The sequence below is a fragment of the Jiella mangrovi genome (assembly GCF_017815135.1).
GTDB classification, from domain to species: Bacteria; Pseudomonadota; Alphaproteobacteria; order Rhizobiales; family Rhizobiaceae; genus Jiella; species Jiella mangrovi.
Map to the genome: position 1 here is coordinate 114,741 of NZ_JAGJCF010000009.1, position 55,875 is coordinate 170,615.

Sequence of the window (55,875 nt, forward strand, 5' to 3'; positions counted from 1 at the left end):
GCCGCGGCGAGATCGCCGCCATCGCCCGACAGAACCGGCGTGTAGCTCATGATCTGCGGGCGCCGGGCCGGAGCCTCGGGATCGGTGCGAAGCGCATCGTAGAAGCGCCAGTCGCGCATCCGCTCGCGCAAGGCGAGGAGTTCGGCGCCGTTCTCGGGATCGGCGCAATGGGTGACCATGGAATCGAAGGGCGACAGGCCCTGCATGACCTCGCGCCACTCGTGCGTTCGCGCCGTCCGCAGCCTGACCATGCCGGCGCGGCGCTCGGCAAACAGCGACGCCTTGCTGAAGAGATCGCCGGTCCACATCGCTTCGAGCTTGATCGCCGGATCGAGCGGAAACGGGTGCTCCGCGCTCGGAAGGCCGAGATCGATGGCATAGCCGAAGCTGTCGTCCGAGAAGCCGAGCTTCAGGGCGACGCGGTCCTTGCGGACCGTTCCCTGGACCGGATGAACACCGGCGCGCATCTGGCGGGAGATCCTCTCCGGCCCGGCCCAGAGCGTCGATTGCAGGCCGCCTTCCGCCGCCAGCGTCCTGATGAGACGGTTCTGCGCGGTTTCCGCCAGGAGGCGTAGCGACCGGTAGAGGCTGGTCTTGCCGCTGCCGTTGGCGCCCGTCACCAAGGTCAGGCTGTCCAGCGGAACGACGATGTCGCGCAGGGAGCGATAGCCGGAGATGGCGAGCGTCGTAATCACACCGTCACCTCCGCCGTGTCCCTGCGGCGCGGATCGTGCCTTCTCAGGCCGCCGACAGCTTCGCCATCACCTCTTCGTCGACCTCGAAATTGGCATAGACGTTCTGGACGTCGTCGTCCTCGTCGAGATTGCCGATGAGGCGGAGAACGCTCTGCGCCTTTTCCTCGTCGACGGGGGTGCCGGTCTGGGGCCGCCAGATGGCGCGGACGCTTTCGGCCTCGCCGAGGGACTTCTCCAGCGCGGTCGAGACCTCGTTGAGATCCTCGAAGGCGGTGATGATGGTGTGGCCGTTCTCGTCGGAGACGACGTCGTCGGCGCCGGCCTCGATCGCCGCTTCCATCACCGTGTCGGCGTCGCCGACGGAGGCCGGATAGACGACTTCGCCGACCCGGTCGAACATGAAGGCGACGGACCCCGTTTCGCCGAGGGCGCCACCGGACTTGGTGAAATAGGAGCGCACGTTGGACGCGGTGCGGTTGCGGTTGTCGGTGAGCGCCTCGACGATGACCGCGACACCGCCGGGCCCGTAGCCCTCGTAGCGGACCTCGTCGTAGTTCTCGCCATCGCCGCCCGCCGCCTTCTTGATGGCGCGGTCGATATTGTCCTTCGGCATCGACTGGGCCTTGGCGTTGTTGATCGCCAGGCGCAGGCGCGGGTTCATGTCGGGGTCGGGCAGGCCGGCCTTCGCCGCCACGGTGATCTCGCGGGCGAGCTTGGAAAACAGCTTGGAGCGCACGGCATCCTGCCGCCCCTTGCGATGCATGATGTTCTTGAACTGTGAATGACCGGCCATGCGGCACCTGCTCTCGAAATGTCGAAGGTGAAAAGTGAAAGGTGATATAAAAAATCCTGGCGCAAACGTCCAGAAACCTCGAACAGCCGCAGGGCCGGTGTCTCGTCTCGCCGCCAAAAAGCCGGCTTGCGGGCCAAATCCTGTTGCGCAAGAATGCGGGGTCGCCGAAAACGGGCCCTGCCTGCGGCAGTGATGGTGGCCTTGGCTGGAAGCGTCCCTGCCGCCGAGGGGCGATGTCTTTGGGACGGAGCGGTCGGTCATTTCGAATGGCGGAAACACGCAAATCGCAGATCCCGTTGATGAAGCCGGCAGCCATTTCAAACCGCAGTCCCGCACCATCCGAGCGTCTACGGAACCGGGCATCGACCCCTTGCTGGTCCGAGATAACGAGCGGTTGCGACGCGTTTTGCCCGAACCGGGCCCCGGCTTCGCTTGCCCTTCGCGCCGATCCGCCGGGCGAGGGGAGGCTGGAGCGCGCTTGCGGTGCGAGCGCGATTCGTGGACCGGCGACGACGCGGCCGTGTGCGGATGCTTGACCCTTACTGGATGGAGGCGTGCGCGGCCGTCGAGGCGTTGACGCATGGGTCGAAAGCCATGCGGGTTGCCGTACCCGCAGGGCTTCGCGACAGGATCGACGGGGCCGTCGGCTATGACGCGCCGGCCGATGCCGTGTTGATCCACAAGGGATTGCTGGGCAGCGTGCCGCTGGAAACCCTGGCGAAGACCAGTCCGCTGGTTCCCGAATTCCAGAACGACGTCTTCCTGCTCTTCCGGCTCGATGGCCGCTCCAAGGTCAGCCGAGCCCGCCCGCTGACGTGGCTGTCCCGATTTCTGACCCGGCAAAGGGTCTCGCCGCTCGAGACCTATCTCGACGACGTGGCTTCGGCGCGCTTTGCCGGCTCGCAACGGGTCTTCATCCACATTCCCAAGACGGCGGGCACATCCGTGTTCGAGGCCGCGCGCCAGGCGGCGATCCGGCCGCTCTATCTCGACGATCTGACGGCGCTGCAGACGGCCGTGCCGCATCTTGCTGCATATGATTTGATCGGAGGGCATGTCGGCTTCGATGCGCTTGAAGCCGAGATCGCCGACGCGCAGTATTTCGCCATCGTCCGCGAGCCGCTCGAACGGCTGGTTTCGGTGGCTGGCCATGCCCGCCGCCCCGGGGAAAGGATCGAGAGTTTCAGCCCGGTCATGCGATTCCTGGCGGAAAATTCGCTGCGCGCGTTTCTCGACCGCATGGAAGGGCGGATCGAACTGCGCGTGCAGCAGTGGATGCTGACGGGAAAGATGCAGCCGTCGCAAGCCTTGACCCGCGAGCGGCTCGAAAGGATTGCCGTCGCCACGACGGAGGGGCTCGATCGGTTCCTGCATCGGCAGGGGGCGTCGCTCGGCATCGACCCGGCCAGGCTTCCAAGGCTGAACGTGACGCGCGATCGCCAAAGCCTCGTTTCTCAGGCCGAGATCGACGAGGCCGTCGCAGCCCATGGCGACATGATCGAGGCGGCGCGCGATCTCTATCGCCTCGTGCGGGAACAGGAGCTGGATCGGGAGGCGTAGAACGCGGCGCCTCCCGTGCTTCGATGTCTTCGGCGCACGGCTTCGATCGACCGAGACATGGCGGGTCTGCAATTTGAAGTTCGGCGCCGCCTCTGCCAAGGAGACGGTCGCGAAGGACAGATCCCACTCACGAGCGAGAGAGCACCGACAAGCATGACGCGTTCAACCCATCCCCTGCCCGAAGGCCCTGCGTCATGGGCCGAGGCAAAGGAAGGGCTGGACCCGTTCTGGGCAGCGGCGGTCGCGGCCGCACGGAAGCTGGCGCAAGAGGCGGGCGGAATGTCCATCGCCGTGCCGAAGGCGCTTGCCGGGCGGATCCCGGGTGGCGTGCCCTATGGCACGGATGCGGACGCGGTCCTGCTGCACAAGGGCGAGATGCATCTCGTCCCCTTGGCGATGCTTCGCCGGATCGCCGGTTGGGACCCGGTCTTCGCCAACCCCGTCTTCGTCCTCTACGCCGCGAAGGAGCCCGGCCGCGGCTTCCTTTCTTCGCTCCTGCCCGGGCGCAAGCGATCGCATGTGAAAGTCGTCGAGGCCCACCTTGCGGACGTCGAACGGCGGCGCTTCACCGGCCGGCAGCAGACCGTCCTCATCCATGTGCCCAAGACGGCCGGGACGGCGCTCATTCATGCGGTGAACCGGGGCAGTCTCGTTCGCACGCTGCATCTTGGCGATTCGTCCCGCGAGATGAAAACCGCCCACGAACATCTTCCCGCCTACGACTTCATCGCCGGCCATGTCGGCTTCAACCGGATGCGGGATCACCTGCCGGAGGCGCATTACGTCTCGGTCCTGCGCGATCCGCTCGACCGGCTCGTCTCGCTTGCCGGCCATGCCCGCCGCGTCGACCGGGCCGATCATCTCAGTCGGGCGATGCAGATGCTGCGCGCCATGTCGTTGCGTGAATGGTTCGACCGTGGCGAGGCAGAGCCCGAACTCTTCATCGCCAGTTCCTATCTGACCGGCCACAAGCGGCCCAGCCGCGACCTTCTCTCCGAACGGCTCGAGCGGATCGATGTCGCGACCATGGAGGGATTGCCGCAGTTCTTGAGGCGCAATGCCGATGCTCTCGGCATTGTCAGCGACGAACTTGCCCCCGCCAACGTCACCGAAAACCGCGCGACGCTCGTCCCGCAAGCGGAGGTCGAGGAACTCGTGGCGACCCATGGCGAACTGATCGAGGAAGCGCGTATGCTCTATCGTCTCGTGCGCGAAAGAGAGCGGGCCAGGGATGGGGAGGCCGTCTCACGCGACCGGGCGTTGCTTCGAGGCTGAGAAAGGAGTGCCGCCGATGATGACTGTGAAGATGCCGCCTCTGCCGCTGACCGGCGGGTGCCAGTGTGGGGCGGTTCGCTACGAGATCAGCGCCGTGCCGGTCATGTTCTATCTCTGCCATTGCAGCGAATGTCAGACCCAGACCTCGAGCGCCTTCGGCGAAAGTCTGCGCTGCGATCCGGCCTTCGTGACGGTGACGGGCAAGATGGCGACGACGACCCGGACCGCCGAAAGCGGCACGGTGCGGTTCGGGGATTTCTGCCCCGAATGTGGCGTCAGGATCCAGCATCGCTCGAAGGGCGATCCGGGGCGGTTGAACATCAAGGCCGGGACGCTCGACGACGCCTCTTGGCTCGCGCCGGCGGGCCATATCTGGACACGATCGCGGCAGGTGTTCGTCACCATCGGCGAGGGCGAACTTTCCTATCGCGAAGCTCCGGAGGACGGCGGGGCGGCGATGCAGGCGCGCTGGCGTCAAATGCTCGGGCTGGACGAAGGTTAAGGGGGCCGATTCCGTCGGCTCTATGGAAGGGCGCTGCGGCGCTCGGCGTCCAGTTCCGCAAGGCTTTTCAGCGCCGCCCGCACGATTTCCTCGCGCACTTCGAGTTCGCCTTCGCTGAGCGTCATCCGCTCGAAGTCCGACCACATGATCCATCGCGACAGGCTTCTCTCCTCGGCGCTTTGCTGAAGGAAGATCTGGATGCCCGAATGCCTCGGATCGGCGATGATTGCCGTCATCAAGGTCTCGATCGCGTCGAGCGGTCCCTCCAGCAGCTGGATGAAGCGGTTGAATTCGTGGATCAGCAGGCCGGTGACGGAAATGGTCGGATTGCGCCGGGCCGCCGAGGCGGCGATCGCCTTGACGTCGTCCGCCGTGACGCTCGCTGCGGGGCGCGAGACATAAGCGAGCCTGTAGAGAGTCATGGCCGAACATCCTTCCGCGCCAGGGGATGGGGCGACTTTGGCGTCGCGCCCCGACCATCTGCTTGCATGATAACGACAATATGACTTTGCGATGCTCGCGCCAACTGCCTTCAATCGCGGATCGCGGCCGGCCGTAAGAAGGCGCTTTCAGGAGAAGGAGGCGGCATTGATGGTCAGTGGCAAACGGCGCAGCCGGGCCGTGATCCGGTCCTTCATTCTCGTTCTGGCAGTCGGGGCTCCAGGGACCGAGTTGTGCGCGCAGGAGGCCGGCAGCTCGGCTTCGGAGCGCGCGGTCGAAGGCAAGGGCGCCCGGCAGGACGACGAACTCGCAACCCTGTTTCAGGCCCTTCGCGCTGCCCGGGACGAGGCGAGCGCTCGCCGAATTGAGGACCGGATCTGGCGGCGCTGGATGCAGGCGCCCGACGCGCGCACCGCAGAGCTCGTCCGCGAGGCGATGGCCCGGCGCGAGGTTTACGACTTTGCGGGCGCCAGGTCTCTGCTCGACGAGGCGGTCGCCCGCTCGCCGAACTATGCCGAGGTCTACAATCAGCGTGGCTTCATCCTGTTTCTTCAGGATGATCTCGACGGCGCGCTCGGCGATGTCGACCGGGCGATCGCGCTCGAGCCCCGCCATTTCGCCGCCATGGCCGGACGTGCGCTGATCCTGATGCGGCAGGGCCGGCACCGGCTCGCGCAAAAACAGCTGCGCGAAGCGGTCACGATCGATCCGTACCTGAAGGAGCGGAACCTCCTCGTCGGCGGCGAGCCGGAGCCGGGCAGCCCCGGCATCGAACTTTGAGCCCCGCACCGGCAGGTGAATAGACCTGTTCCGGCGTCGATGACGGCTTGTTGATTTGGCAGGTCGACGGTTGCGGGTAGCCTCGCAAGTGATGATCGGCACGGGGGGCGGGGTGCCGACGATGGATGTGTTCCGAGCGCCGCCGGCACAGGAGTTCAGCCTTTGCGTCTTCGTCTTGCCGGTTTTCTCGCAATCTTGCTTGCCGTGCTCTTCGGGCCGGCGTCTTCGGCATCGGCGCAGCAGGCCGAGCCCGGCGAGCGTCCGAGCCAGTGCCGCGCGATCGCAAGCCTTCTTCCAAGCGTGACCTATGCGCAGTTCTCTCCGTCCGAACGCGGGCTTTTCGACGGCAAGCCGGCCGAACGGACGGTGACGATCACCTACATCACCCACGCGACCTTCCTGATCGAAAGCCCCGAGGGTGTTCGCGCCGCGACGGACTTCGCCGGCTATGCCGGGCCCGTCCTTCCGGACATCGTGACGATGAACAAGGCGCATTCCTCCCACAACACGGCCTTTCCCGATCCGGCGATCCGAAACGTCCTGACCGGTTGGAACCCCGACGGGGACGGCCCGATCCGCCATGCGATCACCGTCGGCGACATGTATGTGCGTAACGTGACGACCGACATTCGCTCCTGGGGCGGCGCAATGGAGGCGGACGGAAACTCGATCTTCATCTTCGAGGTGGCCGGTCTTTGCATCGGGCATCTCGGCCATCTGCACCACATGCTCACGGACGAGAATTTTGCCGCGATCGGCCGGCTCGACATCCTGATGGTCCCGGTCGACGGCGGCATGACCATGAGCCAGGAGGGCATGGGCGAGATCGCCGAGCGGCTGCAATCGCGCATCATCCTGCCGATGCATCGCTTCCGCGGGCCGATCGATCGGTTCCTGTCGAAGGTGCCGGATTTCGACGTAGAGTGGCGTGGTTCCGACAGTTTCAAGGTTTCGGTGACGTCCCTGCCGGATCGGCCGACGGTGATCGTCCTGCCTGGCGTTTAACCGGCCTTCGCCGCAAAGGAATGCCGGGCTTTCGTTCGGCGCGCTGTCCCGGCCATGCCTGTCAAAGTTGCTAACGCGCACGAATAGTCTGACGAAGTACAGAAAATCTTTCGTTTTCAATAAGATGTTGCATTTTTTTGTTGAGCCGCATACCGTAACGATCCAGGGAGACGGCGGAGGCGCGCTATGGATACGATCGAACATTATGTCGATGATCGAACGGCGGGCCGCGATCGGGCTCTCGAGAAGGTTGCAAATCGAAACGAGTTGTTGGTGAAAAGCGGCCTTCTCGCCCATGAGGGTGCGGGCCCATTCGAGCGGATCGTCGATCTTGCCTGCGACGTGTTCGACATCCCCACGGCGCTGTTCACCCTCGTCGGCGACGATTTTCAGGTCTACCTCACCCAGCGCGGGCTGGACGCTGGCCAGCCCTGCGACGAGAAGTCGGCGTTCAAGCATTCCCTGTGCCGTCAGGTCGCCGTCACGGCGCGCACGCTGGCGATTTCGGATGCGGCGAAAGACGCTGTGACGGCCGGCAATCCCAATGTCGAGACCTTCGGGATCGGTGCTTATCTGGGCGTCCCGGTCAGATTGCCGACTGGCGAGGTGATCGGTTCCCTCGCCGTGATTTCCAGCGATCCGTACCATTGGTCCGACCGCGAAGTGCGGCGACTGGAGACTTTGTCGTCGGTTCTGGAGGACGAAATCCGCGTCCGCGTCGGCGAGACGAAATGGCGAAATCTGTTCGACAAGCTCGTCGAGGGCTTCGTTCTCGCCGAGGCCATCCGCGGCGAAACCGGGCGTCTCGTCGACTGGATGCATGTCGAGGTCAACGACGCTTACGGAAAGCTCGTCGGGATCGAGCGGGCGGATGCGCGCGGGAAGAAGGCGAGCGAACTTTTTCCCGATCTCGAAGCGGGCTGGCGCGACGATTTCGCCAAAGTCGTCGACGAGCAGGAGGTCGTCACCTTCATCCGCCATGTCAGCCATAACGGCCGCTGGTACGAGGGCTCCGCCCAGCCCCTGTCGGATGATCGGTTCGTGGTTCTGTTCATCGACGTCACCGCCAGGATGGAAGAGCAGACCCGCCGCGCCGACATGCAGCGCGAAACCGAACATCGCTTGAAGAACAGCCTTGCCGTCGTGGCGTCCATCGCGCGTCAGACGTTTCGCTGCGCAACCAGCATCGAGGATGCGCGCGACACGTTGCTCGGGCGGATCGACGTCCTGACCCGAGCCCATCTGGTCCTGCATGATGGAGGACGCGGCGGGGGGGCGATCGCCGCCGTGCTCGAGACCGCCTTTGCTCCCTTCGCAGGCAAGGGGCGCATGGAAATGAATGGCCCGGCGGTGGTGATCGGGCCGCAGAGTGCGACGAATCTCGCCCTCGTCACCCATGAGCTCGCCACCAACGCGGCCAAATACGGGGCGCTTTCCAGTGAGTCCGGAAGGGTCGATATCGACTGGTGGATCGAGCAGGCCGACGGCGAGGCGATCCTGTCGCTCAACTGGTGCGAGCGCGGCGGCCCGCCGGCCCGACAGCCGGAGAGGCTGAGCATCGGAACGCGCCTGATCAAGGCGGGCCTCCAGGTCGCAGGCGGCCATTGCGAGATCAGATACGAGCCGGAAGGTCTCGTTTGCGAATTGCGCGCGCCGTTGAAGGCGATCCAGGCTCGCTGAAGCCCTCGGACTGAAGAGCTGAGGGGGAAGCGGCCGGTCTGCGGATCGCGACCATCAATCCGAATGTCTGTCAGGTCCTTGCCGACCGCATGACCGCATGACCGCATTGAGAGCGAGGGCCTCCGGCGCATCGGTCTGCGACAGCAGCTACTCAGGTCTCGTCGGGCCATCGCGTGTCGCCGTCACCGCAGCGAAAATCTCGTCGACGAGCCCGTCCTCATGATAGCGGCCGGCAACGAAAGCCGCCGCGAACACCCCGCACACGACAAGCGCATCGCATGATAGGCGCAAAGCCCCGTTCGTCCGACGGTTTCGCCGTCGCAAACGTGCGGGTGTGTGAGTTTTGACATGTCGCGGGGCCATGACGACAGTGTCGCCGCCAAAGGCGAAGGGTTCATGGAGATGATCGCTAAGATCCGAGCAATCCGACTGCCGGTTTTGCGCAGAACTCCGGACCGGCCCGAGGGCGCGAGCCGATCTGGCTACGTCACCGTCGGCGGGCTTCCATGCACCTGCGCCGGGACCTTGCGCGGCTCGTCGGTCGTGCCGCCCTCGGCCGTTCGCGCCGCCGCCTTCTTCTCGGCGTCGAGGCGGCGTTTGCGCTTGGCGAGGATGTTCAGAGCCTCGACGAGCGCCGAGAAGGCCATGGCAGCATAGATGTAGCCCTTCGGGACATGAAAGCCGAGCCCGTCCGCGATCAGCGTCATGCCGATCATCAGAAGGAAGCCGAGGGCGAGCATGACGACCGTCGGATTGGCTTCGATGAAGCGCGACAGCGGCCCCGAAGCGACGAGCATCAGGATCACGGCGGTCACGACGGCGATCACCATGATGCCGACCTCGTCGGTCATGCCGACGGCGGTGATGATCGAATCGATCGAGAAGACGAGATCGAGGATGAGGATCTGAACGATGACCGCGCTCATGGTCACGGTCGCGGCCTTCGAGACCATCGTGTCCTTGTGGTCCTCCGGATCGACCGAATGGTGGATCTCCTTGGTCGCCTTCCAGACAAGGAACAGGCCGCCGGCGATCAGGATCAGGTCGCGCCAGGAAAAGCCGTGGCCGAAGAGTTCGAAGATCGGCTCGGTCAGCTGGACGATGAAGGCGACGGTCGAGAGCAGCCCGAGGCGCAAGATCAGCGCGCAGCCAATGCCGATGCGCCGGGCCGTCGCCCGCTTCTCCTCGGGAAGCTTGTTCGACAGGATCGAGATGAAGACGAGATTGTCGATGCCGAGAACGATTTCCATGATCACGAGCGTGAGCAAGGCCACGTAAGCGGTCGGATCGGCGAGAAAGGCGAACATGTCGGCCATCGGGGCTCCAGGGCGCGAGGTGGTCGAGTGCCCGCCGGATGCTGTGGCGGATTGGCTTAAACTGTAGTCGCTCGCGACAAATGCCAGAGCAGCGTTACCAGAAATCCGGCCGCTGTTCCTGAAGACGCGGCCCGATCCTGAGCGGCGAGACCTTTTCGGCCAGCCCGGTGCGGTCGGAAATCTCGACGGCGAGGCCGGCAATGGTCGCCGGACCCTGCGCGGCCTCGAACCGTCCGCGCGGCACCTTGGTGACGAAGCGGTTGAGCGGCTCTTCTTTTTCCATGCCGAGGGAAGAATCATAGTCGCCGCACATGCCGGCATCGGATTGATAGGCCGTGCCGCCGGACAGGATCTGATGGTCGGCGGTGGGAACGTGGGTGTGGGTGCCGACGACGACGCTGGCACGCCCGTCGAGGAAATGGCCCATCGCCTGCTTCTCGCTCGTCGCCTCGGCATGAAAGTCGAGGATGATCGCGTCGGCCTGTTCGCCGAGCGGGCAGGAGGCGACGAGATTGTCGGCACATGCGAAGGGGTCGTCGAGATCGGGCGACATGAACACCCGGCCCATGATGTTGGAGACGAGAACGCGGGCGCCGTTCCTGGCTTCGTAGAGGCCGGAGCCGTTGCCCGGCGCGCCCCTCGGATAGTTCAGCGGGCGCAGGAAGCGCTCTTCGCGCGGCGCGAAGGCCAGCGCCTCGCGCTGGTCCCACACGTGGTTGCCGGTGGTGACGACATCGGCGCCGGCGCTGAGCGTTTCGTTGAAGATTTCCTCGGTGATGCCGAAGCCCCCCGCCGAGTTTTCGCCGTTGACCACGACGAAATCCAGCCGGTAGTCGGCAACGAGGCCGGGGAGGGCGGCAAACACCGCATTGCGGCCGGAGCGGCCGACCATGTCACCGAGAAACAGAAATCGCATCAGCTCGTCTTGGCACGTTTGCCTGATCAAACTTCTCGATAGACCGTTTGGCTTCCGGACGCGAGCCCGGCCGGTTCATTCCGTCACATGCAGCAAATTTTTGACCGACGGACAGCGAACCGCGACCCCGCTCGTCGAGCGTCCGGATCTGCTTGCGACATTTGGCCTTTGCAAAATTCGACGATCGATCATGAAAAAGTCCCCGGTCTGGCGCTATTGGCCGTCGGCGTTTCGGGCAGACGGAACGGGGGACATGCGGCTTGATCGGCAGGCCCTTTTCGTTCGAGATCGGGCGGGGCCGGCCCGCGTCACCGGTCAAAAAGGGGAACAGGCATGAATGAAGCGCGGCATCGATCCGCAAATCCCGGTCGCCGGCTCGCAGCCGGCCTGGCGCTCGCATTCTCGCTCTTTCTCGCCGGCTGTGCGGGCGGTCTTGGCTCGGTCGATGTCGGCGCGACCCACGGCGTGCCCGTCGATCGGCAATTGGCGCTTGCCTCGATCAACGCCTTCCGTGCCGAGAACGGACTTCCAGCCTTGCGGTTCAACGCGACTCTTGATCAGGTGGCGGAGCGTCAGGCCAGAGCCATGGCGGCACGCGGCGACCTGTCGCACACCGTCGATGGCGGCCTCGCCGATCGTGTCCGCGCTTCCGGCTACGAGGTGATCGCCGCCGCGGAAAACCTCGGCTGGAACTACCCTTCGACGCCGGCGGTGATCACCGGCTGGAAGACGTCGGCCGGCCACCGCAAGAACCTTCTCAACCCGCGTGTCCGGGAAATCGGATTCGCCGCGGCTGCCGGTCCGAACGGGCAGCCTTACTGGGCCCTGGTGATGGGCGCTCAAGGATAGGGCCGGGGGCGCGGCGAGAGGGTCAAAAGCTTGCCGGCGTCACGCGATAGGCGCCGCCGCCGGTGCAGATTCAGACGACGATCACCCCGGCTTCCGTCGCGACGAGATCGAGCGGCACGTCATGGGGATCCATCGGCACGGCCTCGACCTCCTGGCATGCAAAGGCCACCCCGATCAGCATCGGCGCAAGACCCTTGGCCCTCAGGGATGCGATCGCCCGGTCGTAGTAGCCGCGGCCATAACCGATGCGGCCGCCCCGCTTGTCGAAGGCGGCGAGCGGAACCAGCATCATCTCGGGATCGAGTACGGCCGCCTCGGGGCCGGGGGCGAAAGTGCCGAAACCCTGCGGCTCGAGTTCTGCGCCGCGCAGGAGCTCGCGGAACTGCAACGTCCCATCGACGATGGCCGGCACGCATAGGCGCGCGCGCCTGTCCGCGAATGTCATCATCAGGGGCCGGACGTCGATTTCCGAGCGGATCGGCAGAAATCCGGACAGGATGGCGGGAAAGACCTTGATCTGATCTGCAACGAGATCGCGCACGGTCAGGGATGCCTCGATCCGCGCGGACACATCCATCGCGTCGCGCCTTGCAAGCGCCTCGCGGCGGATCCTGGCCTTGTGCTCGCTGATGTCCGTGGCCACGATGTTCCCAGGGTTTCGTCCGAGGAGACGATGACGGCGCTCTCGCCGTGTCCGTCTGACGGATATATCGTCATGGATGATGAGGTGTTGGCGAGCCACCCGGCCGATGGAGAAGTCGAACCCGGGAACCTACAACGTAGGTGGGCGCCGTATGCCCCAGCCCACGGGCCGAGGCAGGGACAGCTCCCTTGGGAATGACTAAGGCCCCGAGGAAATGTTACCCCTGTCGCACCGCGCAGCCCGCCTGCGAGAGATATAGGCGACATGCCGGGGGCGCGAAAGGGAGGCGGATCGAAAATGCTGGCCGGGCTTTCGATCGCCGGTACCGGTGGCACCGTCCCGATGAACGATCCTCCGCTGTTTGACGATGAAGCGCTTTCCTCACGAAAAGCCGCATCGCGACGCTTCCCTCCACCCTTCGAAAGTCTCAAAATGGTTTTCACCGCTGAGTGGCACCCCATATGATCGCAATAACATCAGACCGGCAATTTTTCGTTCCGCATCAAGGGCGCGGGCGATCATGTCGCGACTCCGAGCAAGGATGAGATCATGGACCAGAGAGTTTTTCCGGTTTCCCGGACCGACGCCGAATGGCGCGCGATGCTGACGCCGGACCAATATGCGGTGATGCGCGGCCACGGCACCGAGCGTCCCGGCAGCTGCGCGCTGCTGCACGAGAAGCGGGCGGGTGCCTTTTCCTGCGTCGGCTGCGGCCAGACGCTGTTTGTCGCCACGCGCAAGTTCGAGAGCGGAACCGGCTGGCCGAGTTTCGACACGCCCGTCGAAGGCGCGATCGAGGAGAGCGTCGATCACAGTCACGGCATGGTCCGGACCGAGGTCCACTGTTCCCAATGTGGCAGCCATCTCGGCCACGTCTTTCCCGACGGTCCGCCGCCGACGGGGCTGCGATACTGCATCAACGGCATCGCGCTGGAATTCGAACCGGCGTGATTGCGGATGAAGTCGCCAGGGCCGGCTTGCGGCGGCCCTGACGCGACTGGAAATTAAGCTGCCGCGACAATCATCTCTTCGTTGAGGTCAGCGGCCGAAATATGGGAAGGCTCGCACGCTTCTTGGGAGTGACGTGGTCGATGCGATTTTATGCCTTCATGCAGCGGATTGGGTGGCCGCGTTCCTATCTCGGGAAGATCCTGACCATCTGCTTTTTGGGAACGCATGTCCCGCTGATCACCCTTGCGGTGTGGCTGGTCGCGACGCAGCAGTTCGGCGACGATCTGGCGATCATCGTCGTCGTGCTCATGGCGACCCTCGCCGGTACGGCGGGAGCTCTTTTCGGCCTCTACGGCATGCTCGTGCCGATCCTGCGCGCAACCAGGGCTCTCGACCTTTATGCGCGCGATCGCAAGGAGCCGGAATTGCCCACCATCTATGGCGATGCCGCCGGCCGTCTGATGGCCAGCGTCCAGAGGACGATCCTGCAGCTCGACCGGACGATCGAAAAGCTTGAAAGCCTGTCCGTCACCGACCCCCTGACCGGGCTCTACAACCGCCGCTGGATCGACGATGTCGGCGAGCGTACCGTCGCCATGGCGCGACGCAAAAACCGGGTCGTGTCCCTGCTGGTCATAGACGTCGATCACTTCAAGGTCTTCAACGACCAACACGGCCATTCTCTCGGCGACCAGGTTCTCATTCTCGTCGCCGATGCGATCCGCGACGGGGTGCGCTCGGCAGGAGAAGGCGTCAGGCTTGGCGGTGACGAGTTCTGCGTTCTCATGCCGGACGTCGATCGCGATGCCGCCGAGGAGATCGCCCGGCGCATTCGTCTGGCGACCGAACTCGGCATGGAAACGTTTCTCGATGTCGGACGGGTCACCCTCAGCATCGGCGTATCGTCGCTGCAGCCCGAAGACATGTCGCTCTACGATCTGCAGCGGCGCGCCGACGAGCATCTCTTCAACGCGAAACGATCCGGCCGAAACCGCTTGTCGGCCGGCTGACGTGAAAGAAACGAGGCCGGCCGCTGGAATTACATGGCGGCAGGCCGTATCTGCGGCGCGCAAACAGTCACGCAACCCGGGCATGAGACGATGACGGAGTATTTCGCCTTCTACGGCACGCTCATGGACGGCGCCGGCGATGCCGAAACACCCGAGACCTCCGGACTGGTCAGGCGGGTCGGTAGTTGCCGGCTCGCCGGCATTCTGCGCGATCACGGGGACTATCCCGGCTATTTCCCCGATGGAAAGGGCGGCGCGGAAGACACGGTGCCGGCTCCCGAGCGGCTGGTCGTCGCCGAACTTCACGAGATCCTCAGCGCCGAAGCCTTCGCGGTCTTCGACGAATGGGAGAACTATGATCCCAAAGACGAGGCCGGGTCGATGTATCTGCGGCGACGGGTCAGTCTGGCGGAACCCGCGGGGCTGACCGTGTGGGCCTATGTCTCCCAGCAGCCGGAGAGCGACCCGGTCGTTCCCGGCGGCGACTGGCGGAGACATCGGGCGTCTTCGTCAGGGTGACGAGGCCGGCGGGCCGCCAGTCTGCCTTGCCTGTCAAGGCAGGCGATGGCGCCCGGCTTGGCGTCATGCCTGCAGCTGGCGCTTCGCCTCTTCGCCGAGGGCCCGGAAGACTGTATCGACAATCGCCTTCGTATCGAGGCCGGCCTCGCGGATCATCGCTTCGGGCGAGGCGTGATTGACGAAACGATCGGGCATCGCGATGGGCCGGACCTTCAGCCCGCGGTCGAGAAGGCCGGTCATCGCCAGGAACTGCATGACCTGCGAGCCGAAGCCGCCGACGGCGCCTTCCTCGACGGTCACCAGCACCTCGTGCTCTCTGGCAAGCCGGCCGATCAGGGCGGTATCGAGCGGCTTGACGAAACGGGCATCGACGACCGTCGTCGAAAGGCCGAAACTGTCCAGCTCCCGCGCTGCTGCCATGGCGTCGGCAAGGCGCGTCCCGAGCGAGAGAATGGCGACCTTCGAGCCTTCCTTCATCACTCTTGCGCGGCCGATTTCGAGCATTTCGCCGCGTGACGGCATCTCGACGCCGACACCATTGCCGCGCGGATAGCGGAAGGCGATGGGACCCTCGTCGAAGGCCGCGGCGGTGCGAACCATGTGCTTGAGTTCCGCCTCGTCGCTCGCCGCCATCAGAACCATGCCGGGCAGGGAGGCGAGAAAGCCGACATCGAAGGAGCCGGCATGGGTCGGCCCGTCGGCGCCGACGAAGCCCGCCCGATCGATCGCAAAGCGCACCGGCAGATTCTGGATCGCGACGTCGTGGACGACCTGATCGTAGCCGCGCTGGAGAAATGTCGAATAGATCGCGGCAAAGGGCCGGTAGCCCTCGGAGGCGAGCCCGGCACAGAACGTAACGGCATGCTGCTCGGCGATGCCGACGTCGAAGGTGCGGTCGGGAAAGCGGGCGCCGAACTTGTCGAGGCCGGTGCCGGCCGGCATGGCGGCGTTGACGGCGACGATCCTGTCGTCGTGCTCGGCCTCTTGGATCAGGCTCTCGGCAAAGACGCCGGTATAGCTCGGTGCGTTGGCCTTGGACTTCGACTGGGCGCCGGTGATGACGTCGAATTTCGAGACGCCGTGATACTTGTCGGCCGAGCTTTCCGCCGGCTCGTAGCCCTTGCCTTTCTTGGTGACGACATGGACGAGGATCGGCCCGGCGCCGGCATCGCGAACGTTCTTCAGGATCGGCAGGAGGTGGGTCAGATCGTGGCCGTCGATCGGGCCGACGTAATAGAAGCCGAGTTCCTCGAACAGCGTGCCGCCGGTGAAGAAGGCGCGCGTGTATTCCTCGGTGCGGCGGGCCCCCTCGCGAAAGGGCGCCGGCAGGTGCTTGGTGATGTTCTTGGCCCGGTCGCGAAGCGAGCGGTAGGTCTTGCCCGAAACGAGGCGGGCCAGATAAGAGCTCATCGCGCCCGTCGGCGGGGCGATCGACATGTCGTTGTCGTTGAGGATGACGATCAGCCGGGCGTCGAGCGCGCCGGCATTGTTCATCGCCTCATAGGCCATGCCGGCGCTCATGGCGCCGTCGCCGATCACCGCGACGACCTTGTTGCTGCCTTCGGAGAGGTCGCGGGCGATGGCCATGCCGAGGCCGGCCGAGATCGAGGTGGAGGAATGGCCGGCGCCGAAGGGGTCGTATTCGCTCTCCGCGCGCTTGGCAAAGCCGGACAGACCGCCTTCCTGGCGGATGGTCTTCATGAGTTCGCGGCGGCCGGTCAGGATCTTGTGCGGATAGGCCTGATGGCTGACGTCCCAGATCAGCCGGTCCCGCGGCGTGTCGAAGACGTAGTGCAGCGCGACGGTCAACTCGACGACGCCGAGCCCCGCGCCGAGATGGCCGCCCGTCCTGGAAATCTGGTCGATGAGATCGGACCGCAGTTCATCGGCGAGTTGCGGGAGCTGTTCTTCATCGAGACCGCGCAGATCCTCCGGAAACCGGACCTGATCAAGGAGCGGGGTATTCGTTGTTTCTGCCACCTCAAAACCTTTCACCGACACTGACGCAACCGCAAAGCCTGTCCAGGAGGCCTCGCGGCCCGGCCGCGATGCTCAGGCCAGCAGCACGACGTGTTTATAAATCGTTCAAAGAGTGCATCGTTCAAGCGCTCTACCGCAAGAGCGCCGACGCATTTCGTTGGAATGAAACACGTTTTGCCCCATGTGGGCGCTGGCGCGCCGCAGCCGATGCAGCGCTCGACGCCAGCTTTTCCCGGTGATCGCGACGGCCCGATCACCCCGGATCGAGAGGCTCCGTGCCTGTCGGCTTGCCGGCCCGGTTCAGCTTGATCTTCTCGACCTTGTCCTCGGCGGCCGACAACAGCCGCTCGCAATGGTTCTTCAGTTTCTCGCCCCGCTCGTAGATGCGGATCGAGACGTCGAGGGGCACGTCGCCGCGCTCGAGGTCGGTGACGATCCTTTCGAGCGAGGCGATCGCATCCTCGAAGCTCATGCGCTTGATGTCGCTGTCGTCGGCGGGCAGAGGCGTCGCATCGGTCTCGGCCATGGTCTGGGCCTTTCGTGGATTGGCAATTGGTCGCGGCCCCGATCCTCGAGACGCATGGAAGGGTCGAAGAAGCCGATCAGCCGGTCATCAGCCGCTTGACGTGGGCGGCCGTGGAAAGAGCAAGGCCCTCCAGGTCATAGCCGCCTTCGAGCAGGCTGACGAGACGGCCGCCGGCATGCCGGTCGGCGACGTCGAGGAGCTGGGCCGTCGCCCAGTCGAAGTCGCGCTCGGTCAGATTGATGTTCGCGAGCGGGTCGCGGTGATGGGCGTCGAAACCGGCCGAGATGATGACGAGATCGGGTTCGAAGGCCTCGAGCTCTGGCAGGATGCGCTCGATGAAGGCCGCCTTGAACTCGTCGCCGCCATCGCCCGAGGCGAGCGGAGCGTTGACGATGGTGCCGGCCCCGGTCTCGGTCTTCGCTCCGGTGCCGGGATAGAGCGGCATCTGGTGGGTCGAGGCGTAAAGGACGGAGGGATCGGCCCAGAAGATGTCCTGCGTCCCGTTGCCGTGATGAACGTCCCAGTCGACGATCGCGATCCGTTCGAGACCGTGTGTCGCCTGTGCATGGCGCGCGGCGATGGCGGCGTTGTTGAAAAGGCAGAAGCCCATGGCGGTCGCGGTCTCGGCGTGGTGGCCGGGCGGGCGGGCCGCGACGAAGACGTTTTTCGCCGCGCCGCTGATCACGTCATCGACGGCGGCGGTCGCCCCGCCGGCCGCGTGCAACGCGGCGGTGAAGCTCTTCGGGCTGACGATGGTGTCGCTGTCGATCCGCGCGAGCCCTTCCTCCGGGATCGCCTTGGCGACATTGCGGACATAGTCTTCCGGGTGGCAGCGATAGATCGCCTCGAGCGCCACCTCGGGGGCTTCGACACGGTCGAGATGCTGGAACGCCTCGGCTTCCAGCGCCGCCGCGACGGCCTTCATCCGATCCGGCCGCTCGGGATGTCCCGGGCCGGTCAGGTGTTCTGCGAATAGGTCGTGATAATAGAGCCGGGTGTTCATCTGGCGGAGCTAGCGCCTCGCTTGGCGAGTTCAATCGGCGCGGAGAGGCTCGGCACCGGAGCGTCAGACACGCGTAGCCCCGATCTGGCCGCGATCGATGAGGAAGTGATCGGCGACGGCGCAGGCGACCATCGCTTCGCCGACCGGCACGGCCCTGATGCCGACGCAGGGATCGTGGCGGCCCTTGGTCATCACGTCGACGGCGTTGCCGTCGGCATCGACCGACTGGCGCGGGGTAAGGATCGACGAGGTCGGCTTGACGGCAAAGCGCGCCACAACCGGCTGGCCTGTGGCGATGCCGCCGAGGATGCCGCCGGCGTGGTTGGAGAGATATTCCGGCTTCCCGTCCGTACCGGGGCGCATCTGGTCGGCATTGTCTTCGCCGGAAAGCGCGGCGGCTGCAAAGCCGTCGCCGATCTCGACACCCTTGACCGCATTGATCGACATCAGGCCGCTCGCGATGTCGGCGTCGAGCTTGGCGTAGATCGGCGCGCCGAGGCCGGCGGGCACGCCGTCGGCGACGATCTCGACCACCGCGCCGATCGACGAGCCACGTTTCCTGACCCCGTCGAGAAGCTCGGCCCATTTCGCTGCCGTCGTCGCATCGGGGCAGAAGAACGGATTGCGGGAGACCTCGTCCCAGTCCCAGCGGGCGCGATCGACCCAGACGTCGCCAATGGCGACGAGGGCGCCGCGCACGGTGAGGCCAGGTACGATCTTGCGGGCGATCCCGCCGGCGGCGACCCGCATGGCCGTCTCCCGCGCCGAGGACCTGCCGCCGCCACGATAGTCGCGGATGCCGTATTTTACGTCATAGGTCACGTCGGCATGGCCCGGCCGGTAGCGCCGGGCGATGTCGGAATAGTCCTTGGAACGCTGGTCGGTGTTGTCGATCTGAAGCGCGATGGGCGTGCCGGTCGAAATGTATTCGCCCTCCGCCTCGCCGGGCATGACGCCGGACAGAACGCGTACCTGATCGGGCTCCTGGCGCTGGGTGGTGTAGCGCGACTGCCCGGGACGTCGCCGGTCGAGATGGGCCTGAAGCTCGGCGAGGGTGAAGCGGATGTTCGGCGGCGTGCCGTCGATGGTGCAGCCGATGGCCGGCCCGTGGCTTTCGCCCCAGGTGGTGACGCGGAAGAGATGGCCGAAGCTGTTGTGGGACATGGGGTGTGGTGGCCGATGCGATGGCAGATCGAAGGATTCGTCGAAGCTTTCTCTAAGCGCAAACCTTGCAGCACTGCAAATCGCGTTTCGCCGGGCGGGTCCGCCCCGGGGGCGCGAGACTGTGGGCAACGGGCAGAGGGGAGGGGCAGGGGGCGAAGACAGTCTTCGTGCCCGGTGACGAAGACCCTGGATCGCGGAGTCGGACTGCGTTAAGAATTCACTAAGCATGTTGCATACGATTCAAGACAATTTGCAATCTCCCGGTACGACTTTGGACACAATCGGAGGCGACGTTCATCAAGCCGACGAGAGCAGTCGGATCGGTGCCCGGCGGGGATTTCGAGGATCCGCCAGGCGGCTGCCCGAGGGCAGGGAAAGGTGCAAGGAGACAATGGTCATGACGAGACGCATTCTGGCGCTTTTCGCAAGTTCGTTCCTAACGGTCGCGATGTCGATTCCGGCCATGGCCCGCGAAACCGACGGTGTCATCGAATCGATCGATCGGGACCGGTCGGAGCTGCGGTTGAGCGACGGCGAGATCTATCATCTGCCGCCGGATTTCGACTATGAGGCCGTCGCGCAGGGCATGATGGTCGTGCTGATCTATGATGCGGCCGACGAACAGCCCCTTCTCAGGGCGATCTGAGCTCCGGGCTCTTTTTCTCACAAGATCCCGGAATAGCGCTTGGCGATGCTGGTGAGCGTCGCCTCGCGCCAGCGGCTGTCGCGTTCGGCCCGCGGTTTGTCGATCTCGTAGACGCCTCTGACTCGGGCCGGCCGCTCGGTCAGGAAGATGATCCGGTCGGAAAGCTCCACCGCCTCACGCAGATTGTGGGTGACCATCACCGCAGTCGTCGGCCGCGCCGACCAGACATTCGTCAGCAAGGCCCGCAGCCGGGTCGCCGTCTGTTCGTCGAGCGACACGAAGGGCTCGTCGAGAACCATCAGCGACGGCCGGATGGCGAAGGCCCGCGCCAGCGCGACCCGCCGGGCAAGGCCGAGCGAAAGCTCCGCCGGGTAGCGCGAGCGCATCTCGGCAAGCCCGAGGATCTCGAAGAGATCGTCGAGATCTCCATCCGCTTCCTCGTCCGACAAAACGAGCCGCACATTGTCGTCCACCGTGCGCCAGGGCAGGAGCCGTGGCTCTTGGAAGACGGCTGCGACGCGGCCGCCGGAATCCGGCAGTTTCAGGCTGCCGGAAAACTCCCGATCGAGGCCGAGAATGATGCGCAGCGTCGTGGTCTTGCCGCAGCCGGACGGGCCGATCAACGTCGCAAAACTCGCCGGAGCGACCGAAAAGGCGATCGCTTCGATCGCCCGCACGTCCTCGCCGTCCGCTCCGCGAAAGGTCTTCGCCCGGATATCAACCTCGAGCGCGTTTGGGCCGCCAGCGGGTGGAATGGGCTTCGAAAGGTTGGACAAGGAAAAACTCGATGGTCAGCATCACGGCGACGAAGGCGAGCGTGTAAGCGAGAATCGACGCGACGTCGAAGAGCTGGAAATAGAGGTTGATCTGAAATCCGACACCGTTCGAGCGGCCAAGCAGCTCGACGACGAGAGCGATCTTCCAGATCAGGCTGATGCCGGTGCGCGAGGCCGCGGCGAAATAGGGCTGAAGCTGCGGCAGGACGACATGGCGAAGCGTCTTCATGGCCGAAAACCGGTAGACCCGGGCCATCTCCTCCAGATCGCGGTCGAGCGTGCGGGCGCCCTCGCGCAGGGTGACGACGACATTCGGGATCTTGTTGACCGCGATCGCGCCGATCGCCGCCGCCTCGTTCAGACCGAACCAGATATAGGCGAGCACGATGATCACCAGCGCGGGAATGTTCAGGAAGAGGATCAGCCACGGGTCGAAGAACCGGTTCGCCTCGCGATTCATGCCGAGACAGATGCCGATGACTGAGCCGATCACCATGGCGAGGACGAAGGCCGCGACCACCCGCATCAACGTCATGGCGAGATGGAAGAACAGTTCTCCCGTCGCCGCGTCGCGCCAGAACGCTTCGGCCACCTGAGGCGGCGTCGGCAGGACGCGGCTGTCGGCAAGGATCGCCGCGACCCACCAGATGGCGAGGAGGCCGGCGAGCGAGACGACGGTGACGAGGCGGGGGCCGACGGACGGAAGAACGCCTGCGCCGGACGCAGGCATCAGCGCCCGGCCGGCCGTCCCGCTCTGACGATCATCAGCCATTCTTGCCGTCGTCGTAATAGGTGCCCGGCGACAGGGTCTTGGCCGGACCGACCAGCTTTTCGCCGCCGATCTTCGCCAGGATCTCGTAGAGCTTTTCGGTGTCCTTCGCCTCCGCCGTGCCGGAGCGCGCCGGAATGCCCTCGCGGTAGCGATCGCGGAGCTTCACGAAGGTCTTCTCGTCGCCCGCCTTCATCAGGGGCTTCAGCGCCTCCCAGGCTTCGTCCGAGCTTGCGAGCACATCCTTGGTCGCCTTGTCGGCGGCCAGGAATCCCGCGATCGCCGCCTCGTTGTTTCTGGCGAAGGCGTCGCCGAACACCCAGCCGATCGACGCGACCGGACCCGACGTGCCGAGCTTCATGGCGGCGTCGGAGCCCGAGACGAGCGTGCGAAACCCTTCCGCCTCCAGACGCGCGGCGTAGTGCCAGAAGTTCAGGACGGCGTCGAGTTCGCCCTGCCGCGCCTTTTCCGCCAGGAGCGGTGGCGCCCCGTAGACAATGTAGTTTTCCGCCGACAGATCCAGCCCGTTATCCTTCTTGGCCAGCGCCTGGATCAGGAGCCAGTTCTTGTCGAGCGGACCGCCGGCGACGCCGATCGTCTTGCCTTTGAGATCGCCGAGATCTTCCACCTCGCTGTCGCCTTGTATCATCAGCGAGCCGACCGACGTCGAATAGGGCACGAAGGTGAAGTCGGCGCCCTCCGCGCGCATGCGCGAGACCCAGAGCCAGTCGGAGACGATCATGTCGACGCTGCCGGCCTGGAGCGCGACGGCGGATGCGTTCTCGCCGGCGAAGGGCACGATCTCCACGTCCACTCCGGCCTTTTCGTCGAGACCGGCGCGCTTCATCGCGTCGAGTTCCCAGTTCACCGTTCCGAATTTCAGGACGCCGACGCGGATTTTGGCGATATCCCGGGCCTCGGCAAAACTGGCGGTGAAAATCAGCGCGAGCACAGCACCCACGGCGCATAACAGCCGCATGACGATCCTCCCAAAATCGACGATGCCCGCCTCTATGATAGAGGCTCGAGCGCGGCAAGGCGATGGGCGAGGCTCCCGAAACGAGGAAAAGAAAAGTGAGGCTACGAGCGTGCGTCGATCGCCTCGGCGATCTCGTCGGCCATCTTCAGGAGGCGGACGATGACCGGCACGACGAGGGTCAGGGGGGAAGGTCTGCGGCCCCTGGCGCTCTGCGCCTCGCGGACTTCGGCGGTGATCTGGCCGACGGCCGGGATGAAGCGGATGGCGAGCGAGATGGCAAGGCTGACGCGCCCGGCATCGAGGCCGAGGCGGGCGAAGGGCGACAAGGCACGCTCGATTGCCGAAACGAGATCGGCGGTGCGGGTGGTGAGGGTCACCAGCCCGGCCGCGAGAATCAGGGCCGCAAACCGTATCACGACGAGGACCGCATCGGCCGGGCCGGCCAGCCAGATCTGCGCGGCAAAGAGGATCGCGAGGAGGAAGGCCACCGGCCGCAACTGGGCAAGGACGAGGCGCGGCCCAAAACCCGCAATGCCATAGAGCGCCAGAACGATGCCGAGGAAGCCGCCGGCCAGCCAGAGTGAGGTCAGCGTAAGAACGAGCGTTCCGGCAAAAGCCAGCGCTGCAATCTTCGCGCCGGCGCCCATGCGATGCAGCACGCTGTCGCCCGCCCGGTAGAGGCCGGCGATCACGAAACGAGCCGCAGATAGGTGGCGATCGCTTCCCGCGGCGCGGCGTCGGCGACGATGCGACCCTCACCGAAGACGAGAACCCGGTCGCAGGTCTCGACGAGGGACAGGTCATGGGTGACGAGGACGACGTTCTGCTCGAGCGCTTCGACGGCGGCCATCATGGTTCTCGTATTGCGCCGGTCGAGCAGCGTCGTCGGCTCGTCGAGAACGAGCCATTGCGGCTCGAGGATCAGGACACCGGCAAGCGCCACCATCTGCCGTTCGCCGCCGGAGAGTTCATGGACGAGCCGGTCGCCGAAGCCGGAAAGGCCGAAGCGCTCCAGCGTCGCCTCGACCTTCGCCGTGATCTCGGGTCTTGCGAGGCCACGGCCCTTGAGACCGAAGGCGAGATCCTCCCCGACGGTCGGATAGACCACCTGATTGTCCGGATTCTGGAAGACGAAGCCGACCTTGCGGCGCACCGCCTTCGCCTCCTTGCCTGTATCGAGCCCCTCGACCGTCACGCTTCCCTGCGTGGGAACGAGAAGCCCGTTGAGAAGCCGCGCAAAGCTGCTCTTGCCGGAGCCGTTGGCGCCGATGATGCCGATGCGGCGCTCGGACAGGGCAAGCTCGATGCCCGACAGAACGAGGCGCCCGCCGCGTTCGAGGCGAACGCCCGAAAGTGTAATCATCGGCCGGCGCGGCGTTTCAGGGCCGGCCATGCGCCGGGCGGATCATCGGGTAGGCGCGCTTGACCATGACGATCGCCGCGGCCGCAAGGCCCGCCTTGATCAGGTCGCCGGGAATGAAGGCGGCCGAGCCGGCCGCCGCCGTTTCGAGCGGCACGCCGCCGACCAGCGAGATCCAGGGAATGCCGATGCCGTAAAGGATCACGATGCCGCCGAGGCTCGCCGCGAGGAAGGCGGTGACGAAATTGAGGCCCTTCCAGAGCCGTTCGACGAGGAAGCCCGTCACGGCGGCAGCCGCGATCCAGCCGAAGATGAAGCCCGCCGTCGGGCCGGCGAAGATCCCGAGGCCGCCCCGGCCGCCGGACAAGAGCGGCAGGCCTACGGCGACGAGGAGAACGAAGAGCAGCATGGCGAGCGCGCCGCGCTTTGCCCCGAGAATTCCGCCGGCGAGCATCGGCCCCATCGACTGGGCGGTGATCGGCACGGCGATGGCCGGGATCATCAATGGCGGGAAGGCGCCGAGCGCGGCCATCAGGGCGGCAAAAAGCGCGATCAGGACGATGTCACGGGTCGGCACGGCTCATTCCTTTCGCAACGCGGACGAACTGGCCTGCCAGTGACCGCAACGCAGCGCAAAAATCAACGGGCGGGCATCAGGCCGCGTCGTTCCGGGCGGGCGAGGCAGGCGCCTTCGGCATGTCAGCTTTCGGCCGGGCGGCGGTCTTCCTGCGCCAGCGCCCGGCCCGGTTTCCGGCGAGAATCCAGTAGACGAGCGAAAAGGTGAGCGAGGCGACGAGGATCGCGGTCTGGACGCTCATATGGGGCACATCCGGCCCGTAGGCCGCGAAGAGGACGAACATGCCCCCAAGAAGCCCGGCGACCAGATGCAGGAGCAGCGACGACAGGCCGGCGATCTCGCTGATGACCATGAAGACCACCCAGGGCACGAAAGCCGCCGCCCCGATCTGCACCGCCTGGGCGCCGAAGTAGAAGGCCACCTCGGCGACGAACACCGGATCGAGCGCTGCCCCGTCGCTGACATTCATGAACGGCCAGAGCATGGCGAAGGCCGCCGTCAGACAGGCCGCGACATAGGCCAGAGGCACGACGAACAGAAATCTCAGGACCGTGCCCATGGCGGCGAAGCTTTCCTCATCTCGGACGGGTTGGTTACCCAATCTCGCAGGGTGGCGAAAGTAGCGTTTCACGCGTGGTCCGCGAAACCCTCTCCCGGATTAAGGATCGGAAAGAACGCGGTCTCCACCCGCCAGCGCGCGGATGCGAGCCGGCGCAACGATGGCCGCGTCGTGACGCGGCAGGCCGTCGTCGACGGCGGCCACCATGCCGTCGGCTCCAGCCCTGCCGCCAGTGCCGGCCCGATGGGGCCACTGCTACCGGTGGCATTCTCGCTCGGTCGCAAGGCCGGCAGGGTCGGCGTCGGAGCTCGCCGCAGCGAAGGCGCCCTCTACCGGGTCGATGACACGCTCCGCACGTGTGCCCATCGTCCGCAGTGAAAGTCGCGGACGCGCCGTCATCTCCGTCAATGCCGCGCGGAGCATCGGGGCACGCGGCCGCTGGAACGGCAGATCGGCCCCCTTCGCTCTCGGAAAATGCGAGGTGTGATGGGTGGTTTCCCGACTATCTGATTTCGGTTAGCAGGACCAGACGGCGGACGTTCCCAGCAGGTTCGCCACCCATTCCTGCGTCCATCTGGCTACCCATGATGATTTCAATTCGCGATGCCATCAACGACGACATTCCCGCGATCTTCGAAGTCCGCACGAACGTCCGTGAAAACCATCTATCGGTCGAGCAATTGGCTGAGATGGGCATCACGTTCGAGACAATTCGAGAGGCGCTTCGCCAGCATCCCTGCATATGGGTCGCCGAACAGGAGGGTCGGATCGTCGGCTTCTCGATGGTGGACGTTGAGGATGCCTGCCTGTTCGCCGCTTTCGTTCGCCCGGATCGTGAAGGGCTGGGCATCGGCCGCCAACTCGTGGAACGAGCGGAAGCGTTCCTGTTCGAACGCTACTCCTCGATCTGGCTTGAGACCGACGGCTCGTCGCGAGCCGCTGGCTTTTACGAACGTTTGGGATGGAAGCGCATTGAAGGGTTGGAAAGCGGCGATGCACGGTTTGAGAAGGATCGGCCTCGGAGCAGCGGCTGAATTGAACGGCGGCTTCGGGGCCGGGTAACGCCTCGCTGAACAACCGCAAAGGGTCGCAAGCCGACGATGCCGCTCTGACCCCCATCTGCAAGCCACGTCGCACTCCCGCCTCACGCCTCCGCTTCGCGGTCGCTTTCGGCCTGCTCCACCGCCCAGACGCTCGCGGCTTCGACGGCGACCGGCGAGGAAGTCGGGATGACGCCGATATAGCTGTCGGTCTGGCTGGCGGGAACGCCCGGGCGCTGGGTCATGCGGTAGAGCGCGTAAAGCGCGATGGCGCCGAAGGTCAGGCTGAGCACCAGCCAGAAGGTGAAGGGGCCCGCCCGTTCCATCGCCCAGCCCGTCGCCAGCGGGCCGAGGATCGCGCCGAGCCCGAAGGTGAAGACGAGACCGCCGGACGCGGCCGGCATGTCTTCGGAGGCGAGGAAGTCGTTGGTATAGGCGAGGAACAGTGCATAGAGCGGCGTCGTCATGCCGCCCGCCAAAAAGGCCGCCGCCATCAGTGGCCACAGCCCGCCCTCGGCGATCCAGCCGAACAGGCAGGCTGCCGCCCCGATCAGGGACGCGACGAAGATCAGCTGGCGTCGATCGACGTGGTCCGAAATCCAGCCGATCGGATATTGCAGGACGAGGGCGCCTGCGAACAGCATCGCCACGAACAGGGAAATCTGGTCTGCCGTCATGCCGATCAGCGTGCCGAAGACGGCGCCCATGCCCGATTGCGTCGCATAGACGCTGCCCAGAAGAAAGATGCCGATCGTGCCGAGCGGCGATCGGCCGTAGAGATCGCGAAGCGGCATCGGCCGCGTCACCTCCGTGCGCGGCGCCGGGGCGACGGTCAGAAGGATCGGCGCGAAGGAGATCGACACCAGGATCGAGGCGCCGATGAACAGCGCCGAATTGCCCGCGTCGCCCAGCGTCAGAAGCCCCTGGGCGCCGATGATGCCGAGCGTCTGGGCGATCATGTAGGCCGACAGCACCTTGCCGCGGGTCTCGTTGGTCGCCGCATCGTTGAGCCAGCTTTCCGCCGTGACGTAGACCCCCGACATGCAGAAGCCGATGAGAATGCGCAGCAGGGTCCAGGCCCAGGGCTCGGCGAGGAGGGGAAAGGCGATCAGCCCCGCCGACATGAAGCTGCCGAGCGCCGCGAAGACGCGGACATGGCCGACATTGCGGATGAGCGACGGCGTCAGCCGGGCGCCGGAGAGGAATCCGACGAAATAGCCGGATGTCACCACGGCGAGCGCCGTGGCCGAAAACCCCTCCAGCCCGCCGCGCAAGCCGATGAGGGTGAAATGCATGCCGTTGCCCAGCATGATCAGCACGATGCCGACCAGAAGCGCCCAGATGCTGGACAAGACTTTCAACATCGGCCGCCCCCGAGCGCTGATCCGGGTTTCCTGATCCCCGGCGTTCAGCCGATCCTAGTGCGCTTCCTGTGGGCAGGTTGGCCTGTTTGCGCAGGGGAATGACGGAAACACGACCTGCCGCGGGGCAAGAACGGACGACAGGGCATCCTCGGCCGCACGGTCGCGGCGCCCGCGGGCTGTCGCAGGGTGGCTCGGGGCGGCCCCGCGATTGGCACCGATGCTATCGCGGGCCGCTCCTGCCAAACCGTCAGTGGCCGCGCTTCTTCAGCCACGCCTTCATCTGGGCGATCTCGGATTGCTGGGCCTTGATGATGCTTTCGGCCAGGGCCCGCGCCTCCGGATCCTTGCCATAGTCGAGCTCGACCTTCGCCATGGCGACGGCGCCCTCGTGATGGGCCAGCATTCCGCGCATGAAGTCGATGTCGGCATCGCCGGTCAGGGGCGCCGCCATGCCCGCGTTCATGCTTTCCATCGCCTCCATGAAGGCCTGGCTCGACGGCGCCGCGTCGCTCATGTCGCTCATGCCCGGGATGGCATGGCCCGTGCCATGGTCCATCGTCATCGGCGCCGCCGTCCCGGACTGCGCCATCACCGCGCCTGCGGTGTCGAGCATCGCGGCGGCGGCCAGCACTGATATCTTCATCATCGATGTCATCTCCCGCGGAGGTCCCACGCCCCCTGTGCGAAAGAGATGGAGCTTCCGGTAACTGGAAGGTCAATGGCCGCGCAAACTCGTGCCCACGCTTCTGGCCGCGGCGTGGCCTGTGGAGAGATGGATCATGGCCTCGCGCTCGTCGCGGCTTTCAAGGGATCGGCCGGTCTCGGCAGAACAGCCGCCTGAAGCTGTCGCGTTCTTGTCCGCCGCAGGCATGGTCAGCCCAGCACCGGCCAGCACAGCCGACATCGGACCCAGCCATATCCAGCAGCCCGTGAGCGGTGGATCCGCTCCGTCGCTTTCAGCAACGATGCTGCCCTTAGCCGGCCGCCGCCACAGCCTCGCGATCCTTCTTGCGCATGCGCTCCGACTCCGACTTCAGCTGTCCGCAGGCCGCGAAGATGTCGCGGCCGCGGGGGGTGCGGATGGGGGAGGCGTAGCCGGCCTGGTTGACGGTGTCGGCGAAGCGCTCGATCTGGTCCCAGTCGGAGCACTCATAGGCGCTGCCCGGCCAGGGGTTGAAGGGAATCAGGTTGATCTTCGCGGGAATGCCCTTGAGGATCTGCACGAGGGCCTTTGCGTCTTCGATGGAATCGTTGACGCCCTTGAGCATGACGTATTCGAAGGTGATGCGGCGGGCGTTGGACAGGCCCGGATAGGCGCGGCAGGCGGCCAGCAGCTCCTTTAGCGGATACTTCCTGTTGATCGGCACCAGCTCGTCGCGCAGCGTGTCGTTCACCGCGTGGAGCGAGATCGCCAGCATCACGCCCATCTCGGCGCCGGCCTTTTCGATCATCGGCACGACGCCCGAGGTCGACAGTGTGATCCGCCGCTTCGAAACGGCAAGGCCTTCGCCGTCCGAGACGACCGCAAGGGCCGCTTTCACACCGTCGAAATTATACAGGGGCTCGCCCATGCCCATCATCACGACATTGGAGACGAGCCGGCCTTCGGACGGCACGATCGCCCCGGCCGGCGTCGCGGCGTCCGGGAAATCGCCGAGCCGGTCTCTGGCGAGCAGTACCTGGCCGACGATCTCGTCGGGCGTCAGGTTGCGCACGAGCCGCTGGGTGCCGGTGTGGCAGAAGGTGCAGGTCAGGGTGCAGCCGACCTGGGAGGAGACGCAGAGCGTGCCGCGGCCTTCCTCGGGGATGTAGACCGTCTCGATCTCGACGGGGCGGCCGGCGCCCCTGGGCGGAAAGCGCAACACCCATTTGCGGGTGCCGTCGACGGAAATCTGCTCGGTGACGATCTCCGGCCGGGCGATGGTGAAGGCGGCCGAGAGCTTTTCGCGCAGCTCCTTCGAGACGTTGGCCATCTGCGAGAAGTCGGCGACGCCGCGCACATAGAGCCAGTGCCAGAGCTGGGCGACGCGCATCTTGATCTGTCGGGGCCCGACGCCGACAAAGGCCAGCGCCTCGCCCAGCTCCTCGCGCGACAGGCCGATGAGGGAGGGCTTTTCGCCCAAGGCCTGCGGGGCGGCCGGGATCGCTGCGCCGGCGAGCGCGCGTTCGGCGAGCACGGAGCGGTTTTCCTGGGGCTTCAGGTCGATCGAAACGGCCATGACGGTCCTTCGCGAAATCGTCTCGCCGGCGGCGCGGTGCGGCCGGCGAAGTCGGGCGCTGCCTCTCGCGGGCGCGCGGATGTATCGGATTGAGGCAACACATGCCCGTTTTGCTCCGATACTTCAAGGTCCGGCGGGATCTGCCCTGCCGCCGCGCCCTCAGCTCTCGTCGTTCGGAATGTTGAGGATATGGCCGCAGGCCTTGCAGTGGACGGCGTCGGGATCGTGCCGCTGCAGGCCGCATTGCGGGCAGTCGTGATGGACCTTGGTCGGCTTGAAGATCGCCTGGGCGAGCTGCACGAAGAGGGAGATGCCGATGATCATCACGACGATCGACGTCAGCTTGCCCCAGGGGCCATCCAGCGTGATGTCGCCATAGCCGGTCGTCGTCACCGAGGCGACGGTGAAGTAGAGGGCGTCGAGATAGCCTTCGAGGCCGGCACTGCGGAAGAAGGTCGTGTAGATGAAGCCCGTCGCCAGGAACAGGAAGGTGACGAGGTTGAGAACGGCGCGCAATGGCAGTTCCCATTCGGCGAGGCCCTTGCGGCGCAGGGGCTGCCACAGCCGCCCGGTCTTTGACAAAGACCACAGCCTCACGATCCTGAGGAAGCCGAAATTGATCAGCGTCTCCGGCCACAGGAGCGTGACGAGAATGAACAGGTCGAGCAGGACGACCGGCTGGCGCAGCCGCCGCAACGGCCGGCGCGAGGCGAGCGTGCGCGCGCAGATGTCGATGAAGAGGATCGCCGCGACGGAATAGTCCACCGCGAGGAAGGCCTCGGTGTTCTTGAGAACCGGCTGGGCGATGAACAAAGCGATGATCGCCAGATCGACGATCAGCACGGCCGCCTGGAAGCGCAGCGCCTTGCGGCTGTCGCCGTGATAGAGACGGCGAAGGCCGATGCGCAGGCGAGCGCCCGGGCTGTCGTAGCTTGGGGCATTGCGGCGATGGGAGAAGGGCTTGGCGGCCGGCATCGGCATCCTTGAGAGCTTGGCTGTGGCAAGCCCATATAGGCGACGGGCGGCAAGACGCCCGCATTTGATGAAGATTGCCGGAGTTCAGCCATGTCAGAGACGCAGCCGACCACGACCGACCGGCCGAAGATCGCCATTACCTATTGCACGCAGTGCCAGTGGCTTCTGAGGGCCGCGTGGATGGCGCAGGAGCTGTTGTCGACCTTCGGGCCCGATCTCGGCGAGGTGGCGCTGGTGCCCGGCACGGGCGGCGTCTTCGAGATCCGCTACGACGGCGAGCCGATCTGGGAGCGCAAGGCCGATGGCGGTTTTCCCGAGGCGAAGGTCCTGAAGCAGCGGGTGCGGGACCGCCTCGATCCCGGCCGCGACCTCGGCCATAGCGACCGCAAGTAGAGGGCGCGACCGCAAGCAGAGGATTTGCGGCTTTGCGGGCGGTCAGTTCTTCGTGACGAGCCGGTGGACGAGAGCGAACACGATGATCGTCGCCGCGACGCCGAGAAGACAGGCGATCGTCGAAAAGCCCCGGTCGCTCATCAGATTATAGGCGACGAAGGCGCAGGTCGCCCCGACGAGCATATAGATCGTAAAGCCCAGATCCTTCACGATTTCGACGACGAATTTCATTGCAGATAGCTCTCGAATTTCGCGAAAGCTGCGCGCGATTGCGGATCGCTGCCGTTGATGACGCCAGCCAGCGCCACGAACGGGGCGAGATCGTCCTCGACCAGGCCGTAAAGGAGGTCGACGTTTCTGTCCGCCAGCTTCTGCCACAGCCTCGGATTGATTTTCCGCAGCCGTTTCGACGAGTTGGACGCCTGTTCGATCGTGCCCTGGATGGAGACCGGCATCAAAGCGAGGCTGACGACGCGATTGGCGGCCTGTTTGGAGATGACCCGGGTGACGGCGCGGGGCCCCATCTTGCTCACGACGATATCGGTCACCGTCTTCTTCGCGATGACCTTGCTTGCGAAGGAGATTCCCCTCAGCTCCAGGTGATACTGCAGTTTTTCGATCGTCGAATCCGGCAGCCGGTCGAGGCATTCGGATACGACGATCGTGATCACCGACAGCAGGATTTCCCGGTTCTCGAAAGCGGCCTTCATGAGGCTCCAGATGCGCCGGTTCTCGGCGAAGTTTTCTTGCTGGACGTCCTTGCCCAAGAGGCCGCTGTCCTCGACCGTGCGCCGGGTGCCGTAATAGAGGCCGATGGGAATTGAGGACACGCCATCGATGACGGCGCCGCCTATATCGAGGATGCGATCCACTGGAGCCTCCATGCACCTCCATTTTATCAACCATGGATAGTGCAGGATGTAGAAGAAAACAATCTAAGCGGGAAATTGCTGGTCCCCAACCGGCTTCGATCTCGGCTTGAAGGCGGCCGTCAAATGCTTCGAACGGGCGGAATTCAGCCTTCACCTTGGTTCGCCGCAGAGCCACAGTTTCCCGTGTTGCATGCCTCTTCATGACAAATGCTTCATGACCCAAAGGTAACGCAACATCTGGCTTGCATCGGCAATTACCTCCCCATGACCGGCAGCGCTCAAGGGTCCGACACTTCGGTCCCCGCTGCCCGGCGCCTGATGAGGAGGACCATCATGTCCAGGAACGCCATTCTTGCGATCACGCTCGCATCTGCCACCGCTCTCGCCAGTGCGAGCTATGCCGCGTCGAGCGACGCCAGCACGGCAGCCAACGCCAACGGCCAGGCCCAGACGAACCAGATGACGTCGAAGGTCGACAAGACGGCCGAACGCGACTTCACGAAGCTTTCGAAAAAAGGCTATTCGGCCTTCCGCGATCTGCGGCTTGCCCGGCTGGCGATCTTCGACGGCAAGACGAAGGAGGCCTCGAAACTGCTCGATGAGGCCAAGACCGCGATGCAGGCGGCGTCGAAGGACGACACGCAGTTCATGAAGGCCGAAGCCGACATCACGCCGCCCAAGGGGGCGGCCGGCGCGGCGTCGAAGACGGCCATGAACACGCAGGGCCAGTCCGCCGGCACGAGCGACGACCAGATGAGCACCGCCTCGACGACCGGAGACAATTCCGACGCGCAAAACCCGTCGAACAAGCCGATCGCATGGCTTCCGATCGATGGCCAGATGACCGTCGCGGAGGATTTCTCCGCCTCTCCCGAAAAGGCGGCGGCCGTGAAGAAGGCGAACGAATCGCTGAAGAAGGGCAACCGCAAGGAGGCGCTCGACACGTTGAAGCTGGCGGGCATCTCGGTCGAATACACAATGGTCATCGCGCCGCTCGACAAGACGCAGGCGCAGATCAAACAGGCGTCCGAGGACGTTGCCGATGGCAAGTACTACGAGGCCAATCTCGCGCTGAAGAAAGCCGAGGACGCCGTCAGGATCGATGCGGTCGACGTGGTCGGAACGCCCGAAAAGGCTGCCGCTAAGTCATCGGATGCGGCCTCGACCAAGGCATCGGCTTCCGCTTCCGAATCAAAGGCAATGAAGAGCACAAACTCGACCAACTGATGGTCCGCTGCGCTCACTTCCCGCTCTTCATGGGCGGGAAGTGCTTCGTTCAAGTTTCAGCCGGGATGCGCGCGCCGCGATGAATGATTGACGCACCAAAGAGGGATGAACCGCGGCGAGCGGGGCATGGCAAGCTCCAGTGAGCACAAGCAGGAATTGAAAAAGTATAATTTGCGCTTGATAGCTTATCAATTGCCAGTTTGCGGAGCACGTTTCCCAAAAGACAAAAACCGGCTGCTTCCACAAGCTTATCGCGAAAAAATCAATCCGGATTTGCGCGATCAGAGGTTTTAAATTCCATTGATTCACTGAAGAGTTTCAGCTGACCGCGTGAGAAATTCGGCCGGGTTAGTTCGAGCGTCAGCGTAAGTTCACAAAACGATAAGGTAAAACCCGTCATTAACCATTTGTTAACCGGGGCCTCGCGCAAGCTTTAGACGGCAATGTCACTCGCGAAACATGAATGCAGTTCGTGCGTATGCGAGGAGTGACTATGGCTTTGGCCATTGGCGGGCAGGCCCAACAGATCATGACGAACCTTTCCGGGCTCGGAGCACGCAAGCTCTCTGCTCTTGGCCTCGTCGGATTTCTGGTGGTCGCATTGGTTGGTCTGGGAAGTTACTATCTCTCCCGGCCGGACATGGAAGTCTTGTATTCCGGCCTCGATCGGACCGACATCACGCGCATCGGCGCGGCGCTGACCGAAGCCGGCATCTCCTTCGACGTGGATGCCAAGGGCGACGCCATCCTGACGCCTTTCGCGCAGACGGCTCCCGCGCGAATGCTTCTGGCCGAGAAGGGGCTGCCGCGCTCCGAGAACGCCGGCTACGAGCTCTTCGACAATCTCGGCTCGATCGGCCTGACCTCCTTCATGCAGGAAATCACCCGTGTGCGGGCGCTCGAGGGGGAAATTGCCCGCACCATCCAGTCGCTCGCCCATGTTCGGGCAGCCCGTGTCCACATCGTTCTGCCCGATGAGGGAAGCTTCCGCCGCAACGAGCGCAAGCCCTCGGCGAGCGTCGTCATTCGCACGGATCAGCCGGAAGACTTCTCCTCGGCGCAGGCGATCCGCCATCTGGTCGCGTCGGCGATACCCGGCATGACACCGGACGAGGTGACGATCCTGTCCGCCGACGGCACGCTGCTGGCCTCGGGCGATGATTCGACCTCGAGCGCGCCGACCAAGCTGTTCGGCATCGAGCGGATCGTCGGGAAGAGCGTGGAGGACTCGATCCGCCGCACCCTGTCGCCCTATCTCGGCATCGGCAATTTCCAGACTTCGGTGACGGCACGACTCAACACGGATCGCAAGCAGATCAGCGAGCGGACCTTCGATCCCGACGTGCGCGTCGAGCGCTCGACCCGCACCATTCGCGAAAACGCCCAGAGCGAGAACTCGACCAAGGAGAACGCCGTCGGCGTCCAGCAGGATATCCAGCCGGCCGGCGGTGCCGCCGAGACCAACAGCGGCCAGACCTCGCAGGAAAACAACGAACGCCGCGAGGAATTGACCAACTACGAGATCAACGAGAAGACGGTCCAGACCACGAGCGAGGGCTATAGCGTCGAAAAGCTTTCGGTCGCCGTCGTCATCAATCGGGCGCGGCTGAAAGAGGCGATCGGCGAAAACGCCACCGATGCCCAGATCGATCAGCGTCTTGCGGAGATCCAGGCGCTCGTCGCCTCCGCGTCCGGCCTGTCCGAACAGCGCGGCGACCAGCTGAAGGTGACGGCTGTCGACTTCATCGACTCCAGCACCGCGCTCGAACCCGTCCCCGGACCCGGTATCGGCGAAATGTTCATGCGCCAGTCCGGCACCCTGATCAACGCCCTCACCATCCTTGCCGTCGCCGTCATGGTGATCTGGTTCGGCCTGAAGCCCGCGATCCGCGCCATCGTCCAGACCCCGAACAATCAGGAGGAGGCGGGCCTCGAGCTGGGCGGCGACGAGCTGCCTGGGCTGGGCCTGGACGATGGTCCCGGCGGCCTCGAACTGCCCGGCGGTTTCGACTTCGCGCAAGGTACACCGGATATATCCCAGTTCGGGGGCGGCGTGCCGGCTTATCTGGGCCAGTTCGACGAGGTCGAGAGCGAAAGCCCCAGAGCCCGTATCGAGCGGCTGCTCGATCAGGACGAAGTCAAGGCGGCGAATGTCTTGAAGCAGTGGATCAACCATAAAGAGGCGGCATAAGAGATGATCTCTCTCGCGGACTATCTGACGGAATTTCCCGAAGAAGACGGCAGGCCGTTCCAGAGCCTGGCTGGCGAAACGCCGAAGCCGAAGAAGCCCAAAAAGCCCAGCTTCGAGCATCTGACGCTGGTCTCCGACGGCCTTGCCGTGAAAAAGCAGCCGGTGGCGCGGGTTCCTGAGCATCTCGAGGCGATCCCGGAGATGGGAGAGGCCGAAGCGGCGCTGGAAGAGGTGTCGTTCGACGAAGCCGATTTCGGCTTCGATACGCCGGTGGAGATCGGCGAGACGCTCGAAGATCTGCCGGTTCCAGCTCCGCAGCTGAGCGAAGAGGACGTCGAGGCAGCGCGCGCCGAGGGGCTCGCGGCCGGACGTCTGGAGGCCCTCGCCGAAGCCGAGGCCATGATCGGCGAGGCCGTTGCCGCGGCGCTCGAGGCCGAGCGGGCCACGGCCGCCGAGGCCATGGCCGCGGCCGTCGAGGCCGCGCGTCTCGAAGCGCTCGCACAGGAAGGCGGGCGCCTGGCAGAACTCGTCGCCGACAAGCTGGAGCGCATCGAGACGGCACTGCGGACGTCCTTTACCAGCGTCCTGAAGCCGATCGCCATCGATGTCCGCACGCGCCAGACGATCGAGGAGCTGGCCGGGGCGGTCGCGACGCTTGCGCTCGATGGACGGGCCCTTTCGCTCGAGGCCTTTGGCCCGGCCGCGCTTCTCGACGCTTTCGCCGAAGCGCTCGGCCCGCGTCGCGGCTTCGTCGCCTTCGAGGCCGACGAGACCATGACCGACATCCGCATTTCCTGTGATCAGACGACGCTCGAAACCCGTCTGGCCGATTGGAAGGGCGCGCTCGAAGAGGCGCTCCAGTGAGCGAACAGTCCGGCGCAGGTCATCTCGAAAAGCAGGAGATCATCATTGTCCGCCGTAGCGGACATGGTGACGACGGCCACCATGGTGGCGCGTGGAAGATCGCATTCGCCGACTTCATGACGGCGATGATGGCGTTCTTCCTCGTGATGTGGCTGACCAATTCGTCGGACATGGCGACGCGCAAGCAGGTTGCGCAATATTTCAATCCGATCAAGCTGAACGACCCCTCGCCGGCGACCCGCGGCATCAAGAAGAAGGACGACGGCGCCGATCGCAAGCAGAACGAGAACGGCGAGAGCGCGGCCGAGACCAACGGCGACCCGCGCGGCCGCCCGACGGCCGGCGTCGAAACCGGCGGAGAGGAAAAGTCGATCTTTCGCGATCCCTATTCCGTGCTCGCCGAGATCGTCTCGGAGAGCCAGAAGAACGGCGAGGGCGAGCTCACGGGCAAGCCCGATGGCTCCGGCCTTCCCGGCCTCAATGGCGGCGAAGCCTATCGCGACCCCTTCGATCCCGATTCCTGGCAGCTTTCACCCAACATGATGGAGAGCGGTGGCCGGCTGGAAGACGTGCCGCCGATCGATTTCCGCACCGCTGTCCTGCCGCCCGAGGACCCGATGACGGATCCCGAGAAGGGCCCGAAAGGCGAGGGCGTCGACGAGCCCGGCACGTCCACGGCCGAAGGCGACCAGAAGGACAAGACCGGCTTCAAGCTTGCCGGCGAAGAGAGCGGCGCGCCATCCGGCAAGGGGATCGACCAGGCCGGCAAGGCCGAGGACGGCACGAAAGAGGCGGGCGGCAAGGGCGCTGCCGAGAAAGCCGGCAAGGCCGAACAGCTGAAGGCCGAGATCGGCGCTGAAATTGCCAGGCTCGGCGATCATGTGCCGGCCAAGATCGACGTCGTCGAAGGCGATGGCGGTGTGACGATCTCGCTTGCCGACGACGTCAAGACCGGGATGTTCCCGGTCGGCTCGGCCAAGCCGAGCGCCGACGCCATCAAGCTGATGGAGAAGATCGCGGGGGTTCTGGCCAAGCGCCCAGGCACGATCACCATTCGCGGCCATACCGATGCCCGGCCCTATACCAGCGGCGAATACGACAACTGGCGCCTGTCCTCCGCCCGCGCCCACATGGCCTATTACATGCTGGTACGCGGCGGGCTCGACGAGATGCGGGTGAAGGCCATCGAGGGTTTCGCCGACCGCGATCTCAAGGATCCTGAAAATCCCGAAGCCGCGATCAACCGGCGTATCGAAATCTTCCTGACCGAGCCGCAGGCTTGATGCGTCCACGATCCGATCATCTTGCCTGGGCCATTGCGCTCGTCGCCCTCGTCTTCGTCATGCCGGCGCATGGCGAGGACGCCCATAGCGACGCCCATAGCGACGCCCATGGTTCGAGCGCTGCAGAGCGCGTGCGCGAGGCGGCCGAGGCCGCGCGCCGGGGCGACGATGCGACGGCAAAAGCCGACCAAGCGTCTTCAGATCATCAGGAGCCCGTCAGCAGCGGCGAGACCAAAGCCGACGCTGCCGCCGCCGATGGCGAGGGTGAAAAGGCGCATGCGAGCGACGGACACGGCGCATCCGCCGCCGGCGCAGACGACGATGCCGAGCATGCCGGCGAGGCACACGAGCCCGACGCACACGAGGATGCCGCCGACGGGGACGGCGATGCCGACCATGGCGACAGCGCCGAAGAACATGGCGAGGCCGCCGAACATAAAGAACCGCCGCCGACCCGTGGTCCGCAGCCTTACGAGGTGATCCGGTCGCTGCAGTTCCTTCAGGATCAGGCGGCGCGAGGCAACGTGTCGGCGAACAGGGTTCAGGCGCGGCTTCTGCATTGGTACGGGCCGGTCTTCGAACGCGCGTCGCAGAAGATCTGGGATGATCCGCGAAATCAGCGCGCCGCGGCCCTGTTCGTGCTGAGCGGCGGGCCGCCCTCGGTGCTCAGAATGATCCTCGCCAAGAACGATTTTCCCGCGGATGTGAAACCGCTGCTCGACGGCGCGCTGGCCTATGTCGAAAACCGCCAGACGGAGGCCCAGACGATCTTGTCCGGTCTCCACACCGACGAAATGGAGCCGGGTCTGTCCGCGCAGATCAACCTCGCCTTGGCCCAGATGCAGGAAAAGCCGCAACCGGCGAAGGCTCTGGAGCGGCTGCGTCGGGTGATGCTCGACGGCACCGGCACACTGCTGGAAGAGGCCGCGCTGCGTCTTGCCATGGGGCTGGCGGAAGAGCTGGGCGAGCACGATCAGGCTGACGGATACGCCCGTCTCTACTTCGATCGCTACGCCCACTCGGTCTATGCCGGCAATTTCCGCGCGATGTTTACCCAAATCTATGTGGGACGGCCCGTCGAACAGGCTGAAAAGACCGTCGAGATCATCGCCGACGCCGTGGCGCGCATTCCGATCGCAGAACAGCTCTCGATCTATCTGTCGATCGGCCGCCGCTCGCTCATCGCCGGCAACATGAAACTCGCCGGCATGGCCGGCACGAGGGTTCTTGCCGCCGACAATCTCACCTTGCGGGCGCGTCAGCGGGCCATGCTCTATGTCGCGGCCTCGACGCTGACGGAGCGTGACCCGATGGTGACGCTGGCTTCGCTCCAGGCGATCGACCGTGAGAACCTGCATCCGGCCGACCGCAAGCTCTATGACGCGGCGCTCGGTGTCCTCGATGAAATTCGCAAGCCTCTGATGACCGAGAAAATGCCAGACCCGAAAGCCGCAGACGAAACCTTGACGGAGGCCTCGCTCGATTCCTCCGTCGCCGACCGGGCAGCGAAACTGCTCGATGCCGTGCGCAGTGACTTGGAGGAGACGGACCGATGACCGTTGCAAGAGGGCTTTCGGCAGAAGCGCCGTCGGCGGTGACGGGGCGCAATGGCACGCGCGAGCAGGGCAGCAAGGCGACCGACGCCGAAGGCTTTACTGCCGCGATGCGTGATGTGGGTTCCTCGCAGGAGGGAACCGGAACGGCGAACAAGCCTACGTCGAACGAGGCGACGCCGACGAAGAACAAGCGATCGCAGGCAGAAGCGGAAGCGCAATCCGCTCAATCGACCGGCCAGTCGACCGGCGCGAGCAAGGATGCCGATCTGGACGCGGTGGTTGCCGCCGTCGACGCCGTCGATGCCGAGGACGCTGGCGACGAGCTTTCGAAGCGCGCCGCCCGCGCGGACACCGGCAAATCGACCGATGCGGCGGCCCTGGAACGCTACGGCGGACCTCGCCGCGATCGTTTGGATCAGGAGACGAAGAACCCGCGCACCGCAGCGAAATCGGCACGCGATGCCGAGGGTTCGACGTCGGAGAAGACCGCTGGCGCTGCGAAGGGCAAGGCCCGGGCAGACAAGGCGGACGTGTCCTCGACCAAGTCGCAGTCGGCGGAGGCGACAGAGACGACGGACGGGATCGAAGCCGACGCGGCGGCGAAAACGCAGGCTGCAGACCCCGCGGCCAAGAGCGGTGCAAATCTGGACGAGACGGCTTCGGTCGGGGGCGATGCCGAGGCCGACGCGACCGGCAAGCTGCCGGTGGCAGATTCGGCGCCGCTTCCGGCACAGGGCAAGTCTGTCGATACGGGCACCGGCCGCAAGCATCGCGCCTTGCACGCGCCCATCACGGCCGAGACCGATCCCGAACTCGCCCGCCTGCAAGCCGAAAAGGCCGGCGAGGCCGCCAAGGAGGCGCTCGCCCCGATGCTGTCCGCCGAGCAGGTCGCCGAACGTCTCGGGATCGCGCTTCCGGGGCAGGAGGATGCGGTCGTGGAGGACGACACCGCTCCACCCCCACCTCGTGACGGACGGATCATCGTGACTGTCGGTCGCGGCATGAGCTTCGCCCCGGCGCCGGCGGCCGACGAGGCGGCCGAAGCGCCGTCGACGACCGGCGGCAGCACCGCGTCACTGGCGAACCCGATCTCGCCCGATGCCAAGCTGGCGGCGATCCTCGGCGGGTTCGGTCTCGACAGCCGCTTCTTTGCGGATACGGAAAAAGACCCGGCCACGCAGTCACCAATGATCGATACGGCGGCCGGCTCCAAAGTCTCGGCGCGGCTCGACCAGCTTTCGGACAGCGTCAGCGCGACGGCGCTGGCGGGCCAGTCTGCCTCGAGCGAAGCGCCGGCCGTTGCCGGTGATCGGGATCGGCGCGCGCGGAGCGGCAATGCCAATGAAGCGGCGGCATCTGGCCGGGCGGCCAGCGCCGAGGCGACATTCGCCAAAGCCGGCAAGGCAGAGGTGGCGCTCGGCGAGGTTGCAAAGACCTCGCGGGGGAACGACTTGGATAATCCGGCAGAGATACCGGGCTCTGCGGCGCAAAAGACCGCCAGCGCGGCTGCGCCGGACGTCACCATAGCGCGCTCGGCACTATCTGCCGATCCTCGTCCGTCGTCAGGCCTGCCGACGCGGGTCGATCTCGTTTCCATGCGGACGGATTTCGAGCCGGCGACCCGCCGCGCCGAGCGCCGTGGCGCGGATGACGTCAAGACCGCTCTGCCGACCTCTCCGGCGGCTTCGGCCCGCAGGGTTGCGGCCAGCCTGGGCGACAATCTTGCGCAAGCGCTTACCGGAACGAGCGATCTCGCACTCGACGCGGGCCGTGCCGATGGCGCAGGCCAGCCCGATCTCATGCCATCAATGGCGCGTCCCGGCGCGGCGGAGATCGCCTCTCGCACCGCTGGCGAGTTGACAGCGGCGCGACCAGTTTCCGACGGCCTGGGGCAGTCTCTCGCACAGTCGGCCGACGCGGTGCGCGGCTCCGAACGCTCGCCAATGGTCGAAGCTCGCGGTACCATCGATACGCCCGTCACAGCCACGGCGACGACGCAGCCGGATCCGGTCGATCCGCAGGTGGCCGATCCGCTCCGCGGCCGCAACGACGATGGCAGGCCGAACCTCCAGACGTCGCCGAGCGGATCCAGCGCTCGCCGCGATCTTCCCGGTCAGGACAGTGCGGCCACGCAGGGGCGCGGCGAGGCCGAGTCTCCTGCTCGTTCGGAGACCGTTCTCACGACGAGACGCTCTGAAACGGCCGCGACGTCGGCAGATTCACAGCCGGCAAGGCTCCCGCAGTTCCAGGCCGGCCGCGATGGCGGCACCGTGGCGGGCTCAGCGGCAGCGGCAACCGCCGAGCGCCATGGCGACAATCGCGCCTTCCAATCCATCGCCACGAATGCGGAGATGGGCGCGTCAACCCGCAACGCGGCGTCATCGGATCAGCCCGCTGCACGCTCGCCGCGCGATGGCGTTTCGGTCGACGGTCGGCTGGCGGGGAGAGAAGCGGCCCGTTCGAATGCTCCTGCCATGTCGGAAAAGCCCATGGCCGGCATGCCCTCGGCAGAGCGCGGCGACGGGGCGAGGGTGAATGGACAGTCGCGCGCGGAAACGGCACCCCCAGACCAGGCGCGACCGGCTTCGATGGCTCGCGCTTCAGCCGACCATGCGATGCCAGTCTCTCAAACCGCCGCGCCTGGCGAAAATGCCCGCGTTGACGGGACGGCCGCTCCCGCGATGAAGATCCCGGCCACGGGTGTTGCGACCGATCGCTCGCGTGACGCTGCGACGGCAGGTGTCGAAATGCCAGTCAAGACGGCCCAGCCTTCCATGCAACAGTCGCGCAATGACGCCAGGGACCTGACGAATTCCCTGCCCGGCATGGTGCCCTCGGCTACGAGCCAGGTCGCCGATGCCGTCGCCTCGGCCCTTGGCCAGGTGAACGGCGCCGCGAACGCTTCCGGCGTCGAGCGCACGCGCCTTCGCGCCGGCGGCGCGGCGCTGAAGACCATGCAGATCCAGCTTTCTCCCGAACAGCTCGGCAAGCTAAACATCACCTTGAAGCTGATCGAGGGCAATCTCGCCGTCCATATCGAGGCGAGCGAGCCGGAAACGGCGCTGCGTCTCAAGGACGACACCGAGGGTCTGAAATCGTTGTTGAAGTCGGCCGGGTTCGACGTCGACGACGCCGTCGTCACCTTCGGCAGCCGCGATGCTTCGGGCGCGCGCATGGCGCAGCAGCCGGCTGCGCAGGGTGAGGCTTCCACCACGGGCCAGTCGCGCGGCGATCAGGCATCGTCGGGACAGTCTTCCGGCGGCCAGGGCGGTCGGCCGGGCGAGGGCGGGGCGAGACAGTCGCGGCCGCAGCCGTCCCCCGCAACTCCGGAGAGAATCGGGGAGAATGCCAGGCGCTCGCCCGGCATCGACCCGTCAGTCTATCTCTAAGACCTCCGGTCGCGATCGCACAAAGCCTTATCATTGCAGACACATAGCAAAAACGGCGGGCCACAAGCCCGCCGTGTCGATGCTAAGGCCTCGATAGGTAAAAAAATTTTTAATAAAAATCAATGATTTGGCTGAAAACAACGAAGGGATGGTTAATAGATCACTAAATTTCAGGATTGGAGCAAGACTCGCGTCAGGTTACCGTTTCTTTACCAACAAAGCGGCGGCGGACGGAGGTCAAAATGATCGTAGTGGTTGATAATCGTGAACTGGTGACGAGCGGATACGAGTCGCTTTTCGCTCGTGAGGGCATTTCCACGGCGAGCTTCGGGGCCGAGGAATTCCGTGACTGGGTCGAGACGGCTCCCGAGAGCGATCTGTCGGCGGTCGAGGCGTTTCTTCTCGGCGACTTCGACGATCGGGCCGGCTGCCCGCGTCTCATCCGGTCGCGTTCCACAGCTCCGATGATTGCGCTTTCCGAGGGCCGCAATCTCGATGGAACCCTCGATCTGTTCGCCGCCGGTGTCGACGACGTCGTTGCCAAGCCGGTGCACGTCAAGGAGATCCTGGCCCGGGTCGGCGCCATTCGCCGTCGCGAAAATGCCGAGGCGACGCGTACCGTCGTCGGCGAGATCTGCGTCTATCAGGACGGCCGCGATGCGGAAGTCGCCGGCAAGGCGATGGCCCTGCCGCGCCGCGAGCGCCGCATCCTGGAATATCTGGTCTCGAACCGCGGCCGCCGGGTTTCCAAGCAGCAGCTCTTCAACGCCATCTACGGCATCTTCGACGAGAATGTTGAAGAGAACGTCATCGAAAGCCACATCTCCAAGTTGCGCAAAAAGCTGAAGATGCGCCTGGGTTATGACCCGGTGTCTTCCAAGCGCTATCTTGGTTATGGCATCGGCGTAGAGTAAAATCTAAAACCTTTCAGAAGTATTAATTCAAAAGCCCTGCCGCATTATTTCGGCAGGGCTTTTTGTTTGTTGTAGCAATGCTGCACTTCCGGCGTCGGCACAGCTAGGCACAAGCTTTCTGCCATATTCCTCAAGCAGCGAGGCAGCCTACGGAGTTCTGGCCCATGAGCATCAACGGCGTTTTTAGAACCAGCGTTTCCGGCATGAATGCACAGGCCAACCGCCTGTCTGTCATCTCGGACAATATCAGCAATGCCAATACGGACGGCTACAAGCGTGGCGAGACGGAATTTTCGTCTCTGATCTTCGCCCAGTCGGACGGGCAATATAACTCCGGCTCGGTGACGACGCAGGTCCGGCAGACGGTCAGCCAGCAGGGCAGCACCGCCACGACCACCTCCGCGACGGACGTCGCCATTCAGGGCGACGGCTTCTTCATCGTCCAGGACGCCAATGGCCGCGACTTCTACACCCGGGCGGGCTCCTTCGTCGAAAAGACGGAGAATGTCGGCGGAACCGAGACGACCTATCTCGTCAATTCGGCCGGCTACCGGCTCACCGGCACGTCGCTGAGCGACAACAGCACGGGCGCGATCGAACTGCCGGTCGGCAAGCTCATCGCCCCGTCCGAAACGACGTCGGTCGAATTCTCCCTGCAGCTGCCGTCCTCCGAGACGGCGGTCACCGGCGGAGCTGCGCCGACGGCCGCATCCGCTGCTGATGCGGAATATACCGCGAAGACCTCTCAGGTCGTCTACAACCAGCTCGGCGAAGCCCGGACTATCGACATCTATCTGACGAAGACCGCCGACAGTCCGACGAATGCGACGGATGACTGGACGATCTCGATCTTCGATCAGTCTCAGGCGACGAATGGCGGTTTCCCCTACACGGCAACGGCACCGGAAACGCTGGTCGAATACAGCCTCGATGTCTCATTCAACGCGACCACCGGTCTGCCGATGGCCACAGTCAGCGGCGAGCAGATGACGCTGGCCGATGGCAGCGTGCTCGATCTCGATTTCACGTCGCTGACCCAGTACGCCTCCGACTTCTCGTCGAAGGTCACGGCCGACGGCAACCCGGCCGGCTACATCAGTGAGTTCGAGATCACCAGCGACGGCATCGTCAACGGCGTGATGAACACCGGCGACACGGTTCCGCTCTACCAGCTCAACCTCGCCAGCTTCTCCAGCCCCGATCAGCTGACGGCCGGCGTCGGCAACGTCTACTCGGCCAATGCCAATTCCGGCGCGGCAACGACCGGAAGCCCCGGCGTCAACGGCTTCGGCTCGCTGCAGTCCAACGCCATCGAGCTGTCGAACGTCGATCTGGCGAGCGAACTTACCGACATGATCGAATCCCAGCGCTCCTACAGCGCCAATTCGAAGGTCTTCCAGACCGGGTCGGAAATCCTCGACGTGCTCATCAACCTGAAGCGCTGATCGGCGCTTGGCGCCTATTGACACGGGAATAAACCGAGATGTCTCTCATGTCCGCCTTCACGAGCGCGCGGTCGTCGCTGGCGACCGTATCGCAGCAGTCGGCTCTCGTTTCGCGGAACGTCGCGAACGCGGAAAATACGGCTTCGACACGCAAATACGCCACCCAGACGTCACTGGCTCAAGGCGGCGTGTCGATCGTCTCGGTCTCCCAGTCGAGCAATCAGGCACTGTTTCGATCGATGACGACGGCGAACGCGACGCTCGCCTCGGCCGAGGTCACCTACAGTGCGCTCGATTCCATAAGAAGCGTCATCGGCGACACCGACTCGATCGAGTCGCCGGCGGCGCGCCTGACCGAGCTGCAGGCGGCCTTGTCGCAATATGCGGTCACGCCCGAAGATACGCAGACGGCGCGCGCCGCCGTCAGCGCTGCCTCCGATCTTGCAGCCAGCCTGAATAACGTCACCGACGCGGTCCAGTCCGCTCGCGCCGATGCCGACGCGCAGCTTGCCGACGCGGCCGACAAGATGAACTCGCTGCTTTCGCAGTTCGAAAAGCTCAACAACCGGATCATGACCGGCACCGCGACAGGCGCGGATGTGACCGACGAGATCGACCAGCGCGATCAGATCGTCACGGAGCTCTCCGGCTATGTCGGCCTGAACGTCCAGGTTCGTGCCGGCAACGACATGACACTTTCTACCGACTCCGGCATCATGCTCTTCGAGACCACGGCGCGGCAGGTCGAGTTCACGGCGCAGTCGAGCTACGACGCCACCGTCGTCGGCGGCAGTTTCAAGATCGATGGCGTCGATGTTTCCGGTGCGGCGTCCGGCATGCCGATCAAGAGCGGCAGCGTCTATGGTCTGCTCACGTTCCGCGACGAGACGGCCGTTCAGTATCAGGGCCAGCTCGACGAGATCGCCTCGGCGCTGGTCGAGGCGTTTTCCGAAACAGACAGTGGCGGCACGGCCTGGTCCGGACTGTTCTCGATCCAGTCGGACGGCTCGTCCACGGACCTGTCGACGCTCACCTCCAAGACGGGCCTTGCCGGCCTTCTCACCGTCGCCTCGAATGCCGTCGACGATCCCGATCTTCTCAGGGACGGCGACATTTCCGGCCAGGGTGTCGTCTACAACACCAACGGAACGTCCGGCTTCAGCGACCGCCTCAACGATCTGATCGCCAGTCTCGACGACCAACTCAGCTTCGACGGGACGTTCGGGGCCGGAACCACCGGGACGATCGGCGACTATCTGGCCTCGTCGATCAGCTGGCTCGAGGACAAGCGCTCGATCGCCTATGACGACGTCGACTATCAGTCGACCGTGCTGTCGCGCGCACAAGAAGCCCTCTCCGATGTGACCGGCATCAATCTTGACGAGGAGATGACCCATCTCCTCGACCTCGAGCGCTCCTACCAGGCCTCGAGCAAGCTGATCTCGACGATTGGCGAGATGATCGATTCCATCATTGAAATCGCCTGATCGGACGCACCATGACCAATTATCTCGTATCGAGTTATTCGCTGCTGAGTTCGTCGCGCAATGCCGTGTCGAAGATTCAGCAGGAACTGACGATCATGCAGAAGCAGTCGACGACAGGGCGCCTCGCGGATGTCGGACTGGCACTCGGGCTTCGGACCAGCCAGTCGATCTCGCTTCGCTCTGAAAGCGAGAGCGTCGCGCGGCAGCTCGACACCAACGCCATCATCTCGCAGCGCTTTGCCGCCATGCAGAATGCGCTCCAGTCCGTCGCCGACACCGGCAACGAGTTTCTGTCCTCGCTGATCGCCAACGGCACCGGGGATCCGGGCGTGACGGCGAACACGCAGCAGGCGATGGCGAGCCTGCAGCAGATCGTCGGGGCCCTGAATTCCTCGTCCGGTGCACGATTCCTGTTCTCCGGCGCGGCGACCGACCAGCAGTCCATCGCCTTTGCGGCAGCAGCGCCGGCAACCGGCACGGTCGATACCTATTTCGACGGATCTCAGGCCCAGGCCGATACGGCAGCGGCCTTTGCCGCTGCCTTCGGCGTGAGCCAAAGCGACGAGGCCGTCTCGAGCATCACCGAGAGCGATCTGGAGGCTTTCCTGGACGGGGCTTTCGAGGACCTCTTCGAGAGCGGAAGCACGGGCGCCTGGAGCACGAACTGGTCCAATGCCGACGACGGCACCGTCGAGAACCGCATCACCGACAGCGAGTCGATCAAGACCTCCTATTCCGCCAACGAGGAGGCCTTCCGCAACATTGCGAAGGCTTACGTGATGCTGTCCGACCTTGGCGCCGAAAACATGGATGACGGGGCTCGTCAGCTTCTCACAAGCCGGGCGATCGAAACTCTCAGCCAGGGGCTCAGCCAGCTGACCCAGATGCAGGCCGAGATCGGTGGGAGCCAGTCGCGCGTGGAACTCGCAGACGAGACTTTGGACGCAAGGCATAACGTGCTGACCATTGCGATTTCGGACCTCGAGGAAGTCGATCCGTACGAGGCGAGCACCCGGGTGACGGGCCTCGAGACACTGCTTGAGACGTCCTACACGCTGACGGCTCGGCTCTCCCGGTTGAGCCTTCTGAATTATCTCTGAGCCAGGGCGGAGCGACGACGATGCCGAGATCAGGACCGCACGCTGCGGCGCCCCAAGAGAGCCGGTCAGTGCGCAAGACGGGAATGCTCAACACGACGGCCGGTCGGGGGAGCGTCACCAGGCTCTCGCAACCGTGCGGCGACGGCATGCAGCCCTGCGTCGAGATCGCCGCGCGTTCCATGGCTCCGGCAATCTGCCGGAGCGTGCTCGGGCCGAACCAGGCCAGGACATTCGCCGGCGCAATCTTCTGAGCGCCGCAACAATCGAAGATCGCTTCGGGACCGTGACGGCCCCGACAGTGACGCACCAACAGCTTCAGGAAGCCCGCGCATCGGCCGCCGGCTGTGTAACGGGTAGGATCAAGGGGTAGGAATGTATCAGTTCTCCTATGCGGAAATCTCCGAAGACGTCGAGATCAACGCACGCGAACGCGAACGCCAGGCGCTCGACCATTCGATCGACCTTCTGCAGCGCGCGGAGAAGAACGGGCCCCGGTCCCGCGATGCGATCGAGGCGATCTACATAACCAGAAGCCTGTGGGCGATCCTCGTCGAGGATCTCTCGAGCGCCGACAACGGTCTGCCCGAGAACCTGCGCGCAGAACTCATCTCCATCGGGCTCTGGATCATGCGTGAAGCCGAGGCCATCCGCCTCGGCCGCTCGAACAACTTCCAGGGCATCATCGAAATCACAACTCTGATCCGCGACGGGCTGAACTGATCATGGCGACATTGCGCATTTCCCTCAGGGCCGGCGAACGAATCTTCGTCAACGGCGCCGTCCTCAAGGTCGACAGAAAAACGACCCTTGAGTTCCTCAACGACGTCACTTTCCTTCTGGAAAGCCACGTCATGCAGGCGGAGCAGGCGAAGACGCCGATGCGCCAGCTCTACTTCATCGTCCAGATGATGCTGATGGATCCCAGCACCACCGATGCGGCAATGGAGCTGTTCGACAAGGCCCATCCCGCGATGCTGAAGACCTACAGCAATCGCGACATCATCGACGGCCTGCTCGAGGTCTCCGAACTGATCAGCCGCGGCCGCACCTTCGAGGGGCTGAAGCGCGTTCGCTCGATGATCGCGCTCGAAGACGAGATCCTCGGCGAGTTCTCCGAAGCCGGCAACACGGTGCGCAACTTCGAGCCGCCGATGCGCCTGGCGGCAGGAGCGTAGGATGAGTGTCGACGCCGTCTCCTCCGTCAGCACCACCTCGTCGAGCAGCGTCACCTCGGCGACCTCGGCGAGCAGCCTGGACTACGATTCCTTTCTCAGCCTTCTCGTCGCCGAGATGTCGAACCAGGATCCGCTCAATCCGACCGACTCCACCGAGTATATTGCCCAGTTCGCCACCTTCTCGCAGGTCGAACAGTCGATCCAGACCAATTCGAAACTCGATTCCATGATGGCGGTCTCGGCGCTGACGCAGGCGAACTCTTTGATCGGCCGGACTATCACCTCCTCGGACGGTGAGACGACCGGCGTCGTCGCCGCGGTCAGGGCAGGCTCGTCCGGGATCGAGGCGGTTCTCGAAAGCGGCGATTCCGTCGTCCTCGAGACCGGGACGGAGGTCGAGTAGGGATGAACGAAGCCGAAGCCATCGAAATCGTGCAGTCGGCCGTCTGGACCATCGTCGCGGCCTGCGGTCCGGCGGTGGGAGCGGCCATGGTCGTCGGCGTCGCCATCGCCCTTTTTCAGGCCCTGACCCAGATTCAGGAGGTGACGCTCACCTTCGTGCCGAAGATCCTGGCGATCTTCGTCGTCATCGCCATGACCGCTTCCTTCACCGGCGCGCAGGTCTACGCCTTCACCCAGGAATCCTATTCACGCATCGAGACCGGCTTCGACCGCTGACGGTCGAAATGTCGCAGTGCGATCGCGAGAAGCCTGAAAAAAAGCCCGCTGCCGTAAAGGCTGGCGGGCTTTCTGCTTGTCTGGTGGCCAGAAGGGCGAGGGCGGGCCAGCCTGAAGCAATCTTGATCTGCGAGGACCGCAACGGGGCGTCATCGGGCGTTCCCAACGTCTGATCGAGATCACGGGTGGCATGATGGCCGTCGACATTTTGAAGCCGAGCGCTTCCACCTCGCAGCAAACCAAGGACGCGAAGTCCGCGGGCAACCGCGAGATCGGCTTCGCGCTGGCCGTCATCCTCATCCTGACGGTGCTCTTCGTCCCGATCCCGCCCTTTCTGATCGATGTCGGCCTGTCCTTTTCCGTGGCGCTGTCGATCCTGATCCTGATGGTCGCCCTGTGGATCAAGAAGCCGCTGGAATTTTCGGCCTTTCCGACCGTCCTGCTGCTCGCCACCATGCTGCGCCTGTCGCTCAACATCGCGACGACGCGGATGATCCTGTCCAAGGGGCACGAGGGGGTGAACGCTGCCGGTCACGTCATCGGCGGCTTTTCCCAGTTCGTCATGGGCGGCGACTTCTTCATCGGCATCATCGTCTTCGTCATCCTGATCACGGTGAATTTCCTCGTCATCACCAAGGGTGCGACCCGTATCGCCGAGGTGGGCGCGCGGTTTACCCTCGACGCCATCCCCGGCAAGCAGATGGCGATCGACGCCGATCTTTCGGCCGGCCTCATCGACGAGAAGGAATCCCAGAGCCGGCGCAAGGAACTCGAGGAGGAAAGCTCCTTCTTCGGCTCCATGGACGGTGCCTCCAAATTCGTGCGCGGCGACGCGATCGCCGGCCTCATCATCACCGCCGTCAACGTTTTCGGCGGCATCGTCATCGGCGTCACGCGCTACGACATGGATGCGGCGGCGGCCGCCGACGTCTTCACCAAGCTTTCGGTCGGCGACGGCCTCGTCTCCCAGATCCCGGCGCTGATCGTCTCGCTCGCCGCCGGTCTTCTCGTCTCCAAGGGCGGTACGAGGGGCGCTGCGCAGACCGCCGTTCTCGGACAGCTCGGCTACTATCCCAAAGCACTCTCGCTCTCCGCCGGGCTGATGGGAATTCTCGCGCTGTTGCCGGGCCTGCCCTTCATCCCCTTCGTCATGACCGGCGCGGCCCTGGCCTTCGTCGCCTGGACGGTGCCCAAGAAGCGCCGCGAGGAGGAAGCGGAGATCGCAGCCAAGGAGGCCGCCCAGCAGAAGAAGAGCGCGGACTCGGAGAAGGATTCGGTCAAGGAATCCCTCAAGATGGTCGAGATCGAACTGGTTCTCGGCAAGCAGACCTCCGCGCACATGCTGACCAAGCGCGACGAACTTGCCCGGCGCGTGCAGAAGATGCGCAAGCGCTTCGCCTCGCGCTACGGCTTCGTCGTGCCCGAAATCAAGCTCTCCGACGACCTGTCGCTCGATCCCAAATCCTACGGGATCAAGATCCACGGTACGATGATCGCTACCCAGCCGCTGCGGCTCGGCGAAATGATGATCGTGCTGGGTGACGCGCCGGGCCCGGACGTGCCGCACGATCTCACCAAGGAGCCGGCCTTCGGCATGCGCGCCGCCTGGGTGTCGGAAAGCTTCACCTCCGAGTTGAAGCGGCAGGGCTTCGAGCCGATCGACACCTTGTCGATCGTCCTCACCCACCTGTCGGAGGTCATCCGCAACAACCTCGCCCAGCTTCTCTCCTACAAGGACATGCGCGTCCTGCTCGATCGTCTGGAGAGCGAATACAAGCGGCTGATCGACGAGATCATCCCGACCCACATGTCCTATTCGGGCCTGCAGGCGGTGATGAAGCTCCTGCTCGCCGAGCGCGTCTCGATCCGCAATCTCAACCTCATTCTGGAAGCGATCGCGGAAATCGCGCCGCATGTGCGCCGCTCCGAGCAGATCGTCGAACATGTGCGCATGCGCATGGCCCAGCAGATCTGCGGCGATCTTCTGCACAATGGCAAGCTCTCGGTGCTCAGACTCGGTAACCAGTGGGATCTCGCATTCCACCAGGCGCTGAAGCGCGACGCCAAGGGCGACGTCGTCGAGTTCGACATCGACCCGCGGCTGGTCGAGCAGTTCGCCACCGAAGCGACCAAGGTCATTCGCGCCAAGATGGATCAGGGCGAATCCTTCGTTCTCGTCTCGGCGCCGGATGCGCGGCCCTATGTTCGCATGATGATCGAGCGGATCTTCGTGACCCTGCCGGTGCTCAGCCATGTCGAGATCGCCCGCGGCGTCGACATAAGGCCGATCGGTTCCATCTCGTGATCGGCGAGCTTCCCGATGTCGTCCTGTCGCTGTTCCTGATCTTTTGCCGGATCGGCAGCTGCCTTCTCGTCATGCCGGGGGTTTCCTCGGCGCGTATCCCGGTTCAGGTGCGGCTGTTTCTGTCCTTCGCCGTCTCGCTCGCTTTGGCTCCGGCGCTCCTGCCGATCGTCCAGCCTTTGGTCGGTGCCGGCGATGACGCACAGAATCTCCGGCTGATCTTTTCCGAGGCGATGATCGGCTTCATGATCGGCATGCTCGGGCGAAGCATCATGCTGGCGCTGAACTTTGCCGGCCACGTCATCGCCAACGCCATCGGCATGAGCCAGGCGCTCGGCCCCTCGATCGAGGACAGCGAATCCGCGAGCGGCCTGACATCCCTCATCACCCTGACGGCGACGACGCTGATCTTCGTGCTCAATCTCCATGCCGAGATCGCCCGGGCGCTCGTCGCCTCCTACGGGGCGATCGCGCCGTCGATCGGCTTCACCGCGCAGGCGAGCCTGATCGCGATCACCGACAATCTGTCCGAAGCGTTTCTCCTGTGCCTGAGGCTCTCCAGCCCGTTCATCCTCTATGCCGTGATCGTCAATTTCGCGGTCGGTCTCGCCAACAAGATGACCCCGACGATTCCGATCTACTTCATCTCGATGCCCTTCGTCCTGGCCGGCGGGGTGGTTCTGTTCGGCTATTCCATCGGCGATTTCCTGACGATCTTCATGCAGGAATTCCAGCGCTGGGTGCTTCGCGGATGAGCGAGACGTCCGAACGCGTCAAGCGGCTGAACCGCATGCTCAAGGTGCAGGCCCAGAAGCGGCTGCTCGAGGAGTGGCGCATCGGCCAGCTGCGCGAGAAGCGCACCGAGCTGGAAAAGAGCGATGCGGAAATCCTCGCCAGCCTCGGTGCCGACAGCGCCCTGCATGGCCTGTTCATCGGCGCCAAGGTCAACAATCTGAGGCGCAACGAGGCGCTGAGGCGAAAACTCGCCGATGAGGAGAAGGAAGCCGAGGAGCGGCTGCTTGGCGTGCGGCGTGTGGAAAAGAGCATCGAGAAGGTGCGCGACCGCACCGGGCGGATCGCCGACGCCGAGGCCGAAGCCATCCAGCGTGACGCCAGCATCGACGCGTTCCTCGCCCGCACAACAAGCTTCGAATAAGCCGCGCGCATTAGAAGGGCTGAAAGCGATCGGCACTCAAACCCCGGCATCCGGCACGTTCATGACGATCAACACCGATTTTTCGATCAATCCGGCAAGCTTCGGCGCAACGCGCGTGGCCGAGCGGAGCGACGCGCCATCGCCGGCCGCGACCAAGGCCGCCGGCGAGAGCTTTTCGGTGGCACTTGCCAGCGCAGGAACCGGCGCCGCATCGGCGAAAGCGTCCGCGGTCAAGACCGAAACGATCCGCCCGCTCGTCAAGCACGAAGCGCGTGAAGTCGCACCGCTCGAACAGTTCGAGGGTTTCGTTCTGAGAAGTTTCGTCGAATCGATGCTGCCGAGCGACGCCTCCGAATTCTTCGGCAAGGGAACGGCAGGCGCGATCTGGCGCTCGATGCTCGCCGAGGAGATCGGCGCCGAAATGGCCAAGGGTGGCGGCATCGGCATCGCCGACGCCATCTCCAAGAAGGAAAACCCGACCGCGGGCGCCCATGCACGGGCCGAAGCCACCGCCGGCATCGCCGCGCTTCAGGCGCAGGAGGATGCTTCCGAGGCGGCGACGATCGCGACACCGAAAGCGGTCCGCTGAGACAAGACACTTCGTCCGCGCGCAGCTCGCGGATTTTCGACGATCGACCGAAGCGCCTTTGACGGCGATGGTCTGAAACAAGAAGGACGGCTGGGATGTATCAGGCAATCGACAAGGCGGCGGGCCGTCTGGAATCGATCCTCGTGCAGGAAATCGAGACGCTTCGGGGCCGGGCGAGCGAGCCGCTGGCCGAGCTCACGACGCGCAAGAATCACTGCCTCCTCGAACTCAGCCGCCTGTCGCGTTCGCTCGCCAGCCGGACCGAGCGCGACGAGCGCATCGACGCGAGGCTGCGCACCCTTAAGAAGGCGCTGAATGAGAACGAGCGTGTCCTCGGCCTTCACGTCAAGGCCAGCCACGAGATCGGCAGCGTGATCGCCGCCACCATCGCCGCGGCCGATTCCGACGGCACCTATACGAGCGCCATCGTTCGCCGGAGATGAGGTCGTGATCAAGCTGATCGGCATCGGTGTCTGGGCGGCGGTCGTCGCGCTCGGCTCGAGCTACGTCATGGCGTCGGTCTTCGCTCCGACCCCGCAGGCCGAGGCGGAGAAGGAACCGACCTATTTCGACGGGCTCGACTACAAATCGACCGAAAGCGTCACCATCCCGATGATCTCCAACAACACGATCAAGGGGTATATTCTCGCGCGCTTCGTCTACACGATCGACGGAAAAATCGGCAACACGCTGAAGGTGCCCCCGGATCCGTTCATCCTCGACGAGGTCTTCCGGCGGCTTTATTCGACCAAAAGCTTCGATTTCGACCGTCCGGAGAAATTCGACCTGACGGAGCTGACCTCGTCGATCCGCGATTCGGTCAACGCCCGCTTCGGGATGGAGCTGATGCACGAGCTGCTCGTCGAGCAGTTCGACTACATCGCCAAGAAGGATGCCCGCAGCGGCGATGCCGGCGGTGGCAAGTCGGCCGGCGACGTCGTGAAGATCGGCAAGGTCGGGCGCTAGCGGGTTTCCGGCGAACATTGGGTTCACCGGAAACCTTCATCGCAATGCCGAGCCGCATCATCCGCAGGTGAAAGCCGAGCCGGCTTTCCCGGACAAGGCTCCAGCCAGCCGTCTGCGAGCCTTTTCAGCCGGGCTTTCCAGACTCAGTCGACCAGGGCGTAGTAACGCCCGGTCAGTCGCCGGATCTCGGCGCGCGTCGGGGCGAATTCGCCGCCGACGAAGCGTACGCCGAGCTCGCGGCCGTTTTCCCACGCGATTGCCACCGGTATCAGCCTCAGCTCGACCTCGTCGAGAAGAAGGAACCGCGATGGCAGCGGGCGATCCGAGCAGCGGCGGATGCGCGCGCCGCCTTTCGAGCGGTCGTAGAGCATTCCCTCGTCGATGAACTGCCGGGACAGACCGGCGAGCTTGACCGGACGCAGGCGCGTGCGCCGGCGATGATAGAGCCGGTCGTCTGTTTGCGGGTCATCGATCAGGAAGCGTCGCATGGCGGCGACGATAGGGCGGTTTCCGCCAAGAAAGTCTGAACGTGAACGCTCACCGCGCCTGAATTTTCTGCCTGGAGCGAGGCTGGCCAGAAAAGATTAACCCCCGGCTGCGATGCTTCAACGCGCCGAGGAAGCATGATGCTGCGTCGGCAAGTCCCCATCGTTTGAGGCTGTCCGTCATGAGAGCAAGCGCGACCCCCGTGTCGGCGAAATCCGCTGCTTCGGCAGCTCACAGGCTGAGCGCCGCAAACAATTCCGATCGGGCCGTCAAGGCGCTCTCGCTCTGCCTGTTCATGCTGTCGACCGGCTTCTTCGCCGCAGTGACGGTGATTTCCTACACCAATCCCGGCTATTTCGACCGGCTTTTGATGCAGCGCATGGCCGAAACGGATATCGACCCGATCGCCGTCGGCTCGACCGCCAAGTCGGAAGACGGCGATGGCGAGGCGGAAAAGGTGGCGGCGATCCCTGTGCCGGAGCTGGTTCGTCCCTGGACCCTCAAGCCGCAGGACTTCACCATCGTCATGGTCTATGGCGACGAGGCGCATCTGGCTTCGCCGGGCGAACTCTGGCGCGTCGAGGTGGGCTCCGTCGTTCCCGGGCTCGGCCGGATCCTCGCCATCGAAGCCAGCAAGGACGGCGGCATCGTCAAAGCTGAGAAAGCGACCCTGAAGGGCGTTCCTCAGTAGCGGGGCAAGCGCGCGACATTAGCGCGCCGTGCGTCCGAATGGACGCACAAAGGACGCACTAACCTATTGAGTCCACGCATCGTGCTTTCCAAAAATCGATCCCGATTTTTGGGCCGATGCTCTAAAGCGGGCGACGGCTGCGTGGGGCCTGTGAGGTCTCCGCACGTCTGACCTCGCCCGGCCCGTCGAAACGCCCGCGCAGTCACCAGCGCCACTGTGACCGTCACAGAGACTGGAAA

At 64.7% G+C, this 55,875-nt stretch carries 59 protein-coding genes and 1 other RNA gene (1 of these 60 cut by a window edge); 35 read left to right on the forward strand and 25 right to left on the reverse strand.

What is annotated here, in order from left to right:
- Both J6595_RS13500 and J6595_RS13505 read right to left on the reverse strand, forming a co-directional pair.
- Window positions 1-695 carry the 5' portion of an AAA family ATPase gene (locus J6595_RS13500; RefSeq protein WP_209595086.1) on the reverse strand. 457 nt of this gene lie to the left of the window's left edge, so only the first 695 of its 1,152 coding nucleotides appear in the window; the start codon lies at window positions 693-695; the stop codon falls past the left edge of the window.
- Window positions 696-738: 43 nt separating this feature from the next.
- Complete coding sequence (locus tag J6595_RS13505; RefSeq protein WP_209595087.1) at window positions 739-1,488, reverse strand: YebC/PmpR family DNA-binding transcriptional regulator; 750 nt, start codon at window positions 1,486-1,488, stop codon at window positions 739-741.
- Between the two features lie 594 nt (window positions 1,489-2,082).
- Between J6595_RS13505 and J6595_RS13510 the strand changes: the two genes are divergently transcribed.
- The 3 genes from J6595_RS13510 to J6595_RS13520 all read left to right on the forward strand — a co-directional run bounded on the left by J6595_RS13510 (window position 2,083) and on the right by J6595_RS13520 (window position 4,825).
- Window positions 2,083-3,048 carry a hypothetical protein gene (locus J6595_RS13510; RefSeq protein ID WP_209595088.1) on the forward strand — a complete coding sequence of 322 codons (966 nt, stop codon included), beginning with the start codon at window positions 2,083-2,085 and terminating at the stop codon, window positions 3,046-3,048.
- Between the two features lie 153 nt (window positions 3,049-3,201).
- Window positions 3,202-4,323, forward strand: a complete 1,122-nt coding sequence (locus tag J6595_RS13515; RefSeq protein ID WP_209595089.1) for a hypothetical protein — start codon at window positions 3,202-3,204, stop codon at window positions 4,321-4,323.
- A gap of 16 nt (window positions 4,324-4,339) precedes the next feature.
- On the forward strand, window positions 4,340-4,825 hold the full coding sequence (locus tag J6595_RS13520) for a GFA family protein (RefSeq protein WP_209595090.1): 486 nt from the start codon (window positions 4,340-4,342) through the stop codon (window positions 4,823-4,825).
- Window positions 4,826-4,845: 20 nt separating this feature from the next.
- Here the strand turns inward: J6595_RS13520 and J6595_RS13525 are convergent, their stop codons facing one another.
- On the reverse strand, window positions 4,846-5,247 hold the full coding sequence (locus J6595_RS13525; protein ID WP_209595091.1) for a BLUF domain-containing protein: 402 nt from the start codon (window positions 5,245-5,247) through the stop codon (window positions 4,846-4,848).
- Between the two features lie 169 nt (window positions 5,248-5,416).
- Between J6595_RS13525 and J6595_RS13530 the strand changes: the two genes are divergently transcribed.
- The 3 genes from J6595_RS13530 to J6595_RS13540 all read left to right on the forward strand — a co-directional run bounded on the left by J6595_RS13530 (window position 5,417) and on the right by J6595_RS13540 (window position 8,731).
- The gene (locus J6595_RS13530; protein WP_209595092.1) at window positions 5,417-6,046 is read left to right on the forward strand and encodes a tetratricopeptide repeat protein; all 630 of its coding nucleotides are present in this window, start codon (window positions 5,417-5,419) and stop codon (window positions 6,044-6,046) included.
- Between the two features lie 162 nt (window positions 6,047-6,208).
- Complete coding sequence (locus J6595_RS13535) at window positions 6,209-7,051, forward strand: MBL fold metallo-hydrolase (protein WP_245198284.1); 843 nt, start codon at window positions 6,209-6,211, stop codon at window positions 7,049-7,051.
- Window positions 7,052-7,324: 273 nt separating this feature from the next.
- On the forward strand, window positions 7,325-8,731 hold the full coding sequence (locus J6595_RS13540; RefSeq protein WP_209595093.1) for a sensor histidine kinase: 1,407 nt from the start codon (window positions 7,325-7,327) through the stop codon (window positions 8,729-8,731).
- Between the two features lie 482 nt (window positions 8,732-9,213).
- Here J6595_RS13540 and J6595_RS13545 read toward each other — a convergent pair whose 3' ends face one another.
- Window positions 9,214-10,047 (reverse strand): TerC family protein, encoded by an 834-nt coding sequence (locus J6595_RS13545; RefSeq protein ID WP_209595094.1) that lies wholly within the window; start codon window positions 10,045-10,047, stop codon window positions 9,214-9,216.
- Between the two features lie 94 nt (window positions 10,048-10,141).
- A complete protein-coding gene (locus J6595_RS13550) occupies window positions 10,142-10,963 on the reverse strand; it encodes a TIGR00282 family metallophosphoesterase (protein WP_209595095.1) in 822 nt (273 codons plus the stop codon).
- Between the two features lie 333 nt (window positions 10,964-11,296).
- Between J6595_RS13550 and J6595_RS13555 the strand changes: the two genes are divergently transcribed.
- Window positions 11,297-11,812, forward strand: a complete 516-nt coding sequence (locus J6595_RS13555) for a CAP domain-containing protein (RefSeq protein WP_209595096.1) — start codon at window positions 11,297-11,299, stop codon at window positions 11,810-11,812.
- A gap of 70 nt (window positions 11,813-11,882) precedes the next feature.
- On the opposite strand, the gene J6595_RS13560 is transcribed toward J6595_RS13555, so the two are convergent.
- Window positions 11,883-12,455 (reverse strand): 5-formyltetrahydrofolate cyclo-ligase, encoded by a 573-nt coding sequence (locus tag J6595_RS13560; protein ID WP_342453189.1) that lies wholly within the window; start codon window positions 12,453-12,455, stop codon window positions 11,883-11,885.
- 88 nt (window positions 12,456-12,543) lie between these two features.
- Window positions 12,544-12,700: non-coding RNA, 6S RNA (gene ssrS, locus J6595_RS13565), on the reverse strand.
- A gap of 304 nt (window positions 12,701-13,004) precedes the next feature.
- Here ssrS and msrB point away from each other — a divergent pair.
- The 3 genes from msrB to J6595_RS13580 all read left to right on the forward strand — a co-directional run bounded on the left by msrB (window position 13,005) and on the right by J6595_RS13580 (window position 14,935).
- A complete protein-coding gene (gene msrB / locus J6595_RS13570) occupies window positions 13,005-13,406 on the forward strand; it encodes a peptide-methionine (R)-S-oxide reductase MsrB (protein WP_209595097.1) in 402 nt (133 codons plus the stop codon).
- 140 nt (window positions 13,407-13,546) lie between these two features.
- Window positions 13,547-14,416, forward strand: a complete 870-nt coding sequence (locus tag J6595_RS13575; protein ID WP_209595098.1) for a GGDEF domain-containing protein — start codon at window positions 13,547-13,549, stop codon at window positions 14,414-14,416.
- A gap of 90 nt (window positions 14,417-14,506) precedes the next feature.
- Window positions 14,507-14,935, forward strand: coding sequence for a gamma-glutamylcyclotransferase family protein (locus J6595_RS13580; RefSeq protein WP_209595099.1), 429 nt, complete (start codon window positions 14,507-14,509; stop codon window positions 14,933-14,935).
- Between the two features lie 63 nt (window positions 14,936-14,998).
- Here the strand turns inward: J6595_RS13580 and dxs are convergent, their stop codons facing one another.
- The 4 genes from dxs to aroC all read right to left on the reverse strand — a co-directional run bounded on the left by dxs (window position 14,999) and on the right by aroC (window position 19,608).
- Window positions 14,999-16,915, reverse strand: coding sequence for a 1-deoxy-D-xylulose-5-phosphate synthase (dxs, locus tag J6595_RS13585; RefSeq protein WP_209595100.1), 1,917 nt, complete (start codon window positions 16,913-16,915; stop codon window positions 14,999-15,001).
- A gap of 253 nt (window positions 16,916-17,168) precedes the next feature.
- A complete protein-coding gene (locus J6595_RS13590) occupies window positions 17,169-17,441 on the reverse strand; it encodes an exodeoxyribonuclease VII small subunit (protein ID WP_209595101.1) in 273 nt (90 codons plus the stop codon).
- Between the two features lie 76 nt (window positions 17,442-17,517).
- Window positions 17,518-18,444 carry a histone deacetylase family protein gene (locus J6595_RS13595; protein ID WP_209595102.1) on the reverse strand — a complete coding sequence of 309 codons (927 nt, stop codon included), beginning with the start codon at window positions 18,442-18,444 and terminating at the stop codon, window positions 17,518-17,520.
- A gap of 63 nt (window positions 18,445-18,507) precedes the next feature.
- Entirely contained in the window at window positions 18,508-19,608 is a 1,101-nt protein-coding gene (gene aroC / locus J6595_RS13600) for a chorismate synthase (protein ID WP_209595103.1), read from the reverse strand.
- 397 nt (window positions 19,609-20,005) lie between these two features.
- On the opposite strand from aroC, the gene J6595_RS13605 reads away from it, so the two are divergent.
- Window positions 20,006-20,254 carry a DUF1344 domain-containing protein gene (locus tag J6595_RS13605; protein WP_209595104.1) on the forward strand — a complete coding sequence of 83 codons (249 nt, stop codon included), beginning with the start codon at window positions 20,006-20,008 and terminating at the stop codon, window positions 20,252-20,254.
- A gap of 17 nt (window positions 20,255-20,271) precedes the next feature.
- Here J6595_RS13605 and J6595_RS13610 read toward each other — a convergent pair whose 3' ends face one another.
- The 7 genes from J6595_RS13610 to J6595_RS13640 form a co-directional block, all read right to left on the reverse strand.
- The gene (locus J6595_RS13610; protein ID WP_245198286.1) at window positions 20,272-21,030 is read right to left on the reverse strand and encodes an ABC transporter ATP-binding protein; all 759 of its coding nucleotides are present in this window, start codon (window positions 21,028-21,030) and stop codon (window positions 20,272-20,274) included.
- Window positions 20,972-21,760 (reverse strand): ABC transporter permease, encoded by a 789-nt coding sequence (locus tag J6595_RS13615; protein ID WP_209595172.1) that lies wholly within the window; start codon window positions 21,758-21,760, stop codon window positions 20,972-20,974. Before J6595_RS13615 ends, J6595_RS13610 begins: the two co-directional genes overlap by 59 nt.
- A gap of 34 nt (window positions 21,761-21,794) precedes the next feature.
- Window positions 21,795-22,778, reverse strand: coding sequence for an ABC transporter substrate-binding protein (locus J6595_RS13620; RefSeq protein WP_209595105.1), 984 nt, complete (start codon window positions 22,776-22,778; stop codon window positions 21,795-21,797).
- Window positions 22,779-22,879: 101 nt separating this feature from the next.
- The gene (locus tag J6595_RS13625; protein WP_209595106.1) at window positions 22,880-23,470 is read right to left on the reverse strand and encodes an energy-coupling factor transporter transmembrane component T family protein; all 591 of its coding nucleotides are present in this window, start codon (window positions 23,468-23,470) and stop codon (window positions 22,880-22,882) included.
- Window positions 23,467-24,171 carry an energy-coupling factor ABC transporter ATP-binding protein gene (locus J6595_RS13630; protein WP_425342154.1) on the reverse strand — a complete coding sequence of 235 codons (705 nt, stop codon included), beginning with the start codon at window positions 24,169-24,171 and terminating at the stop codon, window positions 23,467-23,469. The genes J6595_RS13625 and J6595_RS13630 overlap by 4 nt, the downstream gene beginning before the upstream one ends.
- Complete coding sequence (locus J6595_RS13635) at window positions 24,158-24,715, reverse strand: biotin transporter BioY (RefSeq protein ID WP_209595107.1); 558 nt, start codon at window positions 24,713-24,715, stop codon at window positions 24,158-24,160. The genes J6595_RS13630 and J6595_RS13635 overlap by 14 nt, the downstream gene beginning before the upstream one ends.
- A gap of 76 nt (window positions 24,716-24,791) precedes the next feature.
- Complete coding sequence (locus J6595_RS13640) at window positions 24,792-25,274, reverse strand: hypothetical protein (protein WP_209595108.1); 483 nt, start codon at window positions 25,272-25,274, stop codon at window positions 24,792-24,794.
- A gap of 171 nt (window positions 25,275-25,445) precedes the next feature.
- On the opposite strand from J6595_RS13640, the gene J6595_RS13645 reads away from it, so the two are divergent.
- Window positions 25,446-25,652: a hypothetical protein gene (locus J6595_RS13645; RefSeq protein WP_209595109.1), complete on the forward strand. Its 207-nt coding sequence runs from the start codon at window positions 25,446-25,448 to the stop codon at window positions 25,650-25,652.
- A 206-nt stretch (window positions 25,653-25,858) separates the two neighbouring features.
- Window positions 25,859-26,308, forward strand: coding sequence for a GNAT family N-acetyltransferase (locus tag J6595_RS13650; RefSeq protein WP_209595110.1), 450 nt, complete (start codon window positions 25,859-25,861; stop codon window positions 26,306-26,308).
- A gap of 110 nt (window positions 26,309-26,418) precedes the next feature.
- Here the strand turns inward: J6595_RS13650 and J6595_RS13655 are convergent, their stop codons facing one another.
- The 4 genes from J6595_RS13655 to J6595_RS13670 form a co-directional block, all read right to left on the reverse strand.
- A complete protein-coding gene (locus J6595_RS13655; RefSeq protein ID WP_209595111.1) occupies window positions 26,419-27,678 on the reverse strand; it encodes an MFS transporter in 1,260 nt (419 codons plus the stop codon).
- A 247-nt stretch (window positions 27,679-27,925) separates the two neighbouring features.
- Window positions 27,926-28,324, reverse strand: a complete 399-nt coding sequence (copM, locus tag J6595_RS13660; RefSeq protein ID WP_209595112.1) for a CopM family metallochaperone — start codon at window positions 28,322-28,324, stop codon at window positions 27,926-27,928.
- A gap of 328 nt (window positions 28,325-28,652) precedes the next feature.
- Window positions 28,653-29,897 (reverse strand): dual-specificity RNA methyltransferase RlmN, encoded by a 1,245-nt coding sequence (rlmN, locus tag J6595_RS13665; protein WP_209595113.1) that lies wholly within the window; start codon window positions 29,895-29,897, stop codon window positions 28,653-28,655.
- A gap of 159 nt (window positions 29,898-30,056) precedes the next feature.
- The gene (locus J6595_RS13670) at window positions 30,057-30,872 is read right to left on the reverse strand and encodes a potassium channel family protein (RefSeq protein WP_209595114.1); all 816 of its coding nucleotides are present in this window, start codon (window positions 30,870-30,872) and stop codon (window positions 30,057-30,059) included.
- A 90-nt stretch (window positions 30,873-30,962) separates the two neighbouring features.
- Between J6595_RS13670 and J6595_RS13675 the strand changes: the two genes are divergently transcribed.
- Entirely contained in the window at window positions 30,963-31,265 is a 303-nt protein-coding gene (locus tag J6595_RS13675; protein WP_209595115.1) for an Rdx family protein, read from the forward strand.
- Window positions 31,266-31,307: 42 nt separating this feature from the next.
- On the opposite strand, the gene J6595_RS13680 is transcribed toward J6595_RS13675, so the two are convergent.
- Complete coding sequence (locus J6595_RS13680) at window positions 31,308-31,496, reverse strand: hypothetical protein (RefSeq protein ID WP_209595116.1); 189 nt, start codon at window positions 31,494-31,496, stop codon at window positions 31,308-31,310.
- Window positions 31,493-32,149 (reverse strand): hypothetical protein, encoded by a 657-nt coding sequence (locus J6595_RS13685; protein WP_209595117.1) that lies wholly within the window; start codon window positions 32,147-32,149, stop codon window positions 31,493-31,495. The genes J6595_RS13680 and J6595_RS13685 overlap by 4 nt, the downstream gene beginning before the upstream one ends.
- Window positions 32,150-32,470: 321 nt before the next feature.
- On the opposite strand from J6595_RS13685, the gene J6595_RS13690 reads away from it, so the two are divergent.
- The 20 genes from J6595_RS13690 (at window position 32,471) to J6595_RS13785 (ending at window position 54,459) form a co-directional block, all read left to right on the forward strand.
- Window positions 32,471-33,364, forward strand: a complete 894-nt coding sequence (locus tag J6595_RS13690; protein WP_209595118.1) for a YfdX family protein — start codon at window positions 32,471-32,473, stop codon at window positions 33,362-33,364.
- Between the two features lie 493 nt (window positions 33,365-33,857).
- Window positions 33,858-35,555: a flagellar basal-body MS-ring/collar protein FliF gene (fliF, locus tag J6595_RS13695; RefSeq protein WP_209595119.1), complete on the forward strand. Its 1,698-nt coding sequence runs from the start codon at window positions 33,858-33,860 to the stop codon at window positions 35,553-35,555.
- 3 nt (window positions 35,556-35,558) lie between these two features.
- On the forward strand, window positions 35,559-36,419 hold the full coding sequence (locus tag J6595_RS13700; RefSeq protein WP_209595120.1) for a hypothetical protein: 861 nt from the start codon (window positions 35,559-35,561) through the stop codon (window positions 36,417-36,419).
- On the forward strand, window positions 36,416-37,702 hold the full coding sequence (locus tag J6595_RS13705) for a MotB family protein (protein ID WP_209595121.1): 1,287 nt from the start codon (window positions 36,416-36,418) through the stop codon (window positions 37,700-37,702). The genes J6595_RS13700 and J6595_RS13705 overlap by 4 nt, the downstream gene beginning before the upstream one ends.
- Window positions 37,702-39,258, forward strand: coding sequence for a hypothetical protein (locus tag J6595_RS13710; protein ID WP_209595122.1), 1,557 nt, complete (start codon window positions 37,702-37,704; stop codon window positions 39,256-39,258). Before J6595_RS13705 ends, J6595_RS13710 begins: the two co-directional genes overlap by 1 nt.
- Entirely contained in the window at window positions 39,255-42,647 is a 3,393-nt protein-coding gene (locus J6595_RS13715; protein WP_209595123.1) for a flagellar hook-length control protein FliK, read from the forward strand. The genes J6595_RS13710 and J6595_RS13715 overlap by 4 nt, the downstream gene beginning before the upstream one ends.
- Window positions 42,648-42,889: 242 nt before the next feature.
- Entirely contained in the window at window positions 42,890-43,561 is a 672-nt protein-coding gene (locus tag J6595_RS13720; RefSeq protein WP_209595124.1) for a response regulator transcription factor, read from the forward strand.
- A gap of 164 nt (window positions 43,562-43,725) precedes the next feature.
- Window positions 43,726-45,006 (forward strand): flagellar hook protein FlgE, encoded by a 1,281-nt coding sequence (locus tag J6595_RS13725; protein ID WP_209595125.1) that lies wholly within the window; start codon window positions 43,726-43,728, stop codon window positions 45,004-45,006.
- A 38-nt stretch (window positions 45,007-45,044) separates the two neighbouring features.
- Window positions 45,045-46,493 (forward strand): flagellar hook-associated protein FlgK, encoded by a 1,449-nt coding sequence (gene flgK, locus J6595_RS13730; RefSeq protein WP_209595126.1) that lies wholly within the window; start codon window positions 45,045-45,047, stop codon window positions 46,491-46,493.
- Between the two features lie 11 nt (window positions 46,494-46,504).
- Window positions 46,505-47,593 carry a flagellar hook-associated family protein gene (locus J6595_RS13735; protein ID WP_209595127.1) on the forward strand — a complete coding sequence of 363 codons (1,089 nt, stop codon included), beginning with the start codon at window positions 46,505-46,507 and terminating at the stop codon, window positions 47,591-47,593.
- A 372-nt stretch (window positions 47,594-47,965) separates the two neighbouring features.
- Window positions 47,966-48,313: a flagellar biosynthesis regulator FlaF gene (gene flaF / locus J6595_RS13740; protein ID WP_209595128.1), complete on the forward strand. Its 348-nt coding sequence runs from the start codon at window positions 47,966-47,968 to the stop codon at window positions 48,311-48,313.
- Window positions 48,314-48,315: 2 nt separating this feature from the next.
- Window positions 48,316-48,768, forward strand: coding sequence for a flagellar biosynthesis repressor FlbT (flbT, locus tag J6595_RS13745; RefSeq protein ID WP_209595129.1), 453 nt, complete (start codon window positions 48,316-48,318; stop codon window positions 48,766-48,768).
- A 1-nt stretch (window position 48,769) separates the two neighbouring features.
- Window positions 48,770-49,171, forward strand: a complete 402-nt coding sequence (gene flgD / locus J6595_RS13750; protein WP_209595130.1) for a flagellar hook assembly protein FlgD — start codon at window positions 48,770-48,772, stop codon at window positions 49,169-49,171.
- A gap of 2 nt (window positions 49,172-49,173) precedes the next feature.
- Window positions 49,174-49,446, forward strand: a complete 273-nt coding sequence (gene fliQ, locus J6595_RS13755) for a flagellar biosynthesis protein FliQ (RefSeq protein ID WP_209595131.1) — start codon at window positions 49,174-49,176, stop codon at window positions 49,444-49,446.
- A gap of 193 nt (window positions 49,447-49,639) precedes the next feature.
- Window positions 49,640-51,751, forward strand: a complete 2,112-nt coding sequence (gene flhA / locus J6595_RS13760; RefSeq protein ID WP_209595132.1) for a flagellar biosynthesis protein FlhA — start codon at window positions 49,640-49,642, stop codon at window positions 51,749-51,751.
- On the forward strand, window positions 51,748-52,503 hold the full coding sequence (locus tag J6595_RS13765) for a flagellar biosynthetic protein FliR (protein WP_209595133.1): 756 nt from the start codon (window positions 51,748-51,750) through the stop codon (window positions 52,501-52,503). Before flhA ends, J6595_RS13765 begins: the two co-directional genes overlap by 4 nt.
- Entirely contained in the window at window positions 52,500-52,904 is a 405-nt protein-coding gene (locus tag J6595_RS13770) for a hypothetical protein (RefSeq protein WP_209595134.1), read from the forward strand. Before J6595_RS13765 ends, J6595_RS13770 begins: the two co-directional genes overlap by 4 nt.
- A 61-nt stretch (window positions 52,905-52,965) precedes the next feature.
- Window positions 52,966-53,493: a rod-binding protein gene (locus J6595_RS13775; RefSeq protein ID WP_209595135.1), complete on the forward strand. Its 528-nt coding sequence runs from the start codon at window positions 52,966-52,968 to the stop codon at window positions 53,491-53,493.
- A gap of 95 nt (window positions 53,494-53,588) precedes the next feature.
- Window positions 53,589-53,936, forward strand: a complete 348-nt coding sequence (locus tag J6595_RS13780; protein WP_209595136.1) for a flagellar protein FlgN — start codon at window positions 53,589-53,591, stop codon at window positions 53,934-53,936.
- A gap of 4 nt (window positions 53,937-53,940) precedes the next feature.
- Entirely contained in the window at window positions 53,941-54,459 is a 519-nt protein-coding gene (locus J6595_RS13785; protein ID WP_209595137.1) for a hypothetical protein, read from the forward strand.
- A gap of 143 nt (window positions 54,460-54,602) precedes the next feature.
- Here the strand turns inward: J6595_RS13785 and J6595_RS13790 are convergent, their stop codons facing one another.
- Window positions 54,603-54,947, reverse strand: coding sequence for a hypothetical protein (locus J6595_RS13790; protein WP_209595138.1), 345 nt, complete (start codon window positions 54,945-54,947; stop codon window positions 54,603-54,605).
- A 179-nt stretch (window positions 54,948-55,126) separates the two neighbouring features.
- Here J6595_RS13790 and J6595_RS13795 point away from each other — a divergent pair, with 179 nt between their 5' ends.
- On the forward strand, window positions 55,127-55,636 hold the full coding sequence (locus J6595_RS13795) for a hypothetical protein (RefSeq protein WP_209595139.1): 510 nt from the start codon (window positions 55,127-55,129) through the stop codon (window positions 55,634-55,636).
- Window positions 55,637-55,875: the final 239 nt, after the last annotated feature.

Coding starts and splice junctions, on each gene's coding strand:
- J6595_RS13505 (WP_209595087.1), bottom strand. CDS start 1,488: ATGGCCGGTCATTCACAGTTCAAGAACATCATGCATCGCAAGGGGCGG.
- J6595_RS13510 (WP_209595088.1), top strand. CDS start 2,083: ATGCGGGTTGCCGTACCCGCAGGGCTTCGCGACAGGATCGACGGGGCC.
- J6595_RS13515 (WP_209595089.1), top strand. CDS start 3,202: ATGACGCGTTCAACCCATCCCCTGCCCGAAGGCCCTGCGTCATGGGCC.
- J6595_RS13520 (WP_209595090.1), top strand. CDS start 4,340: ATGATGACTGTGAAGATGCCGCCTCTGCCGCTGACCGGCGGGTGCCAG.
- J6595_RS13525 (WP_209595091.1), bottom strand. CDS start 5,247: ATGACTCTCTACAGGCTCGCTTATGTCTCGCGCCCCGCAGCGAGCGTC.
- J6595_RS13530 (WP_209595092.1), top strand. CDS start 5,417: ATGGTCAGTGGCAAACGGCGCAGCCGGGCCGTGATCCGGTCCTTCATT.
- J6595_RS13545 (WP_209595094.1), bottom strand. CDS start 10,047: ATGGCCGACATGTTCGCCTTTCTCGCCGATCCGACCGCTTACGTGGCC.
- J6595_RS13550 (WP_209595095.1), bottom strand. CDS start 10,963: ATGCGATTTCTGTTTCTCGGTGACATGGTCGGCCGCTCCGGCCGCAAT.
- J6595_RS13555 (WP_209595096.1), top strand. CDS start 11,297: ATGAATGAAGCGCGGCATCGATCCGCAAATCCCGGTCGCCGGCTCGCA.
- msrB (WP_209595097.1), top strand. CDS start 13,005: ATGGACCAGAGAGTTTTTCCGGTTTCCCGGACCGACGCCGAATGGCGC.
- J6595_RS13575 (WP_209595098.1), top strand. CDS start 13,547: ATGCGATTTTATGCCTTCATGCAGCGGATTGGGTGGCCGCGTTCCTAT.
- J6595_RS13580 (WP_209595099.1), top strand. CDS start 14,507: ATGACGGAGTATTTCGCCTTCTACGGCACGCTCATGGACGGCGCCGGC.
- J6595_RS13590 (WP_209595101.1), bottom strand. CDS start 17,441: ATGGCCGAGACCGATGCGACGCCTCTGCCCGCCGACGACAGCGACATC.
- J6595_RS13595 (WP_209595102.1), bottom strand. CDS start 18,444: ATGAACACCCGGCTCTATTATCACGACCTATTCGCAGAACACCTGACC.
- aroC (WP_209595103.1), bottom strand. CDS start 19,608: ATGTCCCACAACAGCTTCGGCCATCTCTTCCGCGTCACCACCTGGGGC.
- J6595_RS13605 (WP_209595104.1), top strand. CDS start 20,006: ATGACGAGACGCATTCTGGCGCTTTTCGCAAGTTCGTTCCTAACGGTC.
- J6595_RS13615 (WP_209595172.1), bottom strand. CDS start 21,760: ATGCCTGCGTCCGGCGCAGGCGTTCTTCCGTCCGTCGGCCCCCGCCTC.
- J6595_RS13620 (WP_209595105.1), bottom strand. CDS start 22,778: ATGCGGCTGTTATGCGCCGTGGGTGCTGTGCTCGCGCTGATTTTCACC.
- J6595_RS13630 (WP_425342154.1), bottom strand. CDS start 24,171: ATGGCCGGCCCTGAAACGCCGCGCCGGCCGATGATTACACTTTCGGGC.
- J6595_RS13640 (WP_209595108.1), bottom strand. CDS start 25,274: ATGGGCACGGTCCTGAGATTTCTGTTCGTCGTGCCTCTGGCCTATGTC.
- J6595_RS13650 (WP_209595110.1), top strand. CDS start 25,859: ATGATGATTTCAATTCGCGATGCCATCAACGACGACATTCCCGCGATC.
- J6595_RS13655 (WP_209595111.1), bottom strand. CDS start 27,678: ATGTTGAAAGTCTTGTCCAGCATCTGGGCGCTTCTGGTCGGCATCGTG.
- copM (WP_209595112.1), bottom strand. CDS start 28,324: ATGATGAAGATATCAGTGCTGGCCGCCGCCGCGATGCTCGACACCGCA.
- rlmN (WP_209595113.1), bottom strand. CDS start 29,897: ATGGCCGTTTCGATCGACCTGAAGCCCCAGGAAAACCGCTCCGTGCTC.
- J6595_RS13670 (WP_209595114.1), bottom strand. CDS start 30,872: ATGCCGGCCGCCAAGCCCTTCTCCCATCGCCGCAATGCCCCAAGCTAC.
- J6595_RS13675 (WP_209595115.1), top strand. CDS start 30,963: ATGTCAGAGACGCAGCCGACCACGACCGACCGGCCGAAGATCGCCATT.
- J6595_RS13680 (WP_209595116.1), bottom strand. CDS start 31,496: ATGAAATTCGTCGTCGAAATCGTGAAGGATCTGGGCTTTACGATCTAT.
- J6595_RS13685 (WP_209595117.1), bottom strand. CDS start 32,149: ATGGAGGCTCCAGTGGATCGCATCCTCGATATAGGCGGCGCCGTCATC.
- J6595_RS13690 (WP_209595118.1), top strand. CDS start 32,471: ATGTCCAGGAACGCCATTCTTGCGATCACGCTCGCATCTGCCACCGCT.
- fliF (WP_209595119.1), top strand. CDS start 33,858: ATGGCTTTGGCCATTGGCGGGCAGGCCCAACAGATCATGACGAACCTT.
- J6595_RS13700 (WP_209595120.1), top strand. CDS start 35,559: ATGATCTCTCTCGCGGACTATCTGACGGAATTTCCCGAAGAAGACGGC.
- J6595_RS13710 (WP_209595122.1), top strand. CDS start 37,702: ATGCGTCCACGATCCGATCATCTTGCCTGGGCCATTGCGCTCGTCGCC.
- J6595_RS13715 (WP_209595123.1), top strand. CDS start 39,255: ATGACCGTTGCAAGAGGGCTTTCGGCAGAAGCGCCGTCGGCGGTGACG.
- J6595_RS13720 (WP_209595124.1), top strand. CDS start 42,890: ATGATCGTAGTGGTTGATAATCGTGAACTGGTGACGAGCGGATACGAG.
- J6595_RS13725 (WP_209595125.1), top strand. CDS start 43,726: ATGAGCATCAACGGCGTTTTTAGAACCAGCGTTTCCGGCATGAATGCA.
- flgK (WP_209595126.1), top strand. CDS start 45,045: ATGTCTCTCATGTCCGCCTTCACGAGCGCGCGGTCGTCGCTGGCGACC.
- J6595_RS13735 (WP_209595127.1), top strand. CDS start 46,505: ATGACCAATTATCTCGTATCGAGTTATTCGCTGCTGAGTTCGTCGCGC.
- flaF (WP_209595128.1), top strand. CDS start 47,966: ATGTATCAGTTCTCCTATGCGGAAATCTCCGAAGACGTCGAGATCAAC.
- flbT (WP_209595129.1), top strand. CDS start 48,316: ATGGCGACATTGCGCATTTCCCTCAGGGCCGGCGAACGAATCTTCGTC.
- flgD (WP_209595130.1), top strand. CDS start 48,770: ATGAGTGTCGACGCCGTCTCCTCCGTCAGCACCACCTCGTCGAGCAGC.
- fliQ (WP_209595131.1), top strand. CDS start 49,174: ATGAACGAAGCCGAAGCCATCGAAATCGTGCAGTCGGCCGTCTGGACC.
- flhA (WP_209595132.1), top strand. CDS start 49,640: ATGGCCGTCGACATTTTGAAGCCGAGCGCTTCCACCTCGCAGCAAACC.
- J6595_RS13770 (WP_209595134.1), top strand. CDS start 52,500: ATGAGCGAGACGTCCGAACGCGTCAAGCGGCTGAACCGCATGCTCAAG.
- J6595_RS13775 (WP_209595135.1), top strand. CDS start 52,966: ATGACGATCAACACCGATTTTTCGATCAATCCGGCAAGCTTCGGCGCA.
- J6595_RS13780 (WP_209595136.1), top strand. CDS start 53,589: ATGTATCAGGCAATCGACAAGGCGGCGGGCCGTCTGGAATCGATCCTC.
- J6595_RS13790 (WP_209595138.1), bottom strand. CDS start 54,947: ATGCGACGCTTCCTGATCGATGACCCGCAAACAGACGACCGGCTCTAT.
- J6595_RS13795 (WP_209595139.1), top strand. CDS start 55,127: ATGAGAGCAAGCGCGACCCCCGTGTCGGCGAAATCCGCTGCTTCGGCA.